This window comes from Rhodococcus sp. SBT000017 (assembly GCF_003688915.1).
In the GTDB taxonomy this organism is placed as follows: domain Bacteria; phylum Actinomycetota; class Actinomycetes; order Mycobacteriales; family Mycobacteriaceae; genus Rhodococcoides.
Genome location: NZ_REFU01000001.1, coordinates 979,419 through 1,037,089, shown reverse-complemented (window position 1 = coordinate 1,037,089; position 57,671 = coordinate 979,419). Strand labels below are relative to the sequence as shown.

50 protein-coding genes and 2 pseudogenes (2 of these 52 cut by a window edge) are annotated in these 57,671 nt (G+C 66.4%); 48 read left to right on the top strand and 4 right to left on the bottom strand.

Annotated features, from left to right (window positions below):
* The 13 genes and pseudogenes from AYK61_RS04490 to aroB all read left to right on the top strand — a co-directional run.
* Positions 1-1,868, top strand: a pseudogene (locus AYK61_RS04490) (DUF2126 domain-containing protein); it begins 1,521 nt to the left of the window's first position.
* 128 nt (positions 1,869-1,996) lie between these two features.
* Positions 1,997-4,660 carry a circularly permuted type 2 ATP-grasp protein gene (locus AYK61_RS04485; protein WP_121869963.1) on the top strand — a complete coding sequence of 888 codons (2,664 nt, stop codon included), beginning with the start codon at positions 1,997-1,999 and terminating at the stop codon, positions 4,658-4,660.
* Complete coding sequence (locus tag AYK61_RS04480; RefSeq protein WP_121869962.1) at positions 4,660-5,559, top strand: transglutaminase family protein; 900 nt, start codon at positions 4,660-4,662, stop codon at positions 5,557-5,559. Before AYK61_RS04485 ends, AYK61_RS04480 begins: the two co-directional genes overlap by 1 nt.
* A gap of 155 nt (positions 5,560-5,714) precedes the next feature.
* Complete coding sequence (locus tag AYK61_RS04475) at positions 5,715-6,884, top strand: kinase (protein ID WP_121869961.1); 1,170 nt, start codon at positions 5,715-5,717, stop codon at positions 6,882-6,884.
* A gap of 49 nt (positions 6,885-6,933) precedes the next feature.
* Positions 6,934-8,328 carry a replication-associated recombination protein A gene (locus AYK61_RS04470; protein WP_259467930.1) on the top strand — a complete coding sequence of 465 codons (1,395 nt, stop codon included), beginning with the start codon at positions 6,934-6,936 and terminating at the stop codon, positions 8,326-8,328.
* Between the two features lie 43 nt (positions 8,329-8,371).
* Entirely contained in the window at positions 8,372-11,041 is a 2,670-nt protein-coding gene (alaS, locus tag AYK61_RS04465; protein ID WP_121869960.1) for an alanine--tRNA ligase, read from the top strand.
* A 5-nt stretch (positions 11,042-11,046) separates the two neighbouring features.
* Positions 11,047-11,577 carry a Holliday junction resolvase RuvX gene (gene ruvX / locus AYK61_RS04460; protein ID WP_121869959.1) on the top strand — a complete coding sequence of 177 codons (531 nt, stop codon included), beginning with the start codon at positions 11,047-11,049 and terminating at the stop codon, positions 11,575-11,577.
* Entirely contained in the window at positions 11,574-12,986 is a 1,413-nt protein-coding gene (mltG, locus tag AYK61_RS04455; protein WP_121869958.1) for an endolytic transglycosylase MltG, read from the top strand. Before ruvX ends, mltG begins: the two co-directional genes overlap by 4 nt.
* Entirely contained in the window at positions 12,961-13,800 is an 840-nt protein-coding gene (locus AYK61_RS04450; protein ID WP_397484767.1) for a shikimate dehydrogenase, read from the top strand. The genes mltG and AYK61_RS04450 overlap by 26 nt, the downstream gene beginning before the upstream one ends.
* A 121-nt stretch (positions 13,801-13,921) precedes the next feature.
* On the top strand, positions 13,922-14,494 hold the full coding sequence (locus AYK61_RS04445) for an A24 family peptidase (RefSeq protein WP_259467929.1): 573 nt from the start codon (positions 13,922-13,924) through the stop codon (positions 14,492-14,494).
* A 12-nt stretch (positions 14,495-14,506) separates the two neighbouring features.
* A complete protein-coding gene (gene aroC, locus AYK61_RS04440; protein ID WP_094634352.1) occupies positions 14,507-15,694 on the top strand; it encodes a chorismate synthase in 1,188 nt (395 codons plus the stop codon).
* Positions 15,691-16,242, top strand: a complete 552-nt coding sequence (locus tag AYK61_RS04435; protein WP_121869956.1) for a shikimate kinase — start codon at positions 15,691-15,693, stop codon at positions 16,240-16,242. Before aroC ends, AYK61_RS04435 begins: the two co-directional genes overlap by 4 nt.
* 14 nt (positions 16,243-16,256) lie before the next feature.
* Entirely contained in the window at positions 16,257-17,369 is a 1,113-nt protein-coding gene (gene aroB / locus AYK61_RS04430; protein WP_121869955.1) for a 3-dehydroquinate synthase, read from the top strand.
* Between the two features lie 90 nt (positions 17,370-17,459).
* Here the strand turns inward: aroB and AYK61_RS04425 are convergent, their stop codons facing one another.
* A complete protein-coding gene (locus AYK61_RS04425) occupies positions 17,460-18,119 on the bottom strand; it encodes a B-4DMT family transporter (protein WP_121869954.1) in 660 nt (219 codons plus the stop codon).
* A 106-nt stretch (positions 18,120-18,225) separates the two neighbouring features.
* On the opposite strand from AYK61_RS04425, the gene AYK61_RS04420 reads away from it, so the two are divergent.
* From AYK61_RS04420 to AYK61_RS04340, 17 genes and pseudogenes are all read left to right on the top strand, one after another.
* Positions 18,226-19,329: a Xaa-Pro peptidase family protein gene (locus tag AYK61_RS04420; RefSeq protein ID WP_121869953.1), complete on the top strand. Its 1,104-nt coding sequence runs from the start codon at positions 18,226-18,228 to the stop codon at positions 19,327-19,329.
* Positions 19,330-19,406: 77 nt separating this feature from the next.
* Positions 19,407-19,970 (top strand): elongation factor P, encoded by a 564-nt coding sequence (efp, locus tag AYK61_RS04415; RefSeq protein WP_121869952.1) that lies wholly within the window; start codon positions 19,407-19,409, stop codon positions 19,968-19,970.
* A gap of 1 nt (position 19,971) precedes the next feature.
* Complete coding sequence (gene nusB / locus AYK61_RS04410) at positions 19,972-20,517, top strand: transcription antitermination factor NusB (protein WP_121869951.1); 546 nt, start codon at positions 19,972-19,974, stop codon at positions 20,515-20,517.
* 139 nt (positions 20,518-20,656) lie between these two features.
* Positions 20,657-21,244: a bifunctional pyr operon transcriptional regulator/uracil phosphoribosyltransferase PyrR gene (pyrR, locus tag AYK61_RS04405; protein ID WP_121869950.1), complete on the top strand. Its 588-nt coding sequence runs from the start codon at positions 20,657-20,659 to the stop codon at positions 21,242-21,244.
* Positions 21,241-22,221 (top strand): aspartate carbamoyltransferase catalytic subunit, encoded by a 981-nt coding sequence (locus tag AYK61_RS04400; protein ID WP_121869949.1) that lies wholly within the window; start codon positions 21,241-21,243, stop codon positions 22,219-22,221. Before pyrR ends, AYK61_RS04400 begins: the two co-directional genes overlap by 4 nt.
* Positions 22,218-23,534: a dihydroorotase gene (locus AYK61_RS04395; protein ID WP_121869948.1), complete on the top strand. Its 1,317-nt coding sequence runs from the start codon at positions 22,218-22,220 to the stop codon at positions 23,532-23,534. Before AYK61_RS04400 ends, AYK61_RS04395 begins: the two co-directional genes overlap by 4 nt.
* Before the next feature lie 4 nt (positions 23,535-23,538).
* A complete protein-coding gene (locus tag AYK61_RS04390; RefSeq protein WP_121869947.1) occupies positions 23,539-24,045 on the top strand; it encodes a transporter in 507 nt (168 codons plus the stop codon).
* Entirely contained in the window at positions 24,042-25,172 is a 1,131-nt protein-coding gene (gene carA, locus AYK61_RS04385) for a glutamine-hydrolyzing carbamoyl-phosphate synthase small subunit (RefSeq protein WP_121869946.1), read from the top strand. The genes AYK61_RS04390 and carA overlap by 4 nt, the downstream gene beginning before the upstream one ends.
* Positions 25,172-28,495 (top strand): annotated as a pseudogene (gene carB, locus AYK61_RS04380) (carbamoyl-phosphate synthase large subunit); the annotation flags it as partial. The gene carA and the pseudogene carB, both read left to right, overlap by 1 nt.
* Before the next feature lie 146 nt (positions 28,496-28,641).
* A complete protein-coding gene (pyrF, locus tag AYK61_RS04375; RefSeq protein ID WP_121869945.1) occupies positions 28,642-29,472 on the top strand; it encodes an orotidine-5'-phosphate decarboxylase in 831 nt (276 codons plus the stop codon).
* 209 nt (positions 29,473-29,681) lie between these two features.
* Positions 29,682-30,002, top strand: a complete 321-nt coding sequence (mihF, locus tag AYK61_RS04370; RefSeq protein WP_045199768.1) for an integration host factor, actinobacterial type — start codon at positions 29,682-29,684, stop codon at positions 30,000-30,002.
* 5 nt (positions 30,003-30,007) lie between these two features.
* Entirely contained in the window at positions 30,008-30,619 is a 612-nt protein-coding gene (gene gmk, locus AYK61_RS04365) for a guanylate kinase (RefSeq protein ID WP_121869944.1), read from the top strand.
* Between the two features lie 72 nt (positions 30,620-30,691).
* Complete coding sequence (rpoZ, locus tag AYK61_RS04360; RefSeq protein ID WP_032377808.1) at positions 30,692-30,997, top strand: DNA-directed RNA polymerase subunit omega; 306 nt, start codon at positions 30,692-30,694, stop codon at positions 30,995-30,997.
* 23 nt (positions 30,998-31,020) lie between these two features.
* Entirely contained in the window at positions 31,021-32,271 is a 1,251-nt protein-coding gene (gene coaBC / locus AYK61_RS04355) for a bifunctional phosphopantothenoylcysteine decarboxylase/phosphopantothenate--cysteine ligase CoaBC (protein ID WP_121869943.1), read from the top strand.
* A 182-nt stretch (positions 32,272-32,453) separates the two neighbouring features.
* Positions 32,454-33,668: a methionine adenosyltransferase gene (metK, locus tag AYK61_RS04350; RefSeq protein ID WP_032397994.1), complete on the top strand. Its 1,215-nt coding sequence runs from the start codon at positions 32,454-32,456 to the stop codon at positions 33,666-33,668.
* 147 nt (positions 33,669-33,815) lie between these two features.
* Positions 33,816-35,783, top strand: coding sequence for a primosomal protein N' (locus AYK61_RS04345; protein ID WP_183130402.1), 1,968 nt, complete (start codon positions 33,816-33,818; stop codon positions 35,781-35,783).
* A 79-nt stretch (positions 35,784-35,862) separates the two neighbouring features.
* A complete protein-coding gene (locus tag AYK61_RS04340) occupies positions 35,863-36,714 on the top strand; it encodes a cyclase family protein (protein ID WP_121869942.1) in 852 nt (283 codons plus the stop codon).
* On the opposite strand, the gene AYK61_RS04335 is transcribed toward AYK61_RS04340, so the two are convergent.
* Entirely contained in the window at positions 36,630-38,351 is a 1,722-nt protein-coding gene (locus tag AYK61_RS04335) for a GGDEF domain-containing protein (RefSeq protein ID WP_121869941.1), read from the bottom strand. The two genes, AYK61_RS04340 and AYK61_RS04335, sit on opposite strands and share 85 nt — an antisense overlap.
* A gap of 275 nt (positions 38,352-38,626) precedes the next feature.
* Here AYK61_RS04335 and AYK61_RS04330 point away from each other — a divergent pair, with 275 nt between their 5' ends.
* On the top strand, positions 38,627-39,304 hold the full coding sequence (locus AYK61_RS04330; RefSeq protein ID WP_183130401.1) for a PadR family transcriptional regulator: 678 nt from the start codon (positions 38,627-38,629) through the stop codon (positions 39,302-39,304).
* A 63-nt stretch (positions 39,305-39,367) separates the two neighbouring features.
* Here the strand turns inward: AYK61_RS04330 and AYK61_RS04325 are convergent, their stop codons facing one another.
* Positions 39,368-40,588 (bottom strand): IS110 family transposase, encoded by a 1,221-nt coding sequence (locus AYK61_RS04325; RefSeq protein WP_121869940.1) that lies wholly within the window; start codon positions 40,586-40,588, stop codon positions 39,368-39,370.
* A gap of 307 nt (positions 40,589-40,895) precedes the next feature.
* Here AYK61_RS04325 and fmt point away from each other — a divergent pair, with 307 nt between their 5' ends.
* Both fmt and AYK61_RS04315 read left to right on the top strand, forming a co-directional pair.
* Positions 40,896-41,819 carry a methionyl-tRNA formyltransferase gene (fmt, locus tag AYK61_RS04320; RefSeq protein ID WP_121869939.1) on the top strand — a complete coding sequence of 308 codons (924 nt, stop codon included), beginning with the start codon at positions 40,896-40,898 and terminating at the stop codon, positions 41,817-41,819.
* A complete protein-coding gene (locus tag AYK61_RS04315) occupies positions 41,816-43,285 on the top strand; it encodes an RsmB/NOP family class I SAM-dependent RNA methyltransferase (RefSeq protein ID WP_259467928.1) in 1,470 nt (489 codons plus the stop codon). The genes fmt and AYK61_RS04315 overlap by 4 nt, the downstream gene beginning before the upstream one ends.
* Before the next feature lie 17 nt (positions 43,286-43,302).
* Here the strand turns inward: AYK61_RS04315 and AYK61_RS04310 are convergent, their stop codons facing one another.
* The gene (locus tag AYK61_RS04310) at positions 43,303-43,692 is read right to left on the bottom strand and encodes an MmcQ/YjbR family DNA-binding protein (RefSeq protein ID WP_121869937.1); all 390 of its coding nucleotides are present in this window, start codon (positions 43,690-43,692) and stop codon (positions 43,303-43,305) included.
* A 35-nt stretch (positions 43,693-43,727) separates the two neighbouring features.
* On the opposite strand from AYK61_RS04310, the gene rpe reads away from it, so the two are divergent.
* From rpe to ppc, 15 genes are all read left to right on the top strand, one after another.
* Positions 43,728-44,402, top strand: a complete 675-nt coding sequence (gene rpe, locus AYK61_RS04305) for a ribulose-phosphate 3-epimerase (RefSeq protein ID WP_121869936.1) — start codon at positions 43,728-43,730, stop codon at positions 44,400-44,402.
* Positions 44,402-45,433 carry a bifunctional diaminohydroxyphosphoribosylaminopyrimidine deaminase/5-amino-6-(5-phosphoribosylamino)uracil reductase RibD gene (gene ribD / locus AYK61_RS04300; protein WP_121869935.1) on the top strand — a complete coding sequence of 344 codons (1,032 nt, stop codon included), beginning with the start codon at positions 44,402-44,404 and terminating at the stop codon, positions 45,431-45,433. Before rpe ends, ribD begins: the two co-directional genes overlap by 1 nt.
* Positions 45,434-46,045 carry a riboflavin synthase gene (locus tag AYK61_RS04295; RefSeq protein ID WP_121869934.1) on the top strand — a complete coding sequence of 204 codons (612 nt, stop codon included), beginning with the start codon at positions 45,434-45,436 and terminating at the stop codon, positions 46,043-46,045.
* An 86-nt stretch (positions 46,046-46,131) separates the two neighbouring features.
* Entirely contained in the window at positions 46,132-47,385 is a 1,254-nt protein-coding gene (locus AYK61_RS04290; RefSeq protein WP_121872430.1) for a bifunctional 3,4-dihydroxy-2-butanone-4-phosphate synthase/GTP cyclohydrolase II, read from the top strand.
* On the top strand, positions 47,382-47,879 hold the full coding sequence (gene ribH, locus AYK61_RS04285; RefSeq protein ID WP_121869933.1) for a 6,7-dimethyl-8-ribityllumazine synthase: 498 nt from the start codon (positions 47,382-47,384) through the stop codon (positions 47,877-47,879). The genes AYK61_RS04290 and ribH overlap by 4 nt, the downstream gene beginning before the upstream one ends.
* Positions 47,880-47,908: 29 nt before the next feature.
* Positions 47,909-48,367: a PH domain-containing protein gene (locus AYK61_RS04280; RefSeq protein WP_121872429.1), complete on the top strand. Its 459-nt coding sequence runs from the start codon at positions 47,909-47,911 to the stop codon at positions 48,365-48,367.
* 71 nt (positions 48,368-48,438) lie between these two features.
* The gene (gene uvrC, locus AYK61_RS04275) at positions 48,439-50,529 is read left to right on the top strand and encodes an excinuclease ABC subunit UvrC (protein ID WP_121872427.1); all 2,091 of its coding nucleotides are present in this window, start codon (positions 48,439-48,441) and stop codon (positions 50,527-50,529) included.
* 83 nt (positions 50,530-50,612) lie between these two features.
* Positions 50,613-51,479 (top strand): RNase adapter RapZ, encoded by an 867-nt coding sequence (rapZ, locus tag AYK61_RS04270; protein ID WP_121872428.1) that lies wholly within the window; start codon positions 50,613-50,615, stop codon positions 51,477-51,479.
* The gene (gene yvcK, locus AYK61_RS04265) at positions 51,476-52,501 is read left to right on the top strand and encodes a uridine diphosphate-N-acetylglucosamine-binding protein YvcK (protein ID WP_121869932.1); all 1,026 of its coding nucleotides are present in this window, start codon (positions 51,476-51,478) and stop codon (positions 52,499-52,501) included. The genes rapZ and yvcK overlap by 4 nt, the downstream gene beginning before the upstream one ends.
* Positions 52,492-53,475, top strand: a complete 984-nt coding sequence (gene whiA, locus AYK61_RS04260; RefSeq protein ID WP_068050529.1) for a DNA-binding protein WhiA — start codon at positions 52,492-52,494, stop codon at positions 53,473-53,475. The genes yvcK and whiA overlap by 10 nt, the downstream gene beginning before the upstream one ends.
* Before the next feature lie 120 nt (positions 53,476-53,595).
* The gene (gene gap, locus AYK61_RS04255) at positions 53,596-54,615 is read left to right on the top strand and encodes a type I glyceraldehyde-3-phosphate dehydrogenase (protein WP_121869931.1); all 1,020 of its coding nucleotides are present in this window, start codon (positions 53,596-53,598) and stop codon (positions 54,613-54,615) included.
* Between the two features lie 5 nt (positions 54,616-54,620).
* On the top strand, positions 54,621-55,832 hold the full coding sequence (locus tag AYK61_RS04250) for a phosphoglycerate kinase (RefSeq protein ID WP_121869930.1): 1,212 nt from the start codon (positions 54,621-54,623) through the stop codon (positions 55,830-55,832).
* Between the two features lie 3 nt (positions 55,833-55,835).
* Positions 55,836-56,621 (top strand): triose-phosphate isomerase, encoded by a 786-nt coding sequence (gene tpiA, locus AYK61_RS04245; RefSeq protein ID WP_121869929.1) that lies wholly within the window; start codon positions 55,836-55,838, stop codon positions 56,619-56,621.
* A gap of 118 nt (positions 56,622-56,739) precedes the next feature.
* Positions 56,740-56,973 (top strand): preprotein translocase subunit SecG, encoded by a 234-nt coding sequence (gene secG, locus AYK61_RS04240; RefSeq protein ID WP_068050526.1) that lies wholly within the window; start codon positions 56,740-56,742, stop codon positions 56,971-56,973.
* Positions 56,974-57,024: 51 nt separating this feature from the next.
* A protein-coding gene (ppc, locus tag AYK61_RS04235; protein ID WP_121869928.1) for a phosphoenolpyruvate carboxylase crosses the window boundary here: on the top strand, positions 57,025-57,671 show its beginning. 2,185 nt of this gene lie beyond the right edge of the window; 647 of the gene's 2,832 nt are visible here — the first part of the coding sequence; the start codon lies at positions 57,025-57,027; its stop codon lies off the right edge, out of view.

Genomic DNA, 57,671 nt, shown 5'->3' with positions numbered 1-57,671 from the left:
CTCGATGCCAGCACCGACGAGCCTGCCGCATTCGTGCTGCCCATCTCGCGCACCGCGGACGGGTCCGGCTGGGAGAGCTCGGACTGGAAGTTGCGCCGTGGCCGAATAGTGTTGCTGGAAGGCGATTCTCCCGCGGGTCTGCGTTTGCCGCTCCGGGCGATCTCCTGGGACGGCGGACCGGTCGAGAATCCGGCCGACCCCACCGCTCCCAAGCCGGATCTGCCTACACCGCAGCTGACGCAGCAACCGCCGCGTGCGGTGAACCCGGCCGAGTCGCGGTACGCGCAGCTGGTCAACGAGACGTCCGGGGTGGGCGGAACTGCCGTCACCGCGCTGGTCGCCGAGGTCCGTGACGGCGTCCTGCACGTGTTCATGCCGCCGATGGATCGGTTGGACGATTTCGTCGACCTCGTCTCACGCGTCGAGAAGGCGGCCTCGACCATCGACACCCCCGTCGTGATCGAGGGATACGGCCCGCCGTCGGATCCGCGTATTCAAACCCTCACCGTCACACCGGATCCCGGTGTGATCGAAGTCAACGTGCAACCGACCTCCTCGTGGGCCGAACAGAACGACCTGATGGAGCGTCTCTACCTCGAGGCTCGCCAGTCCCGGTTGAGCACCGAAGGATTCGACAACGACGGCACCACCCGCGGAACCGGCGGCGGCAACCACATCACTCTCGGCGGCGTGACGCCCGTCGATTCACCCGTTCTGCGTCGACCGGACCTGCTGGTGTCGCTGCTCACTCACTGGCAGCGCCACCCGTCGCTGTCGTACCTGTTCTCGGGCCGCTTCATCGGCACCACGTCGCAGGCACCTCGCGCCGACGAGGGCCGGGAGGAATCGCTCTACGAGCTCGAGGTCGCATTCAGTGAGATCGAGCGACTGACCGGGCCGACCGATCGGCGTCGCCCTGGATCGTCGACCGAGCGCTGCGGCACCTGCTCACCGACATCACCGGCAACACGCACCGCGCCGAGTTCTGCATCGACAAGCTCTACAGTCCCGACTCCACTCGCGGCCGACTGGGACTGCTCGAACTGCGCGGGTTCGAGATGCCGCCGCACCATCAGATGGCGATGGTGCAGTCACTGCTCGTGCGATCGATGGTCTCGCGGTTCTGGGACACCCCGCTGAAAGCACCTCTCATCCGGCACGGTGCCAACCTGCACGGTCGGTACATGTTGCCGCACTTCGTCATCAACGATATCGGTCGTGTCGTCGAGGACCTCCGTGAGCACGGCATCGATTTCGACACCAGTTGGCTCGATCCGTTCACCGAGTTCAGGTTCCCCCGAATCGGTACCACCGTGGTCGGTGACGCCGAGATCGAATTGCGGGGTGCAATCGAGCCCTGGAACACCCTCGGCGAAGAATCGACGTCCTCGGGCACCGCGCGGTACGTGGACTCCTCGGTGGAGCGAATCCAGGTTCAGGTCGCCGGAGCCGACGCGGGCCGATACATGGTGACGTGCAACGGGGTGCCGGTGCCGATGTTGCGCACCGAGCGTCAGGACGTTCAGGTCGCCGGTGTGCGCTACCGCGCCTGGCAGCCGCCGAGTGCTCTGCACCCGACGATCGAGGTACAGAGTCCACTTCGTTTCGACCTGGTGGAAATGCAGACAGGACGCGCGGTCGGCGGGTGCTCGTACCACGTCGTGCATCCGGGAGGGCGTTCGTACGAGGGGCCTCCCGTCAACTCGGTGGAAGCCGAAGCACGCCGCAACGGCCGCTTCGAGGAGGGCGGGTTCACCTCGGGGAAGGTGGACGTAGCAAGATTGCTCGAGATGCACGCGCGCCAAGCGATCGATGTGTCCGCGCCCGGCATGCTCGACCTGCGCCGGACCGGAGTCATCACGTCCTGACGCGCGACTGCACAGGAGAACGAGTCGACCGGTAGCGATCTCGGTCCGACGCGTATCGGGCGGTTCCGCAGGTAGCGGATCCGCTCGGCGGCGGAGTGTGATCGACCGACGGAAGGAACAACGGCTCGATGGTGCCCGTGGATACCACCCTGAGTGGAGCCGGCAGGAACGAAGATGTTTCGAGTGGAGCCGGGTCGTCGTGGCTCGCGTATCGCGGTCGACGCGAGGCCGTGACCGGTCGCGTCGATCGGTTCGACGAGATGCTCGATGCCGACGACGCCGTCCGTCCGCATTGGGCGGAGTTGGTCGACGGGATGCGTGAGGCCGGCCCGGGTGCCATGCAGACGTTGCAGTCGCGGGTGAGCCGTCTGGTCGACGACCATGGCATCACGTACAACCCGATTCCGTCGGGTGGCAGCGAAGCGCTACCCAGTGCTGTTCGGTGGGGGCTGGACAGTGTTCCGTTGGTTGTCGCGGCCGACGAGTGGGATCGTCTGGAAGCCGGTTTGGTTCAGCGGTCGATGCTGCTCGATGCGGTGCTCACCGACATCTACGGTGCCCAGGAAACCGTTCGTCGGGGTTTGATTCCGCCGGAGCTGGTCTTCGGCAACCCGGGTTATCTGCGGACGGCGCACGCGATCACCATTCCGGGGCCGCATCAGTTGTTCATGCATGCCGCCGATGTCGCCAGAGGTTCCGACGGCGAGTTCCGAGTCATCGCCGACCGCACGCAGGCGCCGTCGGGAGTGGGGTACGCGCTCGCCGATCGGCGAGTGATGTCGCGCGCGATGCCCGAGTTGTTCCAGGCGAGCAATCCCAGGCCGCTCTCGACGTTCGCTCGCGCGGTGCGGCTGGCGCTTCGTGATGCGGCACCCGCATCGGCCGAGAATCCGGTCGTGGTGGTGCTCAGTCCTGGTTCGCACTCCGAGACTGCATTCGATCAGGCTTATCTCGCAACGGTTCTCGGTTTTCCTCTCGTGGAGAATGCCGATCTCGTGGTCCGTGACGGCTGTCTGTGGATGCGGTCGCTCGGCAAGCTGCGGCGGGTGGATGTGGTGCTGCGCCGAGTCGACGCCGAGTTCGCCGACCCACTCGATCTACGCCCGGATTCGCACCTGGGGGTCGTCGGTCTGGTCGAGGTGCTGCGGCGCGGGGCCGTGAGCGTGGTGAACACCCTCGGTAGCGGTGTGCTCGAGAACCCGGCTCTGCTTCCGCTACTTCCGGCGTTGAGCCGTGGCCTGCTGGACGAGGATCTGATTCTCGGTTCGGTGCAGACCTACTGGGGTGGTGACCCCAATCAGCTTTCGCACATCGGCAGCCGGATGCGTTCGCTGGTGCTGCGGTCGACCACCTCGCGTCGGACGGTGGTGGGGCACGATCTCACCGACGTCGCAGCCAGGGAGCTGTGGAATCGAATCGTTGCCGAGCCGTGGAAGTGGACCGGGCAGGAGGTCCCCGAGTTCTCGTTGGCTCCGGTCGGTTCGTCGATCGACGGCGGGTCGGGTTCGCAGTTGTCGGTGGCCCCCGCGCAGGTGGGGATGAGGTTGTTCACGGTTGCGCAGCGGGGTGGGTACACACCGATGCGCGGCGGCCTGGGGCAGGTGGTGCTCACCGCGCCGGTCACCGAGCCGCTCATCACGGTGGCGTCGAAGGACGTGTGGGTCAAGTCGGTGGAACGGGTCACCCCGGCCGACTCCGCGCCGCACACCCCGCCCGCCACGGTGGAGGAGTTGCCGCAGTACGCCGCGTCCAACGTCGATGTCGTCAGCTCCCCGCGTGTACTCGGCGACCTGTTCTGGTTCGGCCGCTACAGCGAGCGCGCCGAGGACATGACTCGATTGCTCATCGCCGCGCGCGAACGCAATCAGGACTACCGCTCGATGCCGTGGCTCGAAGGCAGCGACAGTCTGCCGATCCTTCTCGAAGCGGTCACGAAGGTCTCGCGCACCTGGCCGGGGTTTCTCGACGAGAAGAACCGCGGCGACGCGACCGTGGAAATGCGGTCGTTGATGCTCTCGACGGGACGGATGGGGTCGCTGGCGCAATCGGTGGACCGGATGCAGCAAGCGGCGCGCGCGGTGCGCGACCAGCTCTCGAACGACACCTGGGCGGTGCTGAACCGCATCGACACCGCGCTCGAGGAGTTGGCCGAGTCGCCGGTTCACAACGGCGCGCAACTGGCGTCGTCGCAGTCGAGTGTGTTGCGTGGTCTGCTCGCGCTGGCCGGCTTGGCGTCGGAGTCGATGGTGCGAGACGCGGGCTGGTACCTGATGGACGCCGGTAAACGTATCGAGCGCGGTCTGCAGCTGACTTCGCTGCTCTCGGCCACACTGAGCCACGCTCTCACTCCGTCCACCGAACAGGCGGTCATCGATTCGGTGTTGTCCGCGGCCGAGTCCTCGGTGATCTACCGCAGACGCAACAGTGGGCGCGCGCGTCCGGCAGCCGTCGCGCAGCTGTTGCTGTTCGACGAGGGCAACCCTCGAGCGTTGGTCTACCAGCTCGATCGGCTTCGGGACGACCTGGGTTCGTTGCCCGATGCCTCGGGTACGTCGCGGCCCGAGCAGCTCGTCGAGCAGATGCGGGTGCGGTTGCGTCGGGTCGACCCGGGCGATCTGGAATCGGTCGACGCGAACGGTCGACGGGTGGAGTTGCTCGAGCTGGTGGACGGCATCCACGACTCACTCGAGGAACTGTCTCGCGTCGTCCTCGCCACGCACATGTCGTTGCCCGGTGGCACGCAGCCGCTGTGGGGCAGCTCGAACGTCCGAACTGCGAACGGGGTGCGGTGATGAGTCGTCGGTACCGAATCAAGCACATCACCACCTACACGTACTCCGACCGCGTGACCTCGTCCTACGGGCGCGGATTCCTCGCGCCGCGCGACATGGACGGGCAGCACTGCGTGGAGAAGTCGGTCACGGTGGAGCCGGCACCCACCGATCAATCCTTCGGCGTTGACGTCTACGGCAACGAGGATGTGTACTTCCACGTGACGCACGACCACGAGAAGTTGGTGGTGACGGCGGATTCGCTGGTGGAGGTGTATCCGCGCCCGGCGGACGAGACCACGTCGTGGCCGGCGACGGCATCCTGGGAGTCCGCTCGGATGGCTCTGTTCGGTGCGAACGTGCCTGCAGATCCGGCTCGCGCGTCGGCTGTGGAGTTCGCTCTGGATCTGCCGACCCCGGAGATCACCGACGAGGTACGCGCCTACGCTGCACCCAGCTTCTGGCCGGGTCGTCCCCTCGCGGACGTCATCGTGGATCTGACGCATCGGATCTTCACCGATTTTCGCTACCTCTCCGGCTCGACGACGGTCTCGACCACTGTGGTCGACGTGCTGGCCGCGCGATCGGGAGTGTGTCAGGACTTCGCTCGGCTTGCCATCGCGTGCCTGCGGTCCCAGGGACTCGCGGCGCGATACGTCTCGGGTTATCTCGCAACCGAACCTCCGCCCGGCAAGGAGCGGATGATCGGGGTCGACGCGACCCACGCGTGGGCTGCGGTGTGGATGCCGAACGATCGTTGGCTCGCCTTCGATCCCACCAACGATCAGCTGGTCGACGAGCGGTACGCGACCGTGGCGTGGGGACGCGACTACGCCGACGTACCTCCACTGCGAGGGGTGATCTACACCGAAGCGGAGGAGAGCACCATCGCCGTATCGGTGGACGTTGCACCGCAGTAGCGAACCCGGCATAATTCGGTCGCTCGGAGGTAACCGACCACCTGGTCGAATCTATGGATGTGGACCGATCAACACCGCAAAACGGACAATCGTGTCTCATTCGTAGTCGTCGACACAGCACAGCAGAACGCAGCGAACGGGTAGCTTGGACATCGATGACCGCAACACTGGCAGACCCTGTATCAGAGGTAGTAGCAGCAGCTCAGCGACTCCTCACCAAACGCACCGGAGCGCCGGTGACGTTGATCGACCCGGTGAATCTGGGGGGTAGCGGCCAAGCGGTCGTGTTGCGAGTCCGAGTATCCGAGAACCCGTTTCAACTGCCCCGCACCCTGGTGATCAAGCAGGTTCGCGACCTCCCCGCCGAATCCGAGCTGCACGCCGAGCTCGCCGACATCCCCGGTTCCAGCGCCTTCCTACGTGAGGCAGCGTCGTACCAGTTCGCCAACGCTCTGGCCACGGACAGCAGGCCCGGACCCGAGCTGCACGCCTACGATCTCGATGCGCGGCTGCTGGTGCTCAGCGATCTCGGCGACGCCAGTCCCATCACCACTCTGTTGCGCAACTCGGACGAAGCCGCGGTGACCAATTCCTTGATGGCCATGGCGCAGGCGCTCGGCCGCATGCATGCCGCCACCGTCGGCCGCGAGGACGACTTCGCCGCTCTGTTGCGCCGGGTGGGGCAACCCGACTCCACCGACGGGATCTCCGCCCAGATACCCGACGCGCTCGCCGAGGTTCCCGGCCTGTTGACCGATCTCCTCGGCGTCGGAACGACCCCGGATGCGATTCTCGAGCGCGTCTCTCGCAGCGGACGACTGTTCGCGCACGGAGCTTTCCGCGCCTTCAGCCCGTCCGACCTGTGCCCCGACAACATCATCGTCAACGACGAAGGCGTACGGTTCCTCGACTACGAGTGGGGCGGATTCCGCGACGCCACCCTCGACATCACCTATGCGTTGGCGTCCTTCCCCGGTTGCCTGTGCAGCTTCGAGCTCTCGCACGACCGCGAGCAGGCGATGATCGACGCGTGGCGCTCGGAAGTGGTGGGCATCTGGCCCGCGTTGGCCGACGACACCACGCTGGCGAGCAAGATCCTCGACGCACGTTTGATCTGGGTATGGCTGAGCACCTACTGGTTCCTGCCCGACGACCACACTCGCATCGCAGCGGCGCGTGCTCACCATCTGTCGGTTCCGCGGTCGCAGGCATTGATGTCGCGGTGGGCGGCGTTGGCGGACAGTGCTGCGCGCCTCGGCGAGACCGGTATCGCCGAGTACGCGACATCGGTCGGCACCGCTCTGCGTACCAAGTGGGAGCGGTAGCCACGACGTCGTTCGCATTTTTCGCAGCGCGATCGGTAGCGTTCGACCGGTGAGCGGCGGCATCGGCAGTGACATCTCGGGGAGCGACGAGTTCGGCGACGACGGACTCTTCGACACGCCTGCGGCACCGGAGGCGACGATCGCCGAGTCCCGTCCGACGTCCACCTACATCAGGCCCGACGCACCGCTGGCGGTGCGAATGCGTCCGACGACCCTCGACGAGGTGGTCGGGCAGTCTCATCTGCTGGCTCCCGGCGCACCGCTGCGCCGTCTCGTCGAGGGTTCCGGAGCGTCCTCGGTGATGCTCTACGGTCCACCGGGAACCGGCAAGACGACGCTGGCCTCGCTGATCTCGGGGGCGACCGGACGCAAGTTCGAGGCGCTGTCGGCCCTGTCGGCCGGCGTCAAGGAAGTGCGCACCGTCATCGAACTGGCACGACGTCGACTGCTCTCGGGCGAGCAGACGGTGCTGTTCATCGACGAGGTGCACCGGTTCTCCAAGACACAGCAGGATGCACTGCTCGCTGCCGTCGAGAATCGGATCGTGTTGTTGGTGGCTGCGACCACCGAAAACCCGTCGTTCTCGGTGGTGTCTCCACTGCTGTCCCGATCGTTGGTTCTGCAGTTGCAGCCGCTGGGGTCCGAGGATATCGAGTTGTTGCTCACTCGCGCCGCCAACGATCCGCGCGGCCTAGACGGTGCGGTGACCATCGCCGAGGACGCAATGGAGCACCTGGTGCGTCTCGCGGCCGGTGACGCCCGCCGAGCGCTGACGGCCCTCGAGGCGGCAGCGGGCGCCGCAACCGACGGAACGTTGGACCTCGCGACCGTCGAGGCCAGTGTCGACAAGGCCGCCGTGCGGTACGACCGCGACGGAGATCAGCACTACGACGTCATCAGTGCGTTCATCAAGTCGATCCGAGGATCCGACGTCGACGCAGCCCTGCACTATCTGGCGCGGATGATCACGGCAGGCGAGGACGCGCGCTTCATCGCTCGGCGACTGGTGGTGCACGCCAGCGAGGACATCGGGATGGCCGATCCCACCGCGCTGCAGACCGCGACGGCCGCTGCCAGCGCGGTGCAGATGATCGGGATGCCAGAGGCGCGGTTGGCGCTGGCGCAGGCCACGATCCACCTGGCGACGGCGCCCAAGTCCGGGGCCGTGATCGGCGCACTCGGTGCGGCGATGGCCGACGTTGCGGCAGGCAAGTCGGGATCGGTGCCGCCGCATCTCCGCGACGGCCACTACAAGGGAGCGCAGGGACTGGGAAACGCCGTCGGGTATCGGTACCCGCACAGCAGTCCGGGCGGCGTGCTGGGGCAGCAGTATCCGCCGGACGAGCTGGTGGGCGTGAACTACTACGAGCCCACCGAACACGGTGCCGAGCGCGAAATCGCGACCAGGGTGGGGAAACTGCGACGCATCATCCGAGGCCGATAGGCCCTCGAGTCGGCACAGGGTCTGACGACGCTAACCTGTATCTGTGCAGACCCATGAGATCCGCAGGCGTTTCCTCGACCATTTCGTGAAGGCGGGACACACCGAAGTACCCAGTGCGTCGTTGATTCTCGACGACCCGAACCTGCTGTTCGTCAACGCGGGCATGGTCCCCTTCGTGCCGTTCTTCCTCGGTCAGCAGACACCGCCGTACAAGACGGCGACGAGCGTCCAGAAGTGCGTGCGCACCCTCGACATCGAGAACGTCGGTATCACCACCCGCCACAACACGTTCTTCCAGATGGCAGGCAACTTCTCGTTCGGTGACTACTTCAAGCGCGACGCCATTCGGCACGCCTGGTCGCTGTTGACCGACAGTGTCGAGGACGGTGGGTACGGGTTCGACCCCGAGCGCATCTGGGCCACTGCATATCTCGACGACGACGAGGCCATCGAACTCTGGAAGGAGATCGCCGGCCTGCCCGACGATCGAATTCAACGGCGCGGAATGGCCGACAACTACTGGTCCATGGGCATTCCCGGCCCATGCGGCCCGTGCTCGGAGATCTACTACGACCGCGGACCCGAGTTCGGTGCCGAGGGCGGTCCAGAAGCCGACGAGGATCGGTACATCGAGATCTGGAACCTCGTGTTCATGCAGAACGAGCGCGGCAAGGGAATCAGCAAGGACGACTTCGAGATCCTCGGTCCGTTGCCGAAACAGAACATCGACACCGGCATGGGCGTCGAGCGCGTCGCGTTTCTGCTGCAGGGCGTGGACAACGTCTACGAGACCGACCTCGTTCGGCCGGTGATCGCCAAGGCCGAGGAGCTCTCGGGACGCGCCTACGGTGCGAATCACGAAAACGACGTCCGTTTCCGCGTCATCGCCGATCACGCGCGCACCGCTGCGCTGCTCATCTCCGACGGGGTCAACCCCGGCAACGACGGTCGCGGCTACGTACTGCGCCGGTTGCTGCGCCGCATCGTACGCTCGGCACGTCTGCTGGGAGCACCCGACGAGACCATGGCTCAGTTCGTCACCGTCGTGCGCGACACGATGGCCGAGTCCTACCCGAACCTCGTCACCGACTTCGATCGCATCCTCACCGTCGCGGTGGGGGAGGAGACGGCGTTTCTCAAGACCCTCACCTCGGGCTCACGACTGTTCGAGGGTGCCGCCGAGGCAGTCAAGGCGTCGGGTGCGAAGAAGATCGGCGGCGCAGAAGCATTCGCGCTGCACGACACCTACGGGTTCCCGATCGATCTGACGCTCGAGATGGCCGCCGAGGCGGGGCTGTCTGTCGACGAGGACGGATTCCGATCGCTGATGGCCGAGCAGCGCAACCGGGCCAAGGACGACGCCCGCGCCCGCAAGCACGCGCACGCCGACCTGACGGTCTACAAGGATTTCGTCGACGGTTCGCCGACCGAGTTCACCGGATTCGACGAACTCGGTTCCGACGCAACAGTGTTGGCGTTGATCTCCAACGGCGTCCGGGTTCCGACCGCGGTTGCGGGAGACAGAATCGAGATCATTCTCGATCGCAGTCCGCTCTACGCCGAGTCCGGTGGTCAGATCGCCGACATCGGCACGATCACCGCCCCTGGCCTCGGTGTCAAGGTCAACGACGTGCAGAAGATCGCCAAGAAGCTCTGGACGCACAAGTCCGTGGTCGAGTCGGGTCAGATCACCGAAGGCGACACCGTCCACGTCGACGTCGATCACGCCTGGCGCAAGGGTGCGACGCAGGGCCACTCGGGTACGCACATGGTGCATGCGGCACTGAGACAGGTCCTCGGGCCGAACGCGACGCAGGCGGGATCGCTCAACAAGCCCGGCTACCTCAGGTTCGACTTCTCGTGGCAGGGCGCACTCTCGGAGGCCCAGCGCGACGACATCGAGAACGTCGCAAACGACGCGGTGGGTTCGGACTTCGCGGTCAACACTCTGGTCACCGACCTCGACAGCGCCAAGAAGATGGGCGCGATGGCCCTGTTCGGCGAGAACTACGGCGACGAAGTGCGCGTCGTCGAAATCGGCGGACCGTTCTCGATGGAACTGTGCGGTGGTACGCACGTGCAGCACTCGTCGCAGATCGGCCCTGTCACCATTCTCGGTGAATCGTCCGTCGGCTCCGGAGTGCGCCGAGTCGAAGCCTTCGTCGGCCTCGATTCGTACCGCTATCTCGCCAAGGAACGCGCACTGCTGGCCGGCATCGCGTCCTCGCTGAAGGTGCCGTCCGAGGAGGTCCCGGCCCGCATCGAAACCATGGTCGAGCGCCTGCGCGTCGCGGAGAAGGAACTCGACGCCGTCAAGGCCGCTGCCGTGCTGGCCTCGGCAGGTGAGTTCGTCGGCAAGGCCGAGCGATTCGGTGATGTGCGAGCGGTGGTCGCTCAGGCACCGGACGGCGTCGGCGGCAATGACCTGCGCACCCTGGTGACCGACATTCGCGGACGGCTGGGCACCGACCCGGCCGTGGTGGTGTTGTTCGGCACCGTGAACGGCAAGGTCCCGTTCGTGGTCTCGACCAACAAGGCAGCTCAGGATGCAGGCGTCGCGGCAGGCGATCTGGTGGCGGCCTTCGGTCCGAGCATCGGTGGCCGAGGCGGCGGCAAGCCCGAGCTGGCTCAGGGGTCGGGATCGGACGTCGCCGGAATCGCAGCCGGTATCGACGCCGCCCGGGCTCGGCTGAACGAACTCACGACCCACTGACGATCGTGGTAGGTCAGGGGCGCGGCCCCGATCGGCCAGGCGTCGACGATCCCGGACGCGGCCGTCGTATCGGCATCGACGTCGGCAGCGTCCGCATCGGCATCGCCTCGAGTGATCCCGACGGTGTACTCGCCACGCCGGTCGAGACCGTGCCGCGGTCGAAGATCAAGGGTCCCGACGCGCCGGACGTGGTGCGGGTGGCGGAGATCGTCGCCGAGTACGAGGCCGTCGAGATCGTGATCGGGCTTCCCCGGACGCTGCGCGGAGAGCGCGGCAGCGCCGTCGAGGCAGCCGAGAGATTCGGCCGCTCCCTGTACCGGCGGTTGGGTGATGTACCGATTCGGATGGCCGACGAGCGACTGACTACCGTGAGCGCATCGCGCGCGTTACGGGACAGTGGAGTGCGAGCCAAGAACCAACGATCGGTGATCGATCAGGCTGCGGCGGTGGCGATATTGCAGGGCTGGCTCGACGAGCGCCGTGCCGTGTCGGATCGTGCAGCGAACAATTCAGGATCGACGGAGGTCGACGAGTGAACAACCAAGGGCCCGATCGGGACCGGCGAGACGCGCGCTCGGACGAGGCGCACACCGACCCGATCGGCTATTCCGTGGACGAGGGCAGCGAGTTCGACCGACGCATGCAGGGCCATCCGCAGCGTCAGGAGCCGCACCCCCGGGCATCTCGGAACGTAGATCGGGAGCCCGATCACGAGGCCGAGCGCGGGGCGGTGCCCCAGGAGGTCGGGCGTAGCCGTGCTGCGACCCGCAAGGACCGAGCCGCGTCCAGCCGCAAGCGTCGCGGTTGGCTGGTGGCTGCAGTGCTCGGGCTCGTACTGCTTGTGGCCGTGGCGGGCGGAGGGTATTTCGCGGTGAACAAGTTCGGCAATCGCACGACACCGAACGCGGACTTCGCCGCAGGCTCCCCGGGGGACGGCGTGGTGATTCAGGTTCATCCCAACGACACCGCACAGCAGATCGGTACCCAGGCAGCGGACAAGGGTGTCGTGGCCAGCTCGGGTGCGTTCCTCGAGGCAGCCCTCCTGAACAACGCCATCACTTCGGTTCAACCCGGCTTCTATCTGCTCGCCAGCAACGTGCCTGCATCGCAGGCCGTGACCGAACTCGTGGACCCCGCGTCCCGGGTGGGCAACATGGTGATCTCGGAGGGCCGACAGCTTCACGATGCGCGCGACGTGAACACCGATGCCGTCAAGAAGGGCATCTACACCCTGATCTCCGAGGCCAGCTGCGTGGACCGAACCGGCAGTGGAACCCCAACCTGCGTGAGCTACGACGATCTCAACGTGGCAGGAGCCGTGGACGACCCGGCTGCCTTGGGCGTCCCGGACTGGGCCACCGATCGCGTCGAGGGAGTCCCGGATCGCGATCGGCAGCTCGAAGGCCTGATCGCCGCGGGAACCTGGGATTTCGACCCCAGCGCGACTCCGACCGACATTCTGAAGCAGTTGGTGTCCGAGAGTGCGACTCGCTACGAGGACACCGGAATCCTCACCGCCGGTGCCAACTCCGGGCTGACTCCGTACGACACCCTCGTCGCCGCCTCGCTCGTCGAACGTGAGTCCCTGCCCCAGGACTTCAGCAAAGTGGCCCGGGTGATCCTCAACCGCCTCGCGGTGCCGCAGAAGCTCGAGTTCGACTCGACCGTCAACTACTCGCTCGACACGACCGAGGTGGCCACCACCGACGCCGACCGAGCCCGCGTCACCCCGTGGAACACCTATGCCAGCGAGGGGCTGCCCGCAACCCCGATCTCCTCGCCGAGTATCGGTGCGGTGCAGGCGGTCGAGATGCCTGCCGACGGCGACTGGTTGTACTTCGTGACCATCAACCAGGCGGGCGAAACTCTGTTCACCCGCAGCTACGAGGAACATCTGGCGAACATCACCAGGGTCGAGGATGGCTTCCTCGACAGCGGTCGCTGACATGCGCGCCGCCGTGTTGGGCAGCCCCGTCGAACATTCGAAGTCGCCGGTGCTGCACTGTGCTGCGTATCGCGCGCTCGGTCTCGCCGACTGGACCTACGAGCGCATCGACTGCACCGGTGAGCAGTTGCCCGGTCTGCTCGACGGTTTCGGTCCCGAATGGGTCGGTGTGTCGGTCACCATGCCGGGCAAGGTTGCAGCGCTGGCGTACGCGACCGAGCGCACCGCGCGGGCAGTTCTGGCCGGCTCGGCGAACACCCTCGTGCGCACCGCGTCGGGCTGGCGCGCCGACTGCACGGACGTCGACGGGATCGTGGGTGCACTGCGCGACGCCGGAGTCGAGGACCTGTCCGGTAGCACCGTGACGGTGGTCGGTGCCGGGGGAACGTCGAGGCCGGCGGTCGTGGCGCTGGCCGGGCTCGGGGCTACTGCGGTCACCGTGGTCGCGCGGTCGGCCGACCGCGCCCGGGACACACTGGACTGCGCCGTCGCCGCGGGGATGCGCGCGGAGTTCGTGGACATGACCGACCCTCGTCTCGCCACTGTCGCAGCGGAGTCGGCTGTACTGGTCAGCACCGTTCCCGCGGCTGGAGCCGCCGACATCGCGTCGGATCTCGCCCATGCGCCGTTGGTTCTCGACGCCATCTACGATCCCTGGCCGACGCCACTCGCCACTGCCGTGGAGGCTGCCGGAGGAACCGTCATCAGCGGATTGTCGATGCTGCTCAATCAGGCGTACGGGCAGGTCGAACAGTTCACCGGCAGGCCGGCCCCGAGAGCGATCATGCGGGACGCGCTGACCACCATGCGGTGAGTTCGGACCGTCGGTAGTCTACAGGCCGTAGTTGTCCACAGGCCGTGAGTTGTACACAGGGCAATCTGCCACCTGGGCCTTTCGACACAACCGATCGCTGCCGCAGTGCAACCCTTCGATCATGATGGGTCTGTGTGTCGCGGTCGTGGTCGGTGCCGCCGCGGGAATGACGATGTGCCGCTTCCTGGTCCGATGGGAGCCTCGGCTCCTGCCGCTGCTGTGTGCGCTCGGGACCGGATGGGTCTGGTGGCGGTTCGGCGGTTCCGGGTACGCGGTTCCGTTGTGCATCACGACGTGGTGGTTCGCCGCGCTCAGCGCTGTCGACCTGCAGCGACGCCGGTTGCCGAACGTCTTGACCGTCCCCGGTGCGATCGTGGTGACGATCGCGCTCGTGCTCACCGGCTCGGCGGGGGCACTGCTCGGCGGCGCTCTGCTGTTCGCGATCTACCTCGTCGTTCATCTTCTCGCGCCCGCGGCGTTCGGAGCGGGGGACGTCAAACTCGCCTGGTCGGTAGGCTCGATCGCGTGCGTCGGCGGCGGGGAAGGATGGGCGATCGCCGCGCTGTCGGCACCGGTGGCAACTGCCGTGGTGGGGTCGATTGCCGCGGCGTTCGGGCACCGGCGAGCCCGCATCCCGCACGGCCCGTCCATGTGCGCGGCCACCCTGCTGGCATCCGCGGCGTCCCTGGCGTGAAAAGATGTTCGAGTGCTGCGCTGGATAACTGCCGGAGAATCCCACGGACCCGCTCTCGTCGCCATCCTCGAAGGAATGGTCGCGGGAGTAGAGGTGACCTCGGACGACATTGCCTCTCAACTCGCTCGCCGTCGCCTCGGCTACGGCCGTGGTGCCCGCATGAAGTTCGAGGCCGACAAAGTGACCCTCACCGGCGGTGTCCGACACGGACGCACCATGGGCGGGCCGGTCGCGATCGAGGTCGGCAACACGGAGTGGCCCAAGTGGGAGCAGGTGATGTCGGCCGACCCCGTCGACGATGCAGTGCTCGCGGATCTCGCGCGCAACTCTCCGTTGACACGGCCGCGGCCCGGCCACGCCGACTTCTCGGGAATGCTCAAGTACGGCTTCGACGACGCTCGTCCGGTTCTCGAACGCGCCAGCGCCCGTGAGACGGCCGCCCGGGTCGCCATCGGCACTGTCGCCCGTCTGTTCCTGAAGCAGGCGTTCGGCGTCGAGGTCGTGTCCCATGTGATCTCCATCGGCGCATCCGACCCCTACGTCGGACCGCCGCCCGCAGGTGCCGATCTCGACGCGATCGACGCCTCTCCGGTTCGCGCCTTCGACAAAGCCGCCGAAGAATCGATGATCGCCGAGATCGAGGCCGCGAAGAAGGACGGCGACACCCTCGGCGGCGTCGTCGAGGTCGTCGTGCACGGCCTCCCCGTCGGCCTCGGATCGTTCGTCTCCGGAGAACGCAAGCTCGACGCCAGACTCGCCGCGGCACTGATGGGTATCCAGGCCATCAAGGGGGTCGAGATCGGGGACGGTTTCGAGACCGCGCGTCGACGCGGAAGCGTCGCCCACGACGAGATCAAGCCCGGCCCGGACGGTGTGTTGCGCTCGACCAACCGTGCAGGCGGCATCGAGGGCGGTATGACCAATGGTGAGGCACTGCGAGTGCGGGCGGCGATGAAGCCCATCTCGACGGTTCCGCGCGCGTTGGCGACGGTCGACATGACGACCGGCGACGAGGCAGTGGCCATTCATCAGCGCTCGGACGTCTGCGCGGTTCCGGCCGCCGGTGTCGTGGCCGAGACCATGGTCGCCCTTGTGGTCGCGCAGGCAGCGTTGGAGAAGTTCGGTGGGGACTCGCTGGCGGAGACGACGAGCAACGTCGACCACTACGTGAAGGGCACCGCCGCCCGACCTCCACGATGACCCCGTACGCGGTCCTCGTCGGACCGCCGGGAGCAGGGAAGTCGACGATCGGTCGACGGCTGGCACAGGCTCTCGACCTGGATCTGTTCGACACCGATGTGGCCATCGAGCGAGACACCGGTCGTACGATCGCCGACATCTTCAGCCGCGACGGCGAACCGGCTTTTCGGCAGATCGAGGAGCGGATAGTCGCCGGTGCTCTGGCCTCGCACGATGGAATCGTCTCCCTCGGTGGTGGTGCTGTGTTGTCGCCCGCGACCCGCGCCTTGCTGTCCGGGCACACCGTGGTGTACCTGGAAATCAGTGTGGCCGAAGGGCTTCGGCGTACCGGCGCCAATACGGTTCGGCCGCTGCTCGCCGGTCCCGACCCGCGTGCGAAGTACCAGGAACTGATGCGTCATCGGCGACCTCTCTATCGTTCGGTCGCCACGGTGCGAGTGCGCACCGACAGTCGCAGCCCCGCGCGGGTCGTAGGCCAGTTGGTGGCGAAGCTGACGGCGATCGCCCCTGTTCCCGGGCGCGATGCGAACGAGAAAAACCCCCAGTAGATGAAGGTGATTCGATGACAGAGCCAGTGCGCGTCCAGGTCGAGACTGCCAACCCGTATCCGGTGATCATCGGCCGAGGTCTGTTGACGGACCTCGTCGACGAGCTCGCCGGAACGGCCACCGTGGCGATCTTCCACCAGCCTCCGCTGGCAGAGACCGCGGATGCTGTCCGAGCTGCGTTGGCGGACAAGGGAATCGACGCTCACCGCATCGAGATCCCGGATGCCGAGGACGGCAAGGACCTTGCTGTGGCGGGGTTCTGCTGGGAAGTCCTCGGCCGAATCGGTCTCACTCGCAGCGACGCGATCGTCAGTCTGGGCGGCGGAGCGGCAACGGACCTGGCCGGATTCGTGGCAGCGACCTGGATGCGCGGCGTCCGTATCGTGCACGTCCCGACCACGCTGCTGGCCATGGTCGACGCGGCCGTGGGCGGCAAGACCGGCATCAACACCGATGCGGGCAAGAACCTCGTCGGCTCGTTCCACGAACCGGCCGCCGTGTTGATCGATCTGGCGACGCTCGAGACCGTGCCGAAGAACGAGATCGTCTCGGGCATGGCCGAGGTGATCAAGACCGGGTTCATCGCGGATCCGAAGATTCTCGACATCATCGAGGCCGATCCTGCTGCGGCGCTGGATCCGACCGGCGACGTTCTGCCGGAGTTGATCAGGCGCTCGGTCGAGGTCAAGGCGAAGGTGGTGGCGGCCGATCTGCGCGAGTCGAACCTGCGCGAGATCCTGAACTACGGGCACACGCTCGCGCACGCGATCGAGCGGCGGGAGCAGTACCGCTGGCGTCACGGTGCCGCGGTGTCGGTCGGTCTGGTGTTCGCCGCCGAGCTGGGCCGCCTGGCCGGCCGCCTGGACGACGCAACTGCCGACCGCCACCGTTCGATTCTCGAATCGGTCGGCTTGCCGGTCACCTACGACGAGCACGCGTTCTCGGATCTGCTCAAGGGCATGCAGACGGACAAGAAGAACCGTGCCGGGTTGCTGCGGTTCGTGGTTCTGGACGGTCTGGCCAAGCCAGGACGGCTCGAGGGTCCGGATCCGGCACTGCTCGTCGCCGCATTCTCGGCGGTCGGCCGCGAGGCCCCGGCCGCAGGTGGGTCGGCCATCCTGTTGTGACCCGTGAGAGGCGACTCGGGTTCGAACGAAGAACGGGCGGTGATCGACGCGCACAGCGTCGATCACCGCCCGTAGGCCGATGTGAGGGAGTCAGGAACCGTCGGCGCTGCCGTGACGACCGCGCTCGTCCAGCCGTGGCTTGCCGTCTGCGTCCACCGCCGAGAACACCTCGGTGTCGGCTTCGCCGTGCTCGGAGGCCCACTGAGTTTCTGATTGCGGAGTTTCCGACCGCGCAGTTTCGGCCTGACTCGACCGGTTCTCCTGGCCTGCGTTGACCAGCTGGCGGTCGTGCGCTCGTTCGGCGTCCGACGTGGCCAACTTCTTCTTGGCCTCGCGGTTGACGATCTGTCTTCCCACGAACACCGCGACGCTGGCGGCGATGAAGATGGTGAGAATGGTGAACGCGGCTCCGGACGTCAGCTCGAAGACCAGACCGTTCTGACCCAGGCTGAAGTCGACGAAGAAGTCGACGATCCAGCTCAGGAGACCTCCGAGGAGTCCACCGACCACAGCGGCTTTGAGCCAGACCATGGTCAGGTCCTCGCCGTCGTCGGGGTCAGGATGCTTGCGTCGGTCGCGGATTCCGTCGATGCCGGCCCACACGATGATGACGAGCAGCACGAGGGCGTATGCCACCCAGCGCAGTGCCGATCCGCTCAGCGGCCACATCGATACTGCTGCCCCCAGCAGCAGTCGAACGACGACATTGAACAACCCCATACATATGCCACGCACTGCCCACCCAGTCATGCGGCACAGCATATCCGCACGTCGAACTTCGTGTGTCGGGGCCCACAACTTCGGTGACCCGGTCGAGTGAAAAGGAGCCCATGGAACGACCGGTAATGTCGACGGCATGCCTGCCGATTTCGGTGCCCGTCGTGGTGCCCTACGAGAACTGTTGGCCGCCGACGCACTCGATTCGATGTTGATCACCGATCTTCTCAACGTCCGATATCTGACGGGCTTCACCGGGTCGAACGCCGCATTGCTGGTCTCGGCGACCGATTCGGCCGGTGACGAGGATCGGACGGTCATCTGCACCGACGGTCGGTACGTCACTCAGGTGGCCGAGCAGGTGCCGGATCTGCGGGCCGAGATCGACCGGGCCTCGGCGATCCACCTGCTTCGATCGGGTGTGTCGGGGCGTGGCGGCCGGGTCGGTTTCGAGAGCCACGTGGTGACCGTCGACGCTCATCGCGCGTGGTCCGAGCTCGACGGCGCTGTGGAGTTGGTGCGCGCACCGGGTGTCGTGGAATCGCTGCGCATGGTCAAGGACGAGTTCGAGGTGGGGTTGCTCAGGGACGCCTGCCGGGCCGCCGACGACGCCCTGGCTCGGTTGATCGGTGGGGGCGGCATCCGTGCCGGTCGGACCGAGCGTGAGGTCGCGCGCGAGCTGGAGTCGTCGATGCTCGATCACGGTGCCGATGCGATCTCGTTCGAGACCATCGTCGCTGCGGGGGCCAACTCCGCGGTCCCGCATCACCGGCCCACCGATGCGGTGCTGGCCGACGGCGACTTCGTCAAGCTCGACTTCGGTGCACTCGTCGGCGGTTACCACTCGGACATGACTCGGACCTTCGTGATCGGGACTCCCGCGCAGTGGCAGCGCGATCTGTACGAGCTGGTGCAGCGGTCCCAGACGGCAGGTCGAGAGGCTCTGGCACCGGGAGTGACCACCGCCTCGGTCGACGCCGCGTCGCGATCGGTGATCGAGGACGCAGGGTACGGGGAGTACTTCCTCCACGGGCTCGGCCACGGCGTCGGCCTGGAAATCCACGAAGCGCCGGGAATCGCGAAGACGAGCACCGGTACACTGCTGAGCGGTGCAGCGGTCACCGTCGAGCCGGGTGTCTACTTCTCCGGTCGCGGCGGCGTTCGGATCGAGGACACACTCGTCGTTCGCGACGGGGGTCCGGAACTGCTCACCCTGACAAGCAAGGAACTCACGTCCGTCTAGCGCGCGGGCGGGAGCGAATCCAAGCCCGTGACCGACGGCGCGTCACGCGCACAAACGATTGAGGAGACCCGAAGCAAGTGGCTTCCACCAGCGATTTCAAGAACGGACTGGTTCTCAACCTGGAGAACCAGCTGTGGTCGATCATCGAATTCCAGCACGTCAAGCCCGGCAAGGGACCCGCATTCGTGCGGACCAAGCTCAAGAACGTGCTCTCGGGCAAGGTCGTCGACAAGACGTTCAACGCCGGTGTGAAGGTCGAGACCGCAACGGTCGACCGTCGCGATATGACGTACCTCTACCACGACGGTAGCGATTACGTGTTCATGGACGCCGACACCTACGACCAGCTAGCGATCGGTGAAGCCACCGTCGGTGACGGCGCGCGCTTCCTGCTCGAGAACCTCCGGGTTCAGGTTGCCATGCACGAGGGCGTGCCGCTGTACGTAGAGCTTCCCGTCACGGTCGAGCTCGAGGTCAAGCACACCGATCCCGGTCTGCAGGGCGACCGCTCCACCGGCGGCACCAAGCCGGCGACCCTCGAGACCGGAGCCGAAATCTCGGTGCCGCTGTTCATCAACACCGGCGACAAGCTCAAGGTCGACTCGCGTGACGGAAACTACCTCGGGCGTGTGAACTCCTAACGTGTCATCGAACAAGTCGACATCCTCCGCCTCGCAGAACGGTGCCCCCGGTGCGAAGAAGCTCGGTGCGCGCCACAAGGCCCGCAAGCGTGCGGTGGACTTTCTGTTCGAGGCGGAGGCGCGCAACGTCGACCCGGTGAATCTGACCACCGAGCGCATCGAACTCGCAAGCGGCGACGACACGATCGCTCCCGTCAGTGACTACACCAAGACGTTGATCGAGGGTGTGGCCGAGAATCTCGATCGCCTCGACGGAGTGATCGCCGATCACCTCAAGGACTGGACGCTCACCCGTCTGCCTGCAGTCGACAGGGCCATCCTTCGCGTCGCAGTGTGGGAGCTGTTCCACGCCACCGACGTGCCACCCGTCGTCGCCGTCGACGAAGCCGTCGAGCTGGCCAAACAGCTGTCCACCGACGATTCGCCCGGCTTCGTCAACGGCGTGCTCGGTCAGATCGTCCTGGTCGCGCCGCAGGTACGCGCCGCGGCCGCCGCGGTCTCGAGCCGTACGCAGTCCGGCGAACCGTCGGTCGACGCCGAGCAGTGATCGGACCGTCGACGCTCGTGTGACCGAACGCTCTGCGAGCCTGCTGGTCGCGGTTCGCAGAGCGTTGCTAGGCTCTATGCAGCTGTTGTCAGACATCCTTTAACGATCCGTCCAGAGAGGCGGAGAAGGAGGTCGTAGTTTGCCTGCGCCCGAAAGCTCGTCCGCGAACCCCGCCGTTCGCGAGTTGCTGTCCTCGGCCGATGTGGGACGCACCATCTCCCGCATGGCCCATCAGATCATCGAGAAGACGGCCCTCGACGCCGCAGACTCGCCGCGCGTGGTGCTACTCGGCATTCCCACTCGCGGGACCACGTTGGCGGAACGACTCGTCGAACGTATCGAGGCCTTCTCGGGCGTGCGTCCTCCGCTCGGGTCCCTCGACATCACCCTCTACCGCGACGATCTGCGGAACAAGCCGCACCGTCCGCTCGAACGCACGTCGGTGCCGACGGGCGGTGTCGACGACGCACTCGTGGTACTGGTCGACGACGTGCTGTTCTCCGGGCGAACCGTGCGGTCCGCGCTCGACGCCCTGCGTGATCTCGGCCGCCCCCGAGCCGTACAACTCGCGGTCCTGATCGACCGCGGCCACCGCGAGCTTCCGCTTCGTGCGGACTACGTCGGCAAGAACGTCCCCACAGCGCGCACCGAGGACGTGTCGGTGCTGCTCTCCGAACACGACGGCCGCGACGGGGTCAGCCTGTCCGAGGGAGGATCCGCTCGATGAAGCACTTGCTCTCGGTCGCCGACCTGACGGCCGAATCGGCCACCGAGCTTCTCGACGAAGCCGAACGATTCGAGCAAGCGCTTCTCGGCCGCGAAGTCAAGAAACTCCCGACCCTGCGCGGACGCACCATCATGACGGTGTTCTTCGAGAACTCGACGCGCACCCGCGTCTCGTTCGAGGTGGCAGGAAAGTGGATGAGCGCCGACGTCATCAACGTCAGCGCCAGCAGCTCGTCTGTGTCGAAGGGAGAGTCGCTCCGCGACACCGCGATGACGCTGCGCGCCGCAGGTGCCGATGCGCTCATAGTCAGACACCCGGCGTCCGGTGCCGCACACCAGATCGCCCAGTGGACCGCCGATCAGGGCGCTGGCCTCGATGGTCATTCCGCAGACTCCACTCCTGGTGGCGGCCCCGCGGTGATCAATGCCGGCGACGGCACCCACGAACACCCCACCCAGGCGCTGCTCGACGCCCTGACGGTTCGCCAACGACTCGGCGACATCGCCGGCCGTCGGGTGGCGATCGTCGGCGACATCCTGCACAGCCGGGTGGCGCGCTCGAACGCGATCCTGCTGGCCAAGCTCGGTGCCGAGGTGGTGCTGATCGCACCACCGACCCTGCTGCCCGTCGGAGTGACCGGCTGGCCGGTGCGGGTCTCGCACGACATCGACGCCGAACTGCCCGGTCTGGATGCGGTGCTGATGCTCCGAGTGCAGGCCGAGCGAATGAACGGCGGGTTCTTCCCCTCCGCTCGCGAGTACTCGATCACGTACGGGCTCTCGCAGCGCAGGCTCGACCTGCTGCCCGAGCATGCCGTCGTACTGCACCCGGGTCCGATGCTGCGCGGAATGGAGATCGCATCCTCGGTGGCCGATTCTCCGAAAACTGCAGTTCTGCAACAGGTTACGAATGGAGTTCACGTGCGGATGGCGGTGCTGTTCCGATTGCTGGTCGGTTCGGACGGGGGTGCGTCGTGAACGCACCTGCGACCTCGGTCCTACTCCGCGGCGTGGTGCTGTACGGCGAGGGCCCCGAAACCGACGTCCTGATCACCGGTGAGGAGATCGCCGGAATCGGCTCGGACCTCGACGCCGACGGTGCCGAGGTCGTCGATGCCCACGGCCAAATTCTGCTGCCCGGATTCGTCGACATGCACACGCACCTGCGCGAGCCGGGCCGCGAGGACACCGAAACGATCGAATCCGGTTCGGCCGCAGCCGCTCTGGGCGGGTACACCGCAGTGTTCGCGATGGCGAACACCGATCCGGTCGCCGACTCGGTGGTGGTCACCGATCACGTGTGGCGTCGGGGACAGGAAGTCGGCCTCGTCGACGTCCACCCGGTCGGAGCGATCACCGTCGGATTGAAGGGCAAGCAGCTCGCCGAGATGGCCACGATGGCAGCGGGAATCGGCCGGGTGAAGATGTTCTCCGACGACGGCCACTGCGTCGACGATCCACTGATCATGCGTCGGGCACTGGAGTACTCGAGTTCGCTCGGTGTACTCATCGCTCAGCACGCCGAGGAGCCCAGGCTCACCGTCGGTTCCGTCGCACACGAGGGGCCCACTGCGGCGCGTCTCGGACTGGCCGGTTGGCCACGCGCGGCAGAGGAATCGATCGTGGCACGCGACGCCCTGCTCGCCCGTGACGCGGGTGCGCGGGTGCACATCTGCCATGCATCCACCGCGGGAACCGTCGAGTTGATGAAATGGGCACGCGGACAGGGCATTTCGATCACCGCCGAGGTCACCCCGCATCACCTGCTGCTCGACGATTCGCGGCTCGAGACGTACGACGCGATCAACAAGGTGAACCCGCCACTGCGCGAGAAGTCCGATGTCGACGCCCTGCGCAAGGGCTTGGCCGACGGTGTGATCGATTGTGTGGCAACCGATCACGCTCCGCATGCCGAGCAGGACAAGTGCTGTGAGTTCTCGATCGCCCGTCCCGGAATGCTCGGGCTCGAAACCGCACTGTCCATCGTCGTCGACACGATGGTGACCCCGGGACTGCTCGATTGGCGCGGCGTGGCGCGGGTGATGAGCGAGCGTCCCGCACAGATCGTCGGATTGGCCGATCAGGGACGGCCTGTCGAGGTCGGCGAGATCGCCAACCTCACGCTGGTGGACCCGAATGCGAGCTGGACGGTCTCGGGCAAGAAGCTGGCCAGCGTCGCACACAACACGCCGTTCGAGGACATGACCTTCTCCTCGAAGGTGACCACGACGGTGTTGCGCGGACGAATCACCGTCCGCGGCGGAGTCGTGGCGAACAGAGCGGGAGAGTAGAGCCGTGGACAGAGTTCTCATCGTCATCGGATTCATCCTGTTCTGGGCGCTGATGATCGCGCTGATCTTCTGGGGTTGGCGAGGACGGCAGAAGCGCCAGGAAGAGCGAATCGGTGACTTCCCCGGCGTGCCCGAGAACCTGGGTGCCACCCACATCGAGCCCAGCACCGGCCTGTACGTCGGCAGCACCATCGCGCCGAGCTGGCAGGACCGCATCGCCGTCGGAGACATCGGCCACCGCGCCACCGGTGAACTGTCGCGATACGAGAAGGGCATTCTGCTCGATCGAGACGGAGAATCTCCCATCTGGATTCCGACGGAATCGATCCGCGCGATCCGCACCGAACGCGGGTTGGCAGGCAAGGTCATGACCAAGGACGGGCTCCTGGTCATTCGCTGGGAGCTCCCGACGGGGACCGAGATAGACACCGGCTTCCGGGCCGACGACAAGCAGATCTACCCGGTGTGGACAGCGAGTTCCACCGGAGAAACCAAGGAGGAAACCGCGTGAGCAGCGCAGTTCTTGTTCTGGAGGACGGCCGGACATTCCGCGGCACCACATTCGGCGCACAGGGGCGCACCCTCGGGGAGGCCGTGTTCTGCACCGGAATGACCGGGTACCAGGAGACCCTCACCGACCCGAGCTATCACCGACAGATCGTCGTCGCGACCGCGCCCCAGATCGGTAACACCGGCTGGAACCAAGAGGACGGTGAAGCCGCCAGCGCCCAGGATCCCAACAAGATCTGGGTCGCCGGCTACGTCGTGCGAGATCCGGCGCGCCGCACCTCGAGTTGGCGCTCGACCGGAACTCTGCAGGATCAGCTCGAGGCCCAGAACGTCGTGGGCATCGCCGGAATCGACACGCGCGCCCTCGTACGGCACCTGCGCACCCGCGGCTCGATGCGAGCGGGAGTGTTCTCCGGCGACGCACTCGGCACCTCGGACGAGATGCTCGAGCAGGTGGTCGGTCAGCCGTCGATGCTCGGTGCGGACCTCGCCGGCGAGGTGACCACCGGAGCCGGCTACACCATCGAGCCGGCCGGCGATGCTCGATTCACCGTCGTCGCAGTCGATCTCGGTATCAAGACCAACACTCCGCGGATGTTCGCCGAGCGCGGCATCCGCGTGCACGTGGTGCCCTCGAACACCACCATCGAGCAGGTTCTGGAACTGAACCCGGACGGCGTCTTCCTGTCCAACGGACCAGGCGACCCGGCCACGGCCGACACCAGCGTCGCGTTGACCAGGCAGGTACTCGAACGTGAGCTTCCGCTGTTCGGTATCTGCTTCGGCAACCAGATCTTCGGACGCGCACTGGGCCGTGGCACCTACAAGATGAAGTTCGGCCACCGCGGCATGAACATCCCGGTCATCGAGCACACCACCGGCCGTATCGCGATCACCGCGCAGAACCACGGATTCGCACTCGAAGGCGAAGCGGGCGAGGAGTTCGACACCGACTTCGGCCGAGCCCGCATCAGCCATACCTGCGCCAACGACGGCACCGTCGAGGGCGTCGAGTTGATCGGCGGCAGCGCCTTCTCCGTGCAGTACCACCCCGAGGCCGCGGCCGGTCCACACGACGCCGCCTACCTCTTCGACCGTTTCACCAGCGTCCTTCAGGAGAAGAAGTAATGCCACGCCGCACAGACCTGAACCACGTCCTGGTCATCGGATCCGGCCCGATCGTCATCGGTCAGGCCTGTGAGTTCGACTACTCCGGCACCCAGGCCTGCCGAGTGCTGCGCGAGGAAGGACTGCGTGTCAGCCTCGTCAACTCCAACCCCGCGACGATCATGACCGACCCCGAGTTCGCCGACGCCACCTACGTCGAGCCGATCACGGCGGAATTCATCGAGAAGATCTTCGCCCGCGAAGCCGAGCAGGGTCATCCCATCCAGGCCGTGCTCGCCACCCTCGGTGGACAGACGGCGCTCAATGCCGCTGTCGCACTGCACGATCAGGGAATTCTCACCAAGTACGGCGTCGAGCTGATCGGTGCCGACTTCGACGCCATCCAGCGCGGCGAGGATCGGCAGAAGTTCAAGGACATCGTCGCCAAGGTCGGTGGCGAGTCCGCGAAGTCTGCCGTCTGCTACACGATGGACGAGGTCCGCGAGACCGTCGCCGAGCTCGGCTTCCCGGTCGTGGTCCGGCCGTCGTTCACCATGGGCGGTCTCGGTTCGGGACTGGCCTACAACGACGAGGACCTGACCCGGATCGCGGGCGGCGGGCTGGCGGCCTCGCCGACGGCGAACGTCCTCATCGAGGAGTCCATCCTCGGCTGGAAGGAATACGAGCTCGAGCTGATGCGCGACGGCCGCGACAACGTGGTCATCGTGTGTTCCATCGAGAACGTGGACCCCGTGGGCGTGCACACCGGCGACTCGGTGACCGTCGCCCCGGCCATGACGCTGACCGACCGCGAATACCAGAAGATGCGCGACCTCTCCATCGACATCCTGCGTGAGGTGGGCGTCGATACCGGCGGCTGCAACATCCAGTTCGCGATGGACCCGGCGGACGGGCGTCTCGTCGTCATCGAGATGAACCCGCGGGTGTCTCGCTCGTCGGCGCTGGCTTCGAAGGCGACCGGTTACCCGATCGCGAAGATGGCCGCCAAGCTGGCCATCGGTTACACCCTCGACGAGATCGTCAACGACATCACCCGCGAGACCCCGGCCTGCTTCGAGCCGACCCTGGACTACGTGGTCGTCAAGGCACCGCGGTTCGCGTTCGAGAAGTTCCCCGGTGCCGACGGCACGCTGACCACGACGATGAAGTCCGTCGGTGAGGCGATGTCGATCGGCCGCAACTTCACCGAGGCCTTCGGCAAGGTGATGCGTTCGCTCGAAACCAAGCGCGCGGGTTACTGGACCGGCCCCGAGGTCGAGGCCGAGAGCCTCGACGCGCTGTTGCAGGACCTATCCGTTCCTCAGGACGGTCGGATGTACGGAATCGAGAAGGCGTTCGCGATGGGCGCCACCCTCGAGCAGCTCTTCGAGGCGACCAAGATCGACCCGTGGTTCCTGGATCAGTTCCAGCAGATCCACGAACTCGGCGTTCAGGTTCGCGAGGCGGCCGAATTCGACGAGGCGCTGCTGCGGCAGGCGAAGTATCACGGTCTGTCCGACCGCCAGATCGCGGCTCTGCGTCCCGAACTCGACGGTGAGGACGGTGTGCGGGCGCTGCGTACCGAGCTCGGTGTGCATCCGGTCTACAAGACGGTCGACACCTGCGCTGCCGAGTTCGAGGCCAAGACCCCGTACCACTACGGCACCTACGAGCTCGACCCCGAGGCCGAATCGGAAGTGGCCCCGCAGCCGGACCGCCCCAAGGTGCTCATCCTCGGCTCGGGTCCCAACCGCATCGGTCAGGGCATCGAATTCGACTACAGCTGTGTGCACGCAGCGCAGACACTGTCCGAAGCCGGCTACGAGACGGTGATGGTCAACTGCAACCCCGAAACCGTCTCCACCGACTACGACACCGCAGACCGCCTGTACTTCGAGCCACTGACCTTCGAGGACGTCCTCGAGGTGTACCGGGCCGAGGCGGCGTCGGGCACGGTGCGGGGCGTCATCGTCCAGCTCGGCGGACAGACCCCGCTCGGACTCGCCAAGCGACTGAAGGCCGCAGGCGTCCCGATCGTCGGAACGTCGCCCGAGGCCATCGACCTCGCCGAGGACCGGGGCGAATTCGGCAAGGTGCTCGACGCAGCCGGACTGCCGGCAGCGAAGTACGGCACCGCGACGACGTTCGACGGAGCTCGTGAGATCGCCGCGGGAATCGGTTACCCGGTGCTGGTGCGTCCGTCCTACGTTCTCGGCGGACGCGGCATGGAGATCGTGTACGACGAGGCCTCGCTCGCGACGTACATCTCCAACGCGACGGAGATCTCGGACGACCGTCCGGTACTGGTAGACCGATTCCTCGAAGATGCAGTCGAGATCGACGTCGATGCACTGTGCGACGGTAGCGAGGTCTACATCGGCGGCATCATGGAACACATCGAGGAGGCCGGTATCCACTCCGGCGACTCGGCGTGCGCGTTGCCGCCGATCACGCTCGGCAAGACCGACATCGAGAACGTCCGCCGGTCCACCGAGGCTCTCGCGAAGGGCATCGGCGTGCGCGGCCTGCTCAACGTGCAGTACGCACTCAAGGACGACATCCTGTACGTCCTCGAGGCCAACCCGCGTGCGAGCCGGACTGTTCCGTTCGTCTCCAAGGCGACGGCCGTACAGCTCGCAAAGGCCTGCGCCCGAGTGATGCTGGGGGAGAGCATCGCCGAGCTGCGGACCGCAGGCATCCTGCCCGAGACCGGGGACGGTGGCACCGTTCCGGCCGGCGCCCCGATCGCGGTCAAGGAAGCGGTGTTGCCGTTCAACCGGTTCCGTCGCGCGGACGGAACCGGAGTGGACACTCTGCTCAGCCCGGAGATGAAGTCCACCGGCGAGGTGATGGGAATCGACTTCGATTTCGGCACCGCTTTCGCCAAGAGTCAGACCGCCGCGTACGGCTCGTTGCCCACGGGCGGCGCGGTGTTCGTGTCGGTGGCCAACAAGGACAAGCGATCACTGATCTTCCCGGTGAAGCGACTGGCGGATCTGGGCTTCACGATTCTGGCGACCGAGGGCACCGCAGATGTATTGCGACGCAACGGAATCACATGTGAGCAGGTGTACAAGCAGTCCGGCGAGGACGTGCCGGAGGGGGAGCGGACCATCGTCGACCGGATACTCGCCGGTGACATCGCCATGGTGATCAATACTCCGTACGGCAACTCCGGCCCCCGCGTCGACGGGTACGAGATCCGGAGCGCCGCGGTGGCGCAGAACATTCCGTGCATCACCACGGTGCAGGGCGCGTCGGCAGCGGTGCAGGGCATCGAAGCCGGTATCGCCGGCGGAATCGGTGTTCGCTCGCTGCAGGATCTGCATGCGGGTCTGAAGCAGGGACTGGGAGTGGAGCCTGCGGAACGACCCGAGGGGCTGGGAGTGGAGCCTGCGGAACGACCCGAGGGGCTGGGAGTGGAGCCTGCGGAACGACCCGAGGGGCTGGGAGTGGAGCCTGCGGAACGACCCGAGGGGCGGGGAGTGGAATGACGCACGATCGCAGTTGGTCGGGCAGGCTTCGGGCCGCGGTCGCGGCGCGCGGTCGACTGTGTGTCGGTATCGATCCGCATCCGGCTCTGCTCGAGGCGTGGGAGTTGCCACGCTCGGCGGACGGTCTCGAGGTGTTCGCCGAGCTGTGTGTCGAGGCGTTCGTCGGTGAGGTGGCGATCGTCAAGCCTCAGGTGGCGTTCTTCGAGGCGTACGGATCTGCCGGGTACGCGGTGCTCGAACGCACTGTCAGTGTGCTCAGGGACGCGGGCACCCTGGTGATCGCCGATGCGAAGCGCGGCGACATCGGCACCACGATGGATGCATACGCACAGGCTTGGCTGGACCCCGCGTCTCCGTTGTCCTCGGACGCCGTCACGGTGTCGCCGTACCTGGGCTTCGATTCGCTGGGGGAGACGGTCGACCGAGCGGTGCAACATCAGCGCGGTGTGTTCGTGCTGGCTCGAACCTCGAATGCGGAGGGCTCGGCCCTGCAGCAGGCGGCGACGTCGAACGGCGGGTCGGTGGGTCAGTCGATCGTCGACGCGGCGGCGGCGCGTAATCGCCTCGATGCCGACACCGTGGGGTTGGTCGTCGGTGCCACTCGTGATCATGGTCTCGATCTGTCGAACTACACCGGGCCCATCCTCGCCCCGGGTCTGGGTGCACAGGGAGCGACGGTTGCCGATCTAGCGGAGATCTTCCGCGAGTCGCGTGAGCTGTTGCTCCCCAACTCCTCTCGGGGTGTGCTGGCGGCAGGCCCGTCGGTGACGGCATTGCGTGACGCGGCGATGCGGTTGCGCGACGAGATCGAAGCCGGTCTTGCATAGTCGATGCTGCTGCGCTCCGGCACTCGGGGGCGAGTTAGCGGTGAACGCGAGTCGTCGGTACGGTCGCTAGCGCTGCCGACGAACAGCGCGGATCGCCAGTGCGGAGCGCCGATGACCGCGGCCGGTGGCAGTGGAACACCGATGATCGACGTGCCGACAGCGATCGTGTGCGTCGTATCGCCCAGAACGAGAAGACGGAGGAACCGACAGTGGCCCTTCCCCAGTTGACCCCCGAGCAGCGTGCCGCTGCCCTCGAGAAGGCAGCGATCGCCAGGAAAGCGCGCGCCGAGCTCAAGGAGCGTCTCAAGCGCGGCGGCACCGATCTCAAGCAAGTGCTCGAGGATGCCGAGACGGACGAGATTCTCGGAAAGATGAAGGTCTCCGCGTTGCTCGAGGCCCTGCCGAAGGTGGGCAAGGTCAAGGCCGCGGAGTTGATGACGGAATTGGAGATCGCGCCCACCCGTCGACTGCGAGGTCTCGGCGATCGGCAGCGCAAGGCGCTGTTGACGAAGTTCGATTTCGAGGCCTGACGACAGTGAATGACACTGCGGCGACATCGGTCGCGGAGAACGAGCGCGGCCGGTTGGTGGTGCTGTCCGGCCCCTCCGGCGTCGGCAAGTCCAGTGTCGTTCGGCTCGTGCGCGCGGCGCTTCCCGAGCTGGTCTTCAGCGTGTCGGTCACGACGCGATCGCCGCGGCCGGGCGAGGTGGACGGTCAGGATTACCACTTCGTGTCGGCCGGCGAGTTCGATCGGATGATCGCCGACGACGAGCTGCTCGAGTGGGCGAGTATCCATGGTGGTCTGCAGCGGTCGGGGACTCCGGCCGCACCCGTGGAGGCCGCGCTCGAGGCAGGCAGCCCGGTGCTGCTCGAGCTCGATCTGGCCGGTGCTCGTGCCGTGCGGGTGTCCAAGCCCGAGGCTCTGCTGGTGTTCATGGCACCACCGACGTGGGACGACCTGGTCTCTCGTCTGGTCGGTCGCGCGACCGAGGAGAGCGCGGCCACCGAGCGGAGGTTGGAGACCGCACGGGTGGAATTGGCCGCACAGGAGGAGTTCGACACGGTGGTTGTCAATACCGATGTCGACCATTCGTGCGAACAGTTGGTATCCTTGTTGGTCGGTAGGTCGTCGGTCGGCAACAGCTGACAAGTTTCACGGCGCACGAGGCCCCGACCAGCTAGTTCGTAGCACCAACGATGCAATTTCAGGAGATCATCAGTGAGCAGCATTTCAGCGGCCGTTTCCGACTTCGACGGACGCAGCGCTCTGCCGGCCTACGACACGCCGCTCGGCATCACCAATCCACCCATCGACGAGTTGCTCGCCCGCACCTCGTCCAAGTATGCCCTCGTGATCTACGCAGCCAAGCGTGCGCGTCAGATCAACGACTACTACAACCAGCTCGGTGACGGCATCCTCGAGTACGTGGGACCGCTGGTCGAGCCGGGTCTGCAGGAGAAGCCGCTGTCGATCGCTCTCCGCGAGATCCACGCGGACCTGCTCGAGCACACCGAAGGCGAATAAGAACCTCACAGAGGACATCTGACTTGCACGTTGTCGTAGGAGTCGGCGGAGGTATCGCCGCCTACAAGAGTTGTTCGCTCATCCGCAGTTTCACCGAGAGTGGGCATCAGGTACGGGTGATTCCTACCGCGTCCGCTCTGGAGTTCGTCGGGCGCGCGACGTTCGAGGCGCTGTCCGGTCAACCGGTGCACACCGGGGTCTTCGCAGATGTGCCGGAAGTCCCGCACGTGCGCCTGGGCCAAGAGGCGGACCTCGTCGTCGTCGCTCCGGCCACCGCGGACCTCATGGCCCGCATCGCCGGGGGACGGGCCGATGACCTTCTGACGGCCACCCTGCTCACCGCGCGGTGTCCGGTGGTCCTGGCTCCCGCGATGCACACCGAGATGTGGGAGCACCCCGCCACGGTCACCAACGTCGCGACCCTTCGCTCACGCGGTACGCACGTGATCGAACCGGCGTCGGGGCGTCTGACCGGTCGCGACACCGGGTCGGGTCGACTACCCGAGCCCGACGAGATCTTCGCGCTCTCGATGCTCGTGACCGAGCGAGCCGATGCGCTTCCTCGGGACCTCGAAGGACGCCACGTTCTGGTGTCTGCCGGCGGCACTCGTGAGCCTCTCGACCCGGTCCGTTTTCTGGGCAATCGAAGCTCCGGCAAGCAGGGATACGCGCTCGCACGTGTGGCTGCGCAACGCGGAGCCCAGGTGACGTTGGTCGCCGGATACACCAGCGACCTCGACGCTCCGGCCGCGGTCGACGTCGTGCACGTCAAGACGGCGTCGGACATGCAGGACGCCGTTCGCAAACGTGCCGTCGGTGTCGATGCAGTCGTGATGGCGGCCGCGGTCGCCGACTTCCGCCCGGAGTCCATCGCGGGCAGCAAGATCAAGAAGGGGTCGAACGAGCCGTCGTCTATCCCGCTGGTCCGCAACGACGACATCCTCGCTGGCCTCGTCTCGGCTCGCCGCGACGGTGAGCTCGAATCGTCGACGGTCATCGTCGGATTCGCCGCCGAGACCGGGGACGCGGACGGAGACGTGTTGACGTATGCGCGGGCCAAGCTCGAACGCAAGGGCTGCGACCTGCTCGTGGTCAACGCTGTCGGTGACGGCAAGGCCTTCGAGGTCGACCACAACGACGGATGGTTGCTCGGATCCGACGGTTCCGAGGCTGCGCTCGGTGAGGGTTCGAAAGCACTTCTCGCGAGCCGCGTCCTGGATTCGGTGGCGCAGATGCTCGACGCACGGAGTCCTCGACCGAAGTCCACTCCGTGATGGCGGCGAGGGTGCACGATCGATGTCGCACCGGTTACCGTGCTGAGCGCCACGTGTAGTGCCGTAGAGGTTTGCCTGGCTCCGGCAGGGGCGATAACACCGAGGGAACGTCAAATTTTCGTGGAGTGCCCGACCGGCGCGAGGCGTCGGGTCGGGCAGGAACATGCGTCGAGAGGAAGTCCGTGAGCAAGTCCGGTAGTCGGCTTTTCACCAGCGAGTCCGTCACAGAGGGTCATCCCGACAAGATCTGTGACGCCATCAGCGATTCGATTCTCGATGCTCTGTTGACGGAGGATCCGCGGGCTCGGGTGGCCGTGGAGACTCTGGTCACCACCGGCCAGGTGCATGTCGCGGGTGAGGTCAACACCACCGCGTATGCCGACATCCCCAAGATCGTGCGCGAGAAGGTGCTCGAGATCGGGTACGACTCGTCGGCCAAGGGGTTCGACGGAAATTCGTGCGGCGTGAACGTCGCGATCGGCGCGCAGTCTCCCGAGATTGCTCAGGGCGTCGATCATTCGCACGAGGCCCGAGTCGAAGGACTGTCCGACGACGAGATCGACCGTCAGGGTGCTGGCGATCAGGGGTTGATGTTCGGGTACGCCAACACCGACACTCCCGAGCTGATGCCGTTGCCGATCGCGTTGGCACACCGGCTTTCTCGGCGACTGACCGAGGTCCGCAAGAGTGGCGTGCTGCCGTACCTGCGTCCGGACGGCAAGACGCAGGTGACGATCGAATACGACGGTGACAACGCCGTTCGCCTCGACACCGTGGTGATCTCGACCCAGCATGCAGCCGACATCGATCTCGACAACCTGCTCACTCCCGATATCAGGGAGAAGGTGCTCGGGTCGGTTCTCGCCGAGTTGGACGTGCCGACGCTGGACACGTCCGATGTACGTCTGTTGGTCAATCCCACCGGAAAGTTCGTGCTCGGTGGACCGATGGGTGACGCCGGGTTGACCGGTCGCAAGATCATCGTCGACACCTACGGCGGCATGGCACGGCATGGCGGCGGTGCGTTCTCCGGCAAGGACCCGTCCAAGGTCGACCGCAGCGCCGCGTACGCGATGCGCTGGGTCGCGAAGAACGCTGTCGCGGCCGGGCTCGCCGATCGCATCGAGGTCCAGGTGGCGTACGCCATCGGCAAGGCCGCGCCGGTCGGGTTGTTCGTCGAGACGTTCGGCACCGAGAAGACCGATCCCGCGCGTATTCAGGCGGCGATCAGCGAGGTGTTCGACTTGCGTCCCGGTGCCATCATTCGTGATCTGGATCTGCTGCGACCGATCTACGCACCCACTGCGGCGTACGGTCACTTCGGCCGCACCGACATCGATCTTCCGTGGGAGTCCACCGATCGCGCAGGCAAGCTCCGCGAGGCTGCCGGACTCTGAGTTCGGCTTCGACCGTTCTGCACGTACCCTGCTCGCACCGGCTCGGTGCTCCGACATCGAGTGTGGGGTGAGAATCGAGGAGGAGGTGCGGTGGCGGGCGTAGCGCGGGTGGCGGCGTCGGATCTTCCGATCGCGCGCATTCTCCCGATGTTGCCGCTGCCGCATCTCGACCGAGAGTTCGACTACCTCGTTTCCGAGGAGATGAGCAGTGATGCTCAACCCGGGGTGCGAGTTCGGGTTCGGTTCGCAGGCCGACTGGTCGACGGTTTCGTGTTGGCCAGACTGGCCGAGACCGAGCATTCCGGCAAGCTCGGCTGGCTCGATCGGGTGGTGTCGGCGGAGCGAGTTCTGACCCCGGAGATCGCGGAACTGGCCGAGGCGGTGGCCGATCGGTACGCCGGGACCAGAGCGGACGTGCTGCGTCTGGCGATCCCGGCTCGCCACGCCCGAGTCGAGGCGGAACAGACGCCCGTCGTCGAGCCGCCGGTCGAGCCGGCCATCGACCGGGCAGCCTGGTCGGTATACACCCACGGCTCGAACTTCCTCGACGCGTTGGCATCGGGACGCATACCGCGGGCGGTATGGCAGGCGTTGCCCGGTGAGCGGTGGCCGGTGCGGCTGGCGGAGGCCGCTGCGGTGACCGTCGCCGGCGGTCGATCCGCGGTGGTGGTGGTACCCGATCAGCGAGACCTCGATCGGCTGGAGGCGGCCTGCACGGCTCTGCTCGGTGCCGACCGGGTGGTGGCGTTGTCGGCCGGATTGGGCCCGGCGAAGCGGTATCGGCAATGGTTGCGCGGTCTGCGATCGGGCCCGGTCGTCGTGGTGGGGACCCGCAGCGCAGTGTTCGCTCCGGTGTCCACTCTGGGCATGATTGCCGTCTGGGACGACGGTGACGACAGTTTCGCCGAGCCCCGCTCGCCGTATCCGCACGCCAGAGAAGTTGCGTTGCTCCGAGCGCACGTATCCGGGGCCGCGGTCGTCATCGGCGGACATTCGCGGACGGCGGAGGCGGAAGCTCTCGTCGATTCCGGTTGGGCACACGACCTGGTGGCTCCTCGTGAGCTGGTCCGTGAGCGTCAACCCCACGTGGTGGCCTTGTCGGACTCGGACCATGCGCTCGCGCGGGATCCTGCAGCCCGTGTCGCCCGGTTGCCCGCGATCGCGTTCGAGGCTGCGCGCGCTGCACTGAAGGCCGATTCGCCTGTGCTGGTGCAAGTTCCGCGCGGCGGGTACGTGCCGTCACTGGCATGCGCGAAGTGTCGGCATCCGGCTCGGTGTCGCCGGTGCAACGGGCCGTTGGCTCTGCCCTCCGCCCCTGGAAGCGACGGAGCCGGCAGTCCGACGTGCTCGTGGTGTGGAATCGCCGACACCGCGCATCGGTGCACGGTGTGCGGATCACGCAACCTGCGTGCAGTCGTGATCGGCGCGGGCCGCACCGCCGAGGAACTGGGACGGGCATTTCCCGGCGTACCCATACACAACTCGGGAGGCGCCGCCGTGCTCGACGCCGTCCAACCCGGTGCCGGTCTGGTCGTGTCGACCGTCGGCGCCGAGCCGACGGTCGACGGCGGGTACGGCGCGGCCCTCTTGCTGGACGGCTGGGCTCTCCTCGGCCGGGCGGACCTGCGCGCGGCAGAGGAGACACTGCGTCGGTGGATGACGGCCGCGGCCTTGGTCCGGCCGGGCACGGCTGGTGGCCGCGTGGTCGTCGTCGCCGAGTCCGAGATACCCACGGTGCAGGCGCTGGTTCGCTGGGATCCACTGTGGCACGCCCGAAGCCAGTTGGACGAAAGAGTCGAGGTACGGTTCCCGCCCGCCGTGCACGTCGCGGCGATCGACGGAACCACCGATGCGATCACGGCGTTGGTGGAGAGTGCAGATCTGCCCGAGGCAGTGGAAATACTCGGGCCGGTCGACCTGCCGGACGGCCAACGGGCACCCGCGGGCGGCGGTGAGGACGTACTTCCCGGTGATGTGCAGCGCCTGTTGATACGCGTACCGCGCAGCACCGGGGCGGCGTTGGCGCGTGCGCTGGCCACCGCTCAGGCGTCGCGCAGTGCCAAGAAACTCGGCGGTGGAGTGCGGGTTCAGATAGACCCGATTCGAATCGGTTGATACTGCCGTCCGTGCTCGACGTGGCCTAGGGTTGCCTCGGGGCGGCGCACGGGGCGCCGACGAGAGGTGGGTCGGGGATATGAAGAGAAGGCAGCTCTTTCGCCGTGCGACAACAGGTTTGGCAGTGGTGATCGGGGCCCGTCTGGTGGCACCCGCCACCGCCGACGCTCTGCCCGGTACCGGCTCGGCGCAGCCGCCGACACCGGCCGTTCCGTTGGACCGACTGCTCCGGATCGTGTCGCTGTCGCACATCAACGATCCGGCGCTCACCCCGATCTTTCCCGGCGATCCCGAATTCTCGCTCGAGACGGCGTTCACCGTCGCCGACGACGGCTTCTACCTCCAGTACGTCAAGGAGGGCGAGCACACCGGCACGCACTGGGGAGCGCCCGCACACTTCCAGGAAGGTGGGCTGACCGCCGACCAGCTCGATCCGGAGGATCTGTTTCTGCCTGCGGTGAAGATCGACATTCGTGATCGGGCGGCCGCCGACGCCGATTACGCCGTGACGGTGGCCGACCTGCAGAACTGGGAAGCAGTCAACGGAGCCATTCCGCGAGGGGCGGCTGTCATTCTGTGGACCGGATGGGCGTCACGCTGGGGGACCGATGCCTACGCCAACGCGGACGCGGACGGTGTGACGCACCAACCCGGGTTCTCCGCGGAGGCGGCGCAGTGGTTGATCGACACGGGCAGGCTCGCCGATAGAGGTGCCCTCGGTACCGACACCTTCGGACCCGATCTGGGGAACGACGACACCTATCCGGTGTCCGTCAAGCTCTACGACCGGCGTCGGATCAGCCTGGAGAACCTGACCAATCTGGAGTCGATTCCGGCCACGGGTGCCTACGTTCTGGTCGGTGGCCCGATCAACCGGTCCGGATCTGGTTCGCCTGCAACCATTTTCGGTCTGGTGCCCAGAATCGCCTGATCGGAACCGCTCGACACCGCGCGGAGTGTGCCCGCGGTGTCGTAGGCGTAGATGCCGGCCTTGCCCTCGTGTTTGGCCTTGTACATCGCGCGATCGGCGAGCCGCATCAGCTCGTCCTCGTCGACGCCGGAGGTGTGGGAGGTGTCGGAGTCGTGGACGTCGGAGTCGTCCTCGGGTGTGCGGTCGACCTGACCGATCTGCACGGCTCCCACGCACACGCCGATCGACACCGAATGGCCGTCGATCTCGTGTGCTGTCCGCATCGCCTCGGCGATGCGGACAGCCGTCGCGCAACCGGTATCGAGGTCGGCGTGAACCAGGGCGGTGAACTCATCGCCGCCGAAGCGCGCCACCACCCCGTCGACCACGCATCGGTCGAGGCGGCGTGCGAGTTCGACCAGGAGCCGATCGCCGCCGCCGTGGCCGAATCTGTCGTTGACGCTCTTGAAGTCGTCGAGGTCGATCAGCAGCAGGACGGCGCGGCCCCGGCCCGCTCGGGCGTCGTGCACCGCCGCTCGCAGGTGTTCGTCGAACGACGACCGGTTGAGCAGCCCGGTCAGCCCGTCATGGTGCGCGCGGTACGTAAGCTCGGCCTGTGCCCGAGACAGACTTCGGAGCAGATTGTCGTTCTGCACCAGGGTGATCACCTGGCGCACGAGCGAGAGCAGCACCACGGCCACCCCGAGCACGATGACGGTGGAGTCCAGCTCCCCGGTCTGCACCCGAAGTATCGCCAACACGATGCCGATGGCACCCATGAGTGCGTACGGCAACAGCAACTGTGTTCTTTCACCGGTGACGGTCTCGGCGTACGCCCGCTCAGAGGGGTCCGATCCGTGCAGCGACGAGGGATCGTCGTCGACGGTTGTCGGGGCGGCGGCCGCGAGAGCGATGAGCGCGGTGCCTGCGATGAATCCGCTGTCGGTGAGAACCGGCATGAAATCCGCACCGGTGGCCACGAGGTACGCGTAGATGCTGTCGGATATCGCCATCATCAGGATCCCGGCACCGAGCAGGGTGAGCTGCGTTCGGTACCGCGACGCGATCTTCGGGATCACGGCGAGCAGCACGATCATGGCCACGAGAACCAGGTCGGTGATGGGGTACATGATCGCCACGAGGAACTCGATGGACTCGGATTCCGACGAGTGCACGACCGCACCGAGCACGGTGGCCCAGGAGAGAACGAAGAGTGACCCGACGACGACGGCCCCGTCGAGCAACGACATCACCCAGACATGGCGTGCACCTGCCGCCGCCCGCCGGGGCGACAGGCCGACGAAGGCGAGCAATGCGGGCACGGCGAAGATCGGGAAGAGAAAGAACCCGACGTCGGCTACCGATGCGGTCGGCAGCGGCATGTCGAGAGCGGATCGATACAAGGCCCAGACCGCCATGCCTGCACTCCAGCACGCCATTCCTGCGGCCATCAGAACGCGCCACTGCCGTTCGGAGCCCGTCCTTCTCGACGCCGTCCGCCAGCAGACAACCGTCGCGGTGATACCACCTGCGAGCTGTGCGACGTCGTCGATCAGAACCGAAATTCGCTGGCCGAGAACGTTGGAGCCGGCGAGCAGGACGACGGCCAGGACGCAGCCGAGAACGACGGTCGCGCGTCGCCTCGTCGATCCGGCCACACGGCCTCCCTCGTTCGTGAGCGAGCGCTTTCGAGCCGGCCGCTGTATTCGGCGCGTCCACGAGAGCTCGTGCCGACCGCGTCATTCTAACGAGCAGGAGCGATCGACGACGCGTTCCTCGGATGCAGAAACGTGGAGGTTGCCTCGGGACCTTGCCAAAGATCTATTGTCGATATATCGTCGATGTGTCAATCGATATGAAGGAGAACGACATGAACCACCCATTCGAAGCATTCGCGAACGAATTCGGACGCCGCGCAGTCGCAGGTCGACAGATGCGAGGCGCGCCATTTCAGATGTGGGTCGCGCAGAGCGACGATCACGGCCCGACGGACGACCACGGTCCGCGAGAGCGAGGTCGTGGAAGGAGAGGCCACGGCGAACGGAGTAGGCACGGCTTCGGCCCCGGCGGTTTCGGGCCGAATGCAGATTTCGGTCGAGGCCGGGGTCGGGGAGGACGAGGGCGACGCGGGGACGTGCGCGCTGCAATCCTGCTACTGCTCGAGGAACGTCCGATGCACGGATACGAACTGATCCAGCAGATCGCCGAGAAGAGCAACGGCACCTGGAAGCCGAGTCCGGGCTCCATCTACCCGGCCCTGTCGCAACTCGAAGACGAGGGCCTGGTCCTGATCGACAAGGTTGCCGGCCGCAAGACGGCTGCGCTGACCGACGAGGGGCGAACACACGTCGAGGCTCATCGCGCCGACCTGGGGAGCCCTTGGGACGACGTGGCAGGGTCCGTCGGTGTCGACGCCCGGGATCTTCGGGCGCTCATCGGCCAGTTGATGGGCGCAGCCGGTCAGGTCGCCGGAGTCGGCACACCGAAACAGGTGGAGCAGGCCGCCGACATCCTCACCGAAGCACGCAGGTCGCTGTACCGGATCCTTGCCGACGACGCGCCGACCGATCGAGATCCCGACGACACGGTCGACGCCCCCGACGCGACGTGATCGGCTGGTGCGGAATCGTCCGCAGCGCTCGCGACTCCCTAGACATCCCAGGTCCGTAACTTGTCAAGCTGCGGCTGGTTGTTGCCCGGTGCGGTGTGCCCAAGCGGTGTGTTCGTCGTATTCGGTGTGGTGACGTAGGCACCCGTGCAGGAGCCCGACAAGTCTGTTGCCGAGTGCGCGGAGCGCTTGGTGGTGGAGGTCTCCGGCAGCGCGGTGGTGGTCGTAGAACGCGCGTGCGCCCGGACTCTGGTTGAGGGCGCAGAACGCCCACTGGTCGATGGCATCGTAGAGCCGCCGGTTGCGGATATGACGAGCCAGTACGGCCCGCTTCTTGCCCGACGCAACTGTCAGGGGTGACGTACCGGCGTAATTCTTGCGAGACTTGGCGTTGGTGTAGCGGGCGACGTCGTCGCCGAATTCACCGAGCACCCGGGCGCCGAGGATGACACCGATTCCTGGCAGGGAGAGGTAGATAGCGGCGTCCGGGTGTGTTTCAAAATGGCGGGTCAGTTGGGCTTCGAGGTCGACGATCTGACGGTTCAACTCCGCGATCAGCGCCACCGCCGAGCGGGTGGTGGCGGCGAACGCAGCGGCAACAGGAGGTGGTGCCGTGAGATGGTCGGTACGCAATGCAACGCGAATTTCTTCAGCGCGTGATTCGATATTGCGTTGTCTCCCAGCTTTTTTCAGGATCGATCGGATCGTCGCTGCGCTCAGGTGAGATGCTTCGGCGGGCGAGGCGGCACGCGAGAGCACCGCGACGGCGTCGCCGTGATGAAGACTGTCGAAGGCCTCGAGTGCGGCGGGGTAGTACTCGCGCAAGGACGAGCGCAACGCGTTGGTCTGCCGGTTACGGGACCAGATCAGATTCTGATGTCCGCGGGCCAATACTTTGATCGCCTCGGCCGAGGTCGAGTCGCCGGCGATGGTGCGGTGGTTGTGCCTGTCGGTGCGCACGAGGTCGGCCAAGAGTTTGGCGTCGCCGGCGTCGGATTTTGCACCCGAGACATGGTGGCGGTCTCGGTAGCGCGCAGCAGCGAGCGGATTGACCGCGTACACGGTGTATCCGGCCGCGGCCAGAGCAGACACCCACAAGCCGCGATCGGTCTCGATGCCGACGACGACCTCGGCGGGCGCCTGGGCGTACGAGGCAATCACATCGTGAAACCCACTGATACCCGCCAGTCCTTCGGGTAATCGGCGTGAGGTCAACCGTTTCCCGTCGGCGTCCATCACGTGGATGTCGTGGTGATCCTCCGCCCAGTCGTCTCCAACAAAAATCATTCGGTTCTCCTGTTCGCGCTCGATCGGACACTGTCGGCGAGCCTCGAGGGATCCGGACGGCGACCTAATGGATCAGTGCTCTGGTGGCACGACACCCCATCAGCATTCTGGGAACCCTCGCCGACCGGTGGGGACACGATCTAGGGTTAGGAGTCGATCCACACTCCAGGTTGAAATAGTGCTCACCCACCAGCGGCTCGGTGACCAGCGTTGTCCGGTTGCTCCAGTTCCAGCCGGAGACTCGCCGATCAAGTCCCATTAGGATGAACACCCGAGATCCTTTCGTCCATCCCAGGGAGTTGCTCGAGTGCGCGTCGTCTTTGCCGGTACACCGGAGCCCGCGGTCCCGTCGCTGCAGCGACTGCTGGAGTCCGAACGCCACGAGGTGATCGCGGTGGTGACCCGCCCCGACGCCGCAGCCGGTAGGGGTCGCAAGACGATGCGGTCGCCGGTCGGGCAGCTGGCCGACGAGCACGGAATACCTGTGTTCACACCCGCGAAGCCCTCGGATCCGGATTTCGTCTCACAGCTGACCGAACTCGCGCCCGACGTGTGTCCGGTCGTTGCATACGGGGCACTGCTGCCGCAGCCGGTGCTCGACATCCCTCGCTTCGGCTGGATCAATCTGCACTTCTCGCTGCTGCCCGCGTGGCGAGGCGCCGCGCCGGTACAGGCCGCCATCGCCGCAGGCGAGGAGATCACCGGTGCCTCCACCTTCCTGCTCGACGCGGGAATGGACACCGGACCGGTCCTCGGCGTCGTCACCGAGCGGGTGCGGGCAACCGATACGACGGGGGACCTGCTCACCCGTCTGGCGTCGAGCGGAGCGGACCTACTGGCCGCCACCCTCGACGCGATCGAGGACGGGACGGCATCCGCGCATCCGCAGCCCGAGGACGGGATCTCCTACGCGAGCAAGGTGAGCGTCGACGCCGCGCGCATCGACTGGACTCGATCGGCAGCATTCGTCGACCGGCACATCAGATCGGTCACCCCCGCACCGGGCGCATGGACGACGATCGGTGAACTCCGCGTCAAGATCGCCCCGGTTCGGATCTCGGAGGAGACGCTCGCTCCGGGCCGGATCGAGGTTCGCAAGTCCGGCGTGCACGTCGGAACAGGCACGACCGCAGTGGTTCTCGGCGATGTTCAACCGCAGGGCAAGAAGCTCATGAAGGCACTCGACTGGGCGCGCGGCGCTCGGCTGGACGATACGGCGGTAGCGCGATGACAGAACCCGACAGGCCTCGTAAGCGCGAGTCGAGCCCACCGCGCAAGCACGTCAAGAAGTCGCCGGGAGCTCGCGGCCCGAAGGGAAACCGGCCCCCACAGGGAGCAGGACCCCGCGGCGTCGACGCGATCGACCCGGCCCGCCGTGCCGCCCGGGACGTCCTGAAGGCGGTGCGTGAACGGGATGCCTACGCCAATCTGGTGCTCCCCGGCCTGCTGCGAGAGCGCAAACTGGACTCGCGCGACGCGGCACTGGCCACCGAACTCGCCTACGGTGCGTCCCGGGCGCGTGGTGTGCTCGACGCGGTGATCGCCCATGCTGCCGGTCGGCCTGCCGCCGAGATCGACGGGCCGCTGCTCGACATTCTGCGGCTCGGCTCCTACCAACTGCTCCGCACCCGAGTGGCACCGCACGCGGCCGTCGCCACGTCGGTGGATCTGGCGCGATCCGAATTCGGTACGGGCAAGGCAGGTTTCGTCAATGCGGTGCTACGGCGCGTGTCCGAGCGTACGGCGGCGCAGTGGGTGGACGAGCTCGCGCCCGAGACGGCGGTCGATCCTGTCGGCCATCTCGCTTTCGAGTACGCCCACCCCAAGTGGATCGCGCAGGCCTTCGCCGATGCGCTCGGTGCCGATGCCGGTGAACTCGCTGCGGTGCTCGAGGCCGACGACGCGCGTCCCTCGGTACACCTGGTGGCCCGACCCGGCGAGATCTCCGCGGAAGAGCTGGCGCTGATCACCGGGGGAGAAGAGGGACCCTATTCGCCCTACGCAGTGCTCCTCGACGGCGGAGATCCCGGCAAGATCGACGCCGTCCGGGACGGACTGGCCGGGGTGCAGGACGAAGGCAGTCAACTCGTCGGCCGGGCGCTCACCCTCGCGCCGCTCGTCGGCGAGGACGGTGGCCGGTGGCTGGACCTGTGCGCCGGACCGGGCGGTAAAGCTGCCCTGATCGGTGCCATCGCCGAAATCGACGGTGCCACGGTCGACGCCGTCGAACCGACTCCGCACCGAGCCGACCTGGTGTCCAAGACGACGAAGGATCTCCCGGTGACGGTGTACACCGTCGACGGTCGAGCGTCCGGACTCGACGGCGGCTACGACCGCGTGCTCGTCGACGCGCCGTGCACCGGGCTCGGTGCCCTGCGCCGCAGGCCGGAGGCCCGGTGGCGTCGTCAACCCTCCGATGTGGCGGCACTGGTGACCTTGCAGAAGGAACTTCTGGCCGCGGCGATCGAGCTGGTACGCCCGGGCGGAGTGGTGCTGTATTCGACCTGCTCGCCGCACCTGTCCGAAACCACCGCCGTCGTCGCCGACGCGGTCCGTCGCTACGGCGTCGAACAGCTCGATACCCGCGAGCTGGTTCCCGGAGTGCCGCAACTCGGCGACGGTACGTCGGTGCAACTGTGGCCGCATCGACACGGCACGGATGCAATGTTCATGGCGGCGCTGCGTAAACCGATGTGACCGGGAAGGCGGCAGAATCAGTCGCCGGCCAGGAATGCCTCGGCCACGTCTCTCGGGGCGTAGACCAGCCAACCGTCGATGATCAGTTCTCGCAGTTCGTCGTCCTCGGTGTTGTCGATGTCGACCAGAACGGCAGCGAACCCGTCGAAATGCGAGATGGTGAAGCACGCCCGCGGGTGGGCGGCGAGGATGGCTTCCTTCTCGTTGAGGTCAGCGGTGCGGACGGCGAGGATCGGCCCGCTGGGCGGGATCTCGTCGCCGAACCGCTTCAGATCGGCCTTGCTGAACGGACGAATCCACGCGAACACGTTCTTGCCCACCGACCACGCCGGATGGCCGTACCGAACACTCTCGGTGACCTCGGGCAACTCGGCGATCACCGCCGTCACGGAATCCATGGTGGTCATGGGCGAACGATACCGCTGGGCTAGGCTCGTCAATCGTGGTTTCCCCGATGATTGCCCCCTCGATCCTGTCCGCAGATTTCGCGCGTCTGGCTGCCGAAGCCGATGCCGTGTCCGGAGCCGACTGGCTGCACGTCGACGTCATGGACGCGCACTTCGTACCCAACCTCACCCTGGGGCTGCCGGTCGTGGAGAGCTTGCTGAAGGCGACGAACATTCCGATCGACTGCCACCTGATGATCGAGGACCCGGCCCGCTGGGCGCCGCCGTACGCCGAGGCGGGTGCGTACAACGTCACCTTCCACGCCGAGGCAACCGACGACCCGTCCGCCGTCGCACGAGACATCCGGGCCGCGGGAGCCAAAGCCGGACTGTCCGTCAAGCCGGGAACACCCATCGAGCCGTACCTCGAGATCCTGCGCGACTTCGACACGTTGCTGGTGATGAGTGTGGAGCCGGGATTCGGCGGACAGTCGTTCATGCCGGAGGTACTCGCGAAAGCGAAAGCCGTTCGAGCACTTATCGATTCCGGTGATCTGCGACTGATCGTGGAAATCGACGGTGGCATCAACTCCGACACGATCGAGCAGGCCGCAGAGGCGGGAATCGACTGCTTCGTCGCCGGCTCGGCCGTCTACAACACCGCCGATCCCGCAGCTGCTGTGCGCGACCTACGCGACCGAGCCGCCCGCGCATCACACCACCTGTCGTAATGAACGGCCAGGGCGCAGCACTGTCCATCGCGGACGCCATGGCCCTCGCCGTCGAGGCATCCGAGTCCGCGCGGGGCATCAGCAGTCCCAATCCTGCTGTCGGCGCTGTCGTTCTCGATGCCAGTGGCGTCGTCGTCGGTATCGGCTCGACGCGTCCGCCCGGCGGTCCACACGCCGAGATCGTCGCGCTGGCCGAGGCCGGTGACCGCGCGCGCGGCGGCACCGCGGTGGTGACCCTCGAACCCTGCAACCACACCGGCCGCACAGGACCGTGCTCACAGGCCCTGATCGACGCGGGCATCGCCGCGGTCGTGCATGCCGTCGCCGATCCGAATCCGCTCGCATCGGGCGGCGGGGCCGCCCTGCGTGCGGCGGGCATTCGCGTCGAACAGGGGATCGGCGAGACCGCGGTGCGGCAGGGGCCACTGCGCGCCTGGTTGCACAAGCAACGCACCGGTCGGCCGCACGTGACGTGGAAATATGCCGCCACCCTCGACGGACGCAGCGCTGCGGCGGACGGCACGAGTCAGTGGATCACCGGACCGCAGGCCCGGGCGCACGTCCACGCCGAGCGAGCCAAGCTCGACGCCATCGTCGTCGGAACCGGCACCGTGCTGGCCGACGACCCGCGACTGACCGCGCGACGTCCCGACGGAACCCTTGCGCCTCACCAACCCGTGCGCGTCGTCGTCGGATCGCGGCAGATTGCGGCCACTGCGGCAATACGTGGGTCCGACGCACCCACGGTGTTCCTCGACACACACGACCCCGCGGCCGTGCTCGACGCCCTGAACGAGCACACCGACATCCAGATCGAGGGCGGTCCGACGTTGGCCGGCGCATTCCTCGCTGCGGGATTGGTGGACCGCGTCGTGGCGTACGTCGCACCGGCGGTGTTGGGCAGCGGCCCCGCAGCGGTGGAGAATGCGGGCATCGGAACAATTGCCGACGCAATTCGGTTCCGCACGGAGACAGTCACCATGATCGGCAACGACATTCTGATCGGCGTCGTGCCCGAAGGAGCGAAGTAGATGTTCACCGGAATTGTCGAAGAGCTCGGCGAGATCGTCGCCAAGGACGAACTGCCCGACGCCGCGCGGTTCACCGTTCGGGGCCCCGTGGTGACCTCCGATGCAGGCCACGGCGACTCCATCGCGGTGAACGGCGTCTGCTTGACCGTCGTCGAGGTGCTGCCCGACGGCGGATTCACCGCCGACGTCATGCAGGAAACGCTGAACCGTTCCAGCCTCGGTGCCCTCGACGTGGGCAGCCGCGTCAACCTCGAGCGGGCCGCCGCGCTCGGCAGCCGCCTCGGCGGGCACCTCGTGCAGGGGCACGTGGACGGCACCGGAACGATCATCGGCAGATCCCCGTCCGAGAACTGGACCGTCGTGCGCATCGCACTGCCCACCTCGGTCGCGCGCTACGTCGTGGAGAAGGGCTCGATCACCGTCGACGGAGTCTCGCTCACCGTCTCCGGACTCGGCGTCGCCGACGGAGCGCACTGGTTCGAGATCTCCCTGATCCCCACCACCCTCGACCTGACCACTCTCGGCACGGCCGAGGTCGGATCGACGGTCAACCTCGAAGTCGACGTCATCGCCAAGTACGTGGAGCGGCTGCAGACGATCGACGCACAGTAAGTACTGTTGACGTGCACGCAATCGATGGTGCATCGGAGAATTTCCAGGGCGCTGAGCCAGGCCCGAGACGTATGGAGCACACCGTGGTGACCAGGTTCGACAGTATCGAGCGCGCAGTTGCGGACATCGCTGCGGGTAAAGCAGTGGTGGTCGTCGACGACGAGGACCGCGAGAACGAAGGCGACCTCATCTTCGCCGCCGAGAAGGCCACCCCGGAACTGGTCGCCTTCATGGTCCGCTACACCTCCGGCTATCTCTGCGTTCCACTCTCCGGTGAGGACTGCGACCGGCTCGGCCTGCCGCCGATGTTCGCCACCAATCAGGACAAGCACGGAACCGCGTACACCGTCACCGTCGACGCCCGCGAAGGCATCGGCACCGGAATCTCGGCCTCCGACCGGGCGGCCACGATGCGACTGCTCGCCGACCCCGACACCGGAGCCAACGACTTCACCCGTCCGGGCCACGTCGTACCGCTGCGCGCCAAGGACGGCGGAGTGCTGCGTCGCCCCGGCCACACCGAAGCCGCCGTCGACCTCGCCCGTATGGCAGACCTGCGGCCCGCAGGCGTCATCTGCGAAATCGTCAGCCAGAAAGACGAAGGCGCGATGGCCCAGACCGACGAACTGCGCGTCTTCGCCGACGAACACGACCTCGCCCTCATCTCCATCGCCGACCTCATCGCCTGGCGTCGCAAGCACGAGAAGCACGTCGTTCGCGTCGCCGACGCCCGAATCCCCACCGGCCACGGCACCTTCCGCGCCGTCGGCTACCAGAGCATCTACGACGAGGTCGAACACGTCGCGCTCGTCCGCGGCGACATCGCGGGCCCCGACGGAGACGGCAACGACGTGCTCGTTCGAGTGCACTCCGAATGCCTCACCGGCGACGTGTTCGGATCACTGCGCTGCGACTGTGGACCTCAGCTGGACGCGGCCCTGGAAATGGTCGCCGCCGAGGAACGCGGCATCGTGCTGTACATGCGCGGACACGAAGGGCGCGGCATCGGTCTGCTGCACAAGCTCCAGGCCTACCAACTCCAGGACGCAGGCTCCGACACCGTCGACGCCAACCTGCAGCTCGGCCTCCCCGCCGACTCCCGCGACTACGGAATCGGCGCACAGATCCTCGTCGACCTCGGCGTCTCCTCGATGCGGCTGCTGACCAACAACCCTGCCAAGCGAGTGGGACTCGACGGCTACGGCCTGCACGTCACCGAACGAGTACCGATGCCGTTGCGCGCCAACGCCGAAAACCTCACCTACCTGCGCACCAAACGCGACCGCATGGGCCACGACCTGACCGGGTTGGATGACTTCGAAAACGGGGCCACCTCATGAGCGGCGAAGGCGAACCCACCCTGCAGCTCGCGGGCGCGAGTGATCTCAAGCTGGCGATCGTCGCGGGTCAGTGGCACGAGAAGATCTCCCAGGCGCTCCTCGACGGTGCACTCCGCAAAGCCGAGTCGGCGGGGATTCAGGACGTCACGGTCATCCGGGTGGCCGGAGCCATCGAACTGCCGGTCGTCGCGCAGGCGCTGGCCCGCAACCACGATGCCGTCGTCGCTCTCGGCGTCGTCATCCGCGGGGGCACACCGCACTTCGAGTACGTGTGCGACGCCGTGACGGCAGGACTGACGCGAGTCTCGCTCGACGAGGGCACTCCGGTCACCAACGGCGTGCTCACCACCAACGACGAGCAGCAGGCGCTCGATCGCGCCGGACTTCCCGGTTCGTTCGAGGACAAGGGTGCGCAGGCCACCGCGGCCGCGATCGACACGGCGCTGACTCTCAAACATTTGCGCCAACCCTGGACGAATCAGGAGTTCACGTGACCGCCACCGCACCGTCCGCCGAGTGGGACATGGTGGTGAAGTCGCGCAAGTCGGCTCGCTATGCCATCGCGACGGCGGTACTGCTCGTGGTGGCGCACTCCACCGTCGCCGTCCTGCTGCGAGTGTCGCCGACCGGGGTGTACTTCAGAACCGCCGACCAACTTGCGATGGCGGGCATCGGACTTCTGCTCGGAGGCCTCGCGCTCGTGCTGACCCGGCCGCGCATTCGCGTCGGGCCGGCCGGTGTCGCGGTACGGAACCTGTTGTCGGAGCGTCTGATCGAGTGGGATCTGGTGCATGGGCTGTCTTTCCCGGACGGAGCGATGTGGGCCAGGGTCGACATCCCCGACGACGAGTTCATCAACGTGATGGCCATCCAGTCCAACGATCGTGACCATGCGGTCGCGGCGGTACGACGGTTCCGCACCCTCGAACGCAAATACGCACCCGCCGCCTCCGTTCCGGACGTCGCGGTCGATCAGGACTGACGTCGTACCTCCGCACCGCAGCTGAGCTGCGGATGCGGAGAACGTCGGACCCGACGGCTAACGTGGATGTCGTGTCCGACCCCGCTACCTACCGCCCGGCCACCGGAACCATCCCGGTGGAGCCGGGGGTGTACAAATTTCGCGATCCGCACGGTCGCGTCGTCTACGTAGGAAAGGCCAAAAGCCTCCGCAGTCGGCTCAATTCCTACTTCGCCGACGTCGCCTCGCTGCATCCACGTACTCGCCAGATGGTCACCACCGCAGCGTCGGTGGAGTGGACCGTGGTGACCACCGAAGTCGAGGCCCTGCAGCTCGAGTACAACTGGATCAAGGAATTCGATCCACGGTTCAACGTCCGCTACCGCGACGACAAGAGCTATCCGATGCTGGCGGTGACGATGAACGAGGAATACCCGCGGTTGTTCGTCTACCGCGGACCCAGGCGCAAGGGCGTGCGCTACTTCGGCCCGTACGCGCACGCGTGGGCCATTCGCGAGACGCTGGACCTACTGCTGCGAGTGTTTCCCGCGCGCACGTGCTCGACCGGAGTGCTCAAGCGCCACAATCAGATCGGCAGGCCCTGCCTGCTGGGCTACATCGACAAGTGCTCGGCACCGTGCGTCGGCCGGGTCAGCGCCGACGAGCATCGCGCCACCGTCGAGGATTTCTGTGACTTCTTGGCCGGAAAGACGGACAAGCTCGTTCGTCAGCTCGAGAAGAAGATGCAGGCTGCATCCGAGGACCTGGATTTCGAGACCGCCGCACGTCTTCGAGACGACGTCGGTGCGCTGCGTCGGGCATTGGAGAAGCAGGCGGTGGTGCTCGGCGACGGCACCGACGCCGATCTCGTCGCCTTCGCCACCGATGCCCTCGAAGCTGCCGTCCAGGTCTTCCACGTCCGAGGCGGCCGCGTGCGCGGGCAACGCGGCTGGGTGGTGGAAAAGGCGGGAGAGGTGATCGAACGTCAGGACGAGGCCGATCTGCCCGCCCTGGTGGAGCAGTTTCTGACGCAGTTCTACGGCGAGCAGGCTGCCCTGTCCGCCCAGGCACCGGGCGGCGACGACGGTGGTTCCAATGCCGTTCCGAGGGAAGTGCTGGTTCCGGTCCTGCCGGACAACGCCGACGAGGTACAGGTCTGGCTCAGTGAACTCCGGGGCTCGAACGTGACCCTGCGGGTTCCCCAGCGCGGCGACAAGAAGGCATTGGCCGAGACCGTCGAACGCAACGCCAAGGAGGCCCTGCAGCAGCACAAGCTCAAGCGCGCGGGCGACTTCACATCGAGATCGGCTGCGCTGCAGGGCATTCAGGAGGCACTCGATCTGGATTCCGCACCACTGCGCATCGAGTGCATCGACATCTCCCACGTGCAGGGAACCGATGTGGTGGCCTCGCTCGTCGTCTTCGAGGACGGATTGCCCCGCAAGAGCGACTACCGCCACTACGCGATCAAGGAAGCGGCAGGCGACGGACACTCGGACGACGTGGCGAGCATCGCCGAGGTGACCCGTCGCCGATTCCTACGACACTCCGCGGACGGTTCGGCCGAGGGGACCGGGGGCGATCTGGCCCCGGAAGCCGCGTTGGATCCGCAGACCGGCAGACCGCGCAGATTCGCGTATCCACCCAACCTGTTCGTCGTCGACGGCGGTGCCCCTCAGGTGGCCGCTGCCGCGGCGGTACTGGACGAACTCGGCGTGACCGACGTTGCCGTGGTCGGTCTGGCCAAGCGGCTCGAGGAGGTATGGGTACCGGGGGAGGAGGATCCGGTCATCCTGCCGCGTACGAGCGAGTCGCTCTACCTGCTGCAACGGGTCCGCGACGAAGCACACCGGTTCGCGATCACGTTCCATCGCAGCAAGCGGTCGCGGCGGATGACGGCGTCTGCTCTCGATTCGGTTCGCGGACTCGGCGAGTCGCGTCGAACGGCGCTGGTGGCACACTTCGGTTCGGTCGCCAACCTCAAGCGTGCGACGGTCGCGGAGATCGTCGAAGTTCCCGGGATCGGAGAGACCACGGCCAAGTCGGTGCTGGCCGCGCTGGGTTCCGACACGGACGACGCCGATCTAGGCGATGATGGCACCGCAACTGCAACGACATCGGGCGAGAACACGGCGGAACATGCGATCGCACCGCGTGTGGAATCGGCGGGACAGGCTTCGTAGTGAGCGAACACCAGACACAGAGACATCCACCGTCCGAAGAGCACCTCGAACAGCCCTCCGCGGGGGAGTCGCGGCACGACGAGATCGAAGTGGCGTTGGTCACCGGCGTTTCCGGTGCAGGACTGCGCACTGCGGCCAAGATTCTCGAGGACCTCGGCTGGTACGTCGCCGACAACCTACCGCCGGAGCTCATCTCCAAGATGGTCGATCTCGGACTCGAGTCCAATCCCAGAATCGAGCGACTGGCACTGGTCATGGACGTTCGAAGCCGCCTGTTCACCGGCGATCTGGGCTGGGTCGTGAAAGAACTCGACTCCAAGGGCGTGCGCAACAGAGTGCTCTTCCTCGACGCGTCCGACGCCGTGCTGATCCGTCGATTCGAGTCCAACCGGCGCAGCCATCCCCTGCAGAACGACGGTCAGGACGGAACGTTGACCGAGGGCATCACCGCCGAGCGGTTGCGACTCGCCCAGGTCAAGGCGGCTGCGGATCTGACGGTGGACACCACATCCCTGTCCGTGCATCAGCTGCGGCGCAAGATCGAGACGGTGTTCGGTGACGCCGACACCACCGGCGTCGGCGTCACCGTGCAGTCGTTCGGCTTCAAGTACGGCCTGCCGATGGACGCCGACCTGGTCTGCGACGTGCGCTTTCTGCCCAATCCGCATTGGGTGCCCGAGCTGCGCGAACACACCGGCCAGGACGCGGACGTCCGCGATTACGTGCTGGGGCAGGACGGGGCACGCGACTACCTGCAGACATACACGCATCTGCTGAATCTGACGATCGAGGGATACGTGCGGGAAGGCAAGAGATACATGACGGTGGCCGTGGGCTGCACCGGAGGAAAGCACCGAAGTGTCGCGATGACCGAGGCACTGGCCGCGATTCTCGCCGATCAGGGTGATGTGTCGGTGCGCGTGCTGCATCGGGATCTGGGTCGCGAATGAGCGAGGTCGACACCGAAGTACCGGTATCGGGCCCCAAAATAGTTGCGCTCGGCGGCGGTCACGGCCTGTACGCCACGCTGTCGGCGGCCCGGTTGCTCGGTCACGACGTCACCGCCATCGTCACGGTCGCCGACGACGGAGGATCCTCGGGGCGTCTGCGAGCCGAGCTCGGCGTCATTCCGCCCGGGGACCTACGCATGGCACTGGCCGCGCTGGCACGCTCGGACGAGCGAACGCAGCTCTGGACCGACGTGCTGCAGCACCGCTTCGGTGGCACGGGCGCTCTGGCCGGTCACTCGGTGGGCAACCTCATCCTCGCCGGCCTCACCGAGGTACTGGGCGACCCGATCGCCGCACTGGACGAGATGGTGCGGATGCTCGGAATCGACGGACGAGTGCTTCCGATGTCGCCGATCGCACTCGACATCGAGGCCGACGTCTCCGGTCTCGAGGACGACCCACGCGTGAGCCGCGTCATTCGCGGACAGGTCGCGGTGGCGACCACTCCCGGCAAGGTTCGCCGCGTTCGACTGCTGCCACCCGAACCGCCGGCCTCCGCGGATGCACTCGCCGCGATCGAGAAGGCCGACCTCGTGGTGCTCGGACCGGGATCGTGGTTCTCCAGCGTCATCCCGCACGTGCTGGTGCCGGATCAGCTCACCGCGCTGGCTCGCACCCGCGCGCCGAAGGTACTGGTGTTGAACCTGGCCCCAGAACTGGGGGAGACCACCGGATTCTCCGCCGAGCGCCATGTCCACGTACTCTCCCAACACGCACCGGATTTGGGAATCGACTACGTGTTGGTCGATTCCGCCTCGGTCCCGGAAGGCAGCAACCGCGAGCACGTGGCGCGGGCAGCGGCCCGGCTCGGTGCCGAGGTCGTCTACGTCGACGTTGCCGAAAACGGCACCCACGCACATCATTACGGCAAGCTTGCCGCGGCTCTCGGCTCCATCGTGTCGTCCACCGACGGCACCGCACCGACTGCCGCACGCAGAGAGGGGATCACTTCGTGGCCATGACAGCGGAGGTCAAGGACGAGCTGAGCAGGCTCACCGTCAGTCAGGTCAGTTGCCGCAAGGCCGAGGTGTCCGCACTGCTGCGATTCGCCGGCGGACTGCACATCGTGGCGGGCCGAGTGGTGGTCGAGGCGGAGGTGGACCTCGGGTCCATTGCGAGACGGCTGCGTCGGGAGATCTTCGAGCTGTACGGCTACTCCTCCGACGTGCACATGCTCGGAGCAGGCGGGCTTCGCAAGACCTCTCGCTACGTGGTGCGCGTCGCCAAGGACGGCGAGGCGCTGGCGCGGCAGACCGGTCTGTTGGACCTGCGCGGACGGCCTGTTCGCGGGCTGCCCGCGCAGGTCGTCGGCGGCACGGTGGGGGACTCCGAGGCCGCATGGCGTGGCGCGTTCCTGGCGCACGGTTCGCTCACCGAACCGGGTCGATCCTCGGCTCTGGAGATCAGCTGCCCCGGACCGGAGGCTGCGCTCGCGCTCGTCGGAGCCGCTCGACGCCTCGGAGTGGCCGCCAAGGCACGCGAGGTCCGCGGCACCGATCGAGTAGTGGTCCGTGACGGCGAGGCGATCGGGGCACTGCTCACCCGCATGGGGGCACAGGACACCCGGTTGATCTGGGAAGAACGACGCATGCGACGCGAGGTCAGGGCCACCGCGAACCGGCTCGCCAACTTCGACGACGCCAACCTGCGCCGCTCGGCCAGGGCCGCCGTGGCCGCCGCAGCACGCGTCGAGCGGGCCCTGCACATCCTCGGCGAGGACGTACCGGATCATCTGGCCGCCGCGGGCTCGCTCCGAGTCCAGCATCGGCAGGCCTCACTCGAGGAACTCGGCCAGTTGGCCGACCCACCGATGACCAAGGACGCTGTAGCAGGCCGAATCAGGCGCCTGCTGTCCATGGCAGACCGCAAGGCCAAGGAAACCGGAATTCCGGACACCGAGTCCGCGGTCACCGCCGAACTGCTCGACGAGGCGTGACCGGCCCGATCACGTGATGCGCGCGCTCTGCCTGCGCGCACACTAGGGTGGGAACCGCGTGTGGCACCCCGCACGCAGGCACAATCAGACATCTGTTTTCACAACTTTTAGGAGCGAACAGTGACGATCCGGGTAGGCGTCAACGGCTTCGGCCGCATCGGGCGTAACTTCTTCAGGGCTGTCGATGCGCAGAAGGCGCTCGGTACCACCGACATCGAAATCGTTGCTGTCAACGACCTGACCGACAACGCATCGCTCGCACACCTGCTCAAGTACGACTCGATCCTGGGTCGCTTGTCGCACGACGTCTCGCTCGAGGGCGAGGACACCATCGTCGTCGGTGGCCAGAAGATCAAGGCGCTGTCGCTGCGCGAGGGCCCGTCCGCACTTCCGTGGGGTGACCTGGGGGTCGACGTCGTCGTCGAGTCCACCGGTATCTTCACCGACGCTGCGAAGGCCCAGGGCCACATCGACGCCGGTGCCAAGAAGGTCATCATCTCCGCGCCCGCCAAGGGCGAGGACATCACCATCGTGATGGGCGTCAACGACGACAAGTACGACGGCAGCCAGAACATCATCTCCAACGCGTCGTGCACCACCAACTGCCTCGGCCCCATCGCCAAGGTTCTCGACGACGAGTTCGGCATCGTCTCGGGTCTGATGACCACGATTCACGCGTACACGCAGGATCAGAACCTGCAGGACGGCCCGCACAGCGATATGCGTCGCGCCCGTGCTGCAGCTCTCAACGTCGTCCCGACCGGTACCGGTGCAGCCAAGGCAATCGGCCTGGTTCTCCCGCAGCTGCTCGGCAAGCTCGACGGCTACGCGCTGCGGGTTCCGATCCCGACCGGCTCGGTCACCGACCTCACCGCGCTGCTGAAGAAGTCGGCCTCCGCCGAGGACATCAACGCTGCGATGAAGGCTGCTGCCGAGGGTCCGCTGAAGGGCATCCTGAAGTACAACACCGATCCCATCGTGTCCTCGGACATCGTCACCGACCCGCACTCGTCGATCTTCGATGCGCCGCTGACGAAGGTCATCGACGACCAGGTCAAGATCGTCTCCTGGTACGACAACGAGTGGGGCTACTCCAACCGCCTCGCCGACCTCATCGGTCTCGTCGGCAAGTCCCTCTGACACCGATGGCTGTCAAGACACTGCAGGATCTGCTCGATGCCGGTGTCGAAGGCCGTGGCGTCCTCGTGCGATCGGACTTCAATGTCCCGCTCGAGGACGGCACGATCACCGATCCCGGCCGTATCCAGGCGTCGATCCCGACTCTTCGGGCACTGGTCGAGGCTGGTGCCAAGGTCATCGTCACCGCGCACCTCGGTCGTCCCGACGGCAAGCCCGACGCGAAGTACAGCCTGGCTCCGGTCGCAGCGAAACTGGGCGAGCTGCTGGGACGCCACGTTCAGCTCGCGGGCGACGTTGTGGGTCAGGACGCCGAGGCTCGCGCCGAGGGTCTGACCGACGGCGACGTACTGCTGCTCGAGAACATTCGCTTCGATCCGCGGGAGACCAGCAAGGACGAGTCCGAGCGAGCTGCACTGGCCCGTGAACTCGTTGCTCTGGCCGGCGACGACGCGGCGTTCGTCTCCGACGGATTCGGCGTCGTGCACCGCAAGCAGGCGTCGGTCTACGACGTGGCGCAGTTGCTGCCCCACTATGCGGGCACACTCGTCGCTGCCGAGGTCGAGGTGCTGGCCAAGCTGACCGAGGACGCCGCGCGTCCGTACGCGGTGGTGCTCGGCGGCTCCAAGGTCTCGGACAAGCTCGGCGTCATCGAGGCGTTGGCCCCCAAGGTCGACACCCTCGTCATCGGCGGCGGCATGGCATTCACGTTCCTTGCCGCGCAAGGATATTCGGTCGGGAACTCGCTGCTGCAGGAGGATCAGATCGAGGTCTGCAAGGACCTGCTCGAGCGTTTCGGCGACGTGATCCACCTGCCCGTCGACATCGTCGTAGGGGACAAGTTCGCGGCGGACGCCGAGGCGAAGACCGTGAAGGCGTCCGAGATTCCGGACGGCTGGATGGGCCTGGACATCGGACCCGACTCGGTCAGTCGTTTCGCCGTGGTTCTCTCCAACGCCAAGACCGTCTTCTGGAACGGACCGGCCGGCGTGTTCGAGTTCGACAAGTTCTCGGCCGGCACCAAGGGCATCGCCGAAGCGATCATCGGAGCCACCGAGAAGGGCGCCTTCAGCGTCGTCGGCGGCGGCGACTCCGCGGCTGCGGTACGCACCCTCGGACTGCCCGACGACGGCTTCTCGCACATCTCCACCGGCGGCGGTGCATCCCTCGAATACCTCGAAGGCAAGCAGCTCCCCGGCCTATCCGTCCTGGAGGCGTAACGCATGGCACGTAAGCCGCTCATCGCGGGCAACTGGAAGATGAACCTCAACCACCTCGAGGCAATCTCGCTGGTGCAGAAGATCGCTTTCTCGTTGCCCGAGAAGTACTTCGACAAGGTCGACGTGACGGTGATCCCGCCGTTCACCGACATCCGTAGCGTGCAGACCCTGGTCGAGGGTGACAAACTGCTGCTCACCTATGGTGCGCAGGACGTCTCGTCCGAGGACAAGGGTGCCTTCACCGGCGAGATCAGCGGGTCGATGCTGGCCAAGCTGGGATGCACCTTCGTCGTCGTCGGTCACTCCGAGCGACGCACGCTGCACAGCGAGGACGACGCAGTCGTGCTCGCCAAGACGAAGGCGGCCCTGAAGAACGGGCTCACCCCGATCGTGTGTATCGGAGAGGGTCTGAACATCCGTGAGGCCGGCGAGCACGTGGCCTACAACGTCGCACAGCTTCGTGGGTCACTCGACGGACTGTCGGCCGAGGACATCTCCAAGATCGTGATCGCCTACGAGCCGGTGTGGGCAATCGGAACCGGCCGAGTCGCGTCGGCGTCGGACGCTCAGGAAGTGTGCGGCGCCATCCGTGCGGAACTGAAGTCGCTCTCCTCGGACGAGGTCGCCGCGGGCGTGCGCGTGCTGTACGGCGGATCGGTCAATGCGAAGAACGTCGGCGAGATCGTCGGTCAGCCCGACGTCGACGGCGCACTGGTCGGCGGCGCTTCGCTCAAGGCCGACGAGTTCGCCACGTTGTCGGCCATCGCTGCAGGTGGACCCCTGCCCTGATCGGCCATCGGCAACGCTGCAACAAACGGCTTCGGACACCTCGCGTCGGCGGGGTGTCCGAAGCCGTTCGCGGGGCCAGGTAGGCTGCTGAAGGCATCGAATCGAGTTTGAGGTGGACATGGATCTGTTTCTGGATATTCTGCTGGTCGTCACCAGCCTGGCGCTGATCTTGCTGATCCTGCTGCATCGCGGCAAGGGCGGCGGATTGTCCAGCCTGTTCGGTGGCGGAGTGCAGTCCAGCCTCTCCGGTTCCACCGTCGTCGAGAAGAACCTCGATCGCCTCACGGTCTTCACCGGCATCATCTGGCTCATCGCCATCCTCGGTATCGGTCTGGAGATCAAGTACACCTGATCGAATTCGGCTCCGAGTGCGAGTTGGTGACGGAGCGACGATACTGGGTGGATGAGCGAATCCTCCTACGAGTCAGTCGGTTCCCCAGCTTTCGTCCCACCGACAGCTCAGGGTCGGGAGTTGACAGAGCCTCTCCGTGAGGACATCCGCTATCTCGGCGGCATCCTGGGTGAGATCATCCGCGAGCACGAGGGCGAGGACGTCTTCGACCTCATCGAGGCAGCGCGTGTCGAGTCCTTCGCAGTTCGCAGATCCGAGATCGAGCGGGACGATTCGGTCGGACGCTACACCGATGTGGAAGTGGCACAGGCAGTTCCACTCATTCGCGCGTTCAGCCACTTCTCGCTTCTTGCCAATCTTGCCGAAGATCTGCACCGCGAACGTCGTCGCGCGATTCACCTCGACCGCGAGGACCCGCCGCAGGACAGCAGTCTCGACGCCACCTGGCTCAAGATCGATGCCGCGGCACCGTCGCGCGAGCAGGTGGCCGCCGCGCTGACGGATGCGTTGGTGGCACCGGTGATCACCGCGCACCCCACCGAGACACGTCGACGCACCGTGTTCGACGTGCAGTCGAAGATCACCGAGCTGATGCGTCGCCGCGATGTCGCCGCTGCGGCGGTCGAGGGCAAGGCCGCCAGTGCGGCGAAGGAACTGGCCGCCATCGATGTGCAGATCCGCAGGCAAGTGCTGACCCT

Excerpts from the sequence above, each read along its gene's own strand:
- AYK61_RS04485 (WP_121869963.1), top strand. The coding sequence starts at position 1,997 with ATGGTGCCCGTGGATACCACCCTGAGTGGAGCCGGCAGGAACGAAGAT.
- AYK61_RS04480 (WP_121869962.1), top strand. The coding sequence starts at position 4,660 with ATGAGTCGTCGGTACCGAATCAAGCACATCACCACCTACACGTACTCC.
- AYK61_RS04475 (WP_121869961.1), top strand. The coding sequence starts at position 5,715 with ATGACCGCAACACTGGCAGACCCTGTATCAGAGGTAGTAGCAGCAGCT.
- AYK61_RS04450 (WP_397484767.1), top strand. The coding sequence starts at position 12,961 with ATGGCTTCCTCGACAGCGGTCGCTGACATGCGCGCCGCCGTGTTGGGC.
- AYK61_RS04445 (WP_259467929.1), top strand. The coding sequence starts at position 13,922 with ATGATGGGTCTGTGTGTCGCGGTCGTGGTCGGTGCCGCCGCGGGAATG.
- AYK61_RS04435 (WP_121869956.1), top strand. The coding sequence starts at position 15,691 with ATGACCCCGTACGCGGTCCTCGTCGGACCGCCGGGAGCAGGGAAGTCG.
- aroB (WP_121869955.1), top strand. The coding sequence starts at position 16,257 with ATGACAGAGCCAGTGCGCGTCCAGGTCGAGACTGCCAACCCGTATCCG.
- AYK61_RS04425 (WP_121869954.1), bottom strand. The coding sequence starts at position 18,119 with ATGACTGGGTGGGCAGTGCGTGGCATATGTATGGGGTTGTTCAATGTC.
- AYK61_RS04420 (WP_121869953.1), top strand. The coding sequence starts at position 18,226 with ATGCCTGCCGATTTCGGTGCCCGTCGTGGTGCCCTACGAGAACTGTTG.
- AYK61_RS04400 (WP_121869949.1), top strand. The coding sequence starts at position 21,241 with ATGAAGCACTTGCTCTCGGTCGCCGACCTGACGGCCGAATCGGCCACC.
- pyrF (WP_121869945.1), top strand. The coding sequence starts at position 28,642 with ATGACGCACGATCGCAGTTGGTCGGGCAGGCTTCGGGCCGCGGTCGCG.
- AYK61_RS04345 (WP_183130402.1), top strand. The coding sequence starts at position 33,816 with ATGTTGCCGCTGCCGCATCTCGACCGAGAGTTCGACTACCTCGTTTCC.
- AYK61_RS04340 (WP_121869942.1), top strand. The coding sequence starts at position 35,863 with ATGAAGAGAAGGCAGCTCTTTCGCCGTGCGACAACAGGTTTGGCAGTG.
- AYK61_RS04330 (WP_183130401.1), top strand. The coding sequence starts at position 38,627 with ATGCGAGGCGCGCCATTTCAGATGTGGGTCGCGCAGAGCGACGATCAC.
- AYK61_RS04325 (WP_121869940.1), bottom strand. The coding sequence starts at position 40,588 with ATGATTTTTGTTGGAGACGACTGGGCGGAGGATCACCACGACATCCAC.
- AYK61_RS04315 (WP_259467928.1), top strand. The coding sequence starts at position 41,816 with ATGACAGAACCCGACAGGCCTCGTAAGCGCGAGTCGAGCCCACCGCGC.
- AYK61_RS04310 (WP_121869937.1), bottom strand. The coding sequence starts at position 43,692 with ATGACCACCATGGATTCCGTGACGGCGGTGATCGCCGAGTTGCCCGAG.
- ribD (WP_121869935.1), top strand. The coding sequence starts at position 44,402 with ATGAACGGCCAGGGCGCAGCACTGTCCATCGCGGACGCCATGGCCCTC.
- AYK61_RS04295 (WP_121869934.1), top strand. The coding sequence starts at position 45,434 with ATGTTCACCGGAATTGTCGAAGAGCTCGGCGAGATCGTCGCCAAGGAC.
- ribH (WP_121869933.1), top strand. The coding sequence starts at position 47,382 with ATGAGCGGCGAAGGCGAACCCACCCTGCAGCTCGCGGGCGCGAGTGAT.
- AYK61_RS04280 (WP_121872429.1), top strand. The coding sequence starts at position 47,909 with ATGGTGGTGAAGTCGCGCAAGTCGGCTCGCTATGCCATCGCGACGGCG.
- yvcK (WP_121869932.1), top strand. The coding sequence starts at position 51,476 with ATGAGCGAGGTCGACACCGAAGTACCGGTATCGGGCCCCAAAATAGTT.
- AYK61_RS04250 (WP_121869930.1), top strand. The coding sequence starts at position 54,621 with ATGGCTGTCAAGACACTGCAGGATCTGCTCGATGCCGGTGTCGAAGGC.
- tpiA (WP_121869929.1), top strand. The coding sequence starts at position 55,836 with ATGGCACGTAAGCCGCTCATCGCGGGCAACTGGAAGATGAACCTCAAC.
- secG (WP_068050526.1), top strand. The coding sequence starts at position 56,740 with ATGGATCTGTTTCTGGATATTCTGCTGGTCGTCACCAGCCTGGCGCTG.